The organism is Pseudomonas neuropathica, assembly GCF_051174785.1.
In the GTDB taxonomy this organism is placed as follows: Bacteria; Pseudomonadota; Gammaproteobacteria; order Pseudomonadales; family Pseudomonadaceae; genus Aquipseudomonas; species Aquipseudomonas neuropathica_A.
The window spans coordinates 6,197,171-6,254,702 of sequence record NZ_CP195111.1 but is presented as its reverse complement, the minus strand read 5'-3'; the positions used below and the strand labels follow the sequence as shown (position 1 = coordinate 6,254,702).

Here is a 57,532-nt window from a genome sequence, read left to right as displayed (position 1 = left end):
TTGAACTACTCAAAATCTTGACTCTAAGCTTGGCGTTTGCATGCATACTGTTCAGCAAACATGCAAACTCCGAGCTATCCACCCAACAACAAAAATCAAAAAACGAGGGGATAAAACTCTACAATCAATACAAAGCCACTTCTGCGATTGAGTTTTTGAAGATCGCCGCTGATGGTGGCGATGATGAGGCACTCTATTACCTAGGTGAATCAATAAGAAAAAACAACAGATACTTGACTCAGGAAGCACAAAAAGCTTACGAGGAGTCAGCAAAAAAAGGCAATATTTATTCTATGATCCGGCTCGGAGGAGCGGACCAAGACTTGTGCGTAACCATGAAGAATTGTTCCCCCTCTGAGCAATCGCCTGAAGGCTGGATGAATGAAGCTAAGAAGCTTGCAACTGATCAGGCATCTCATGGAAATGCTGAGTCTATGTACTTGTTATGGGAAATAACAGGGAACGATGAATGGTTAGAAAAATCTGCAGAAAACGGTTTCGCATTGGCGCAATTTCGTTTAGCGACTAAATATCAAGAAGGTGGCGGAGTATTCCTACTGCCCTCCAGAAGATCAGATGAAATCGAAAAGTGGATGAAAGCGTCTGCAGAGAATGGCTATCCTCCAGCTATGATGGGATTTGCCGCTGCCAGGCTTGAAAAAGCCGACTTTTCATCGTTTAGAACTTGGAATGAAAAAGCTGCAGATTCAGGCTACGTATCAGCGGTTTTTGGTTATGCTTCTTATATAGGCGAAGTTGAACCAAAATACGGATTCACCTCAGACCCAGTGACGTCATATGCGCTACTATCAAATTTACTAGAGCTTGATGGTGGTGGAAACGTAATAAACAATGTTAACGATGTTTTGCCAGAAGTGGAAAAAAACCTGTCAAAAGAGCAGATAGGGAAAGCAAAAGATCTCGCAAAAACGTGGAAGGCCAACCATCCGCCTCTCTCGTTCTTCCCTGACAAGCTAGGATATTAACGCCAGTGAGGCTATTCAGGTATTTCTTTGTCGCATCATTTTTAATCAGTACCACGCCTGCTTTTTCGTCAAAATCAGCGAGCGAAGTTTCTGCAGGCATTGCGTTATATAATCAGTTAAAATTTGACGCAGCCTTTCCCTCATTAGAAAAAGAAGCGCAATCTGGAAATGTGGAGTCGCAATACTACTTAGGCGAAGCGCTAAGAAAGCGCAACCGATATATGACGCCAGAAGCACAGCACTGGTATGAAACGGCGGCGATGAATGGCTCCATATACGCTATGATTCAGTTGGGCAGAGCAAAAAACGATCTTTGCGTAATAATGGAAAACTGCCCACCGGCTAAAAAAACTCAAGCCGAGTGGTTCGTGGAAGCCAAGAAAATCACTTTGCCGAAGGCAAATGATGGCGATCCAGAATCTCTGTATTTAATGTACGAAATCACCTTGGATCATAAGTGGCTAGAGAAATCTGCAAATGCAGGATATCCACTCGCGCAATATTGGATGGCTGTAAGTGAAAGACAAGGTGAAGGTTATTTCTTCATTCCTGGAGGACGTGATGCGTCAGTAAGAAGATGGCTACTACTCTCTTCCGAGGGTGGCAACCCAAAAGCAATGATGGAATATCTAGAAACACTGTATGTAAAAGGAGAAATGGAGAGCACTCGGCACTGGCTTGAAGTGGCCGCAGCAACCGGCGAGCAAGCAGCTTTGAGCAACTATGGAGCGTACATTTCACATACTCCCGACAAAGTTGGCTACCCACTGGACCTAGTTAAAGGCTACGCTATTTTTTCTTTGTTAAAGGAGCTCGGCGACAGCGGTGGAGTGCAAGATTATGTTGAACGTAAAATTGAGAAGATTGCTGAAAAAATGACACCAGAACAAATTGAACAGTCAAAAATCGTTGCGCAAGAGTGGAAAGCCACCCATCCACCGATTTCTTTTTTCCCCGAAAAACTGAGCGACTGACTCCGGCTTTTTGGTTTCTTTAGGGAGGTGCGGACCGCCGAATTTTAATCGATGACTAACCGCCCCCTTACTTCCGCAGAGAAGAAACAACCACCCATGAGTTCAGCAAAGACACCAATAAAACTAATGACTGCGGCGTTAACGTTATTAACTATAATAGCAACCGAATCATCTGCTCTAACGCACGAACAGTTTCAGGCAAAAATCCAGGGCATTGAACTCTACAATCAATACAAACCTGCGGCTGCAGTATTAAAAATTGCCGCCGAAGCGGGTGATGCCGAGTCGCAATATTATTTGGGGGAGGAGCTTCGACAGCAAAAACAATACATTACTGCCGAGGCTCAAAAATGGTATGAAGCCGCAGCCTTGCAAGGCGATTTGTACGCAATGTTACGACTCGCGACATCAAATAATGACTTATGCGAGGTCATGAACAATTGCCCTGAGGGCACGAAAAAACGCACCGACTGGCTGGAGTTATTAAACAAAGAAAGTGAACAAAAAGCAGATAATGGTGATGGCGAAGCAATGTACATTAAATATCTGTCGTCTGGGCAATTAGAGTGGCTGGAAAAATCCGCAGCAGCTAACTTCCCCAGAGGCCAGTGGCTTTTGGCAAATCGCTACAAAGAAGGTGAAAAATTTTTTCTGCCTTGGAAACGAACTGAAGAAGTCGGACGTTGGTTAAAAGCGTCAGCTGAAAATGGTTTCCCCGCAGGAATGCTTGAATACTCCGCATTTCTTTATGAAAACGGTGGCGATATCGGGGTAGCCCGGCATTGGATCGAAGAGGCGGCAAAAACGGGGTACGAGTCTGGCGTCAGCAGCTACGGGGCCTATCTTGCTCATGCCCCTTCCCTATATGATTTTCCGCTTGACCTAGTAAAAGGTTACGCACTGACATCATTACTGAAGGAACTTGATGGTGGTGGGAATATACAGCCTTACGTGGATGAAGTTCTGCCAGAAATTTCTGAAAAAATGAGTGCTGAGCAGATAGCAGAAGCCAGGGTATTTGCACAGCAGTGGAAAAATACGCATCCTCCCCTATCCTTTTACCCCGGAAAATATGGATTTTGACGAAACATTTTTATTCTGCAAAAGGAACGCGCCTTACAAGAATATTGTGTATTGGTTATTTCATATTTTTGACTTCGTTCATATTTCCCAGTTACGCGTCGGTGCAGTTGAGCACACAACAACAGGTAGCAAAACTGCAAGGAATCAAGCTATTCAATCAACACAAAAAAGCCGAGCGTGAACTACGCATTGCGGCAGAGGCTGGAGATACTGAAGCACAGTTCTATTTAGCCGAAGAACTTCGGCAACAAACAATAACCCTTAATGCCGAAGCTCTTCATTGGTATGAGGCCGCAGCCACCCAAGGCGACCTTTATTCGATGATTCGAATCGGCCGAACCGATAATGACCTATGTTTGACAATGAAGAATTGTCCAATAGGAAAAAAAGAACCAAAAGAATGGTTGGCTGAAGCAACGAGAATCGCGAAAGACAAATCCGATCGCGGTGAAGCGGAAGCTATTTACATAATATATGAGTTGACCGCAGAGAGAGAGTGGTTAAAGAAATCAGCACTCGCAGGATATGCAATCGCCCAATATCGAATGGCTATTGGTGATCGTCAAGGAGAAGGTTTTATTCTTCCATGGAAGCGACAAGAGACAATCGAACATTGGTTTTTACTTTCTGCGAAAGCAGGAAACCCTAAAGCAATGATGCAACTTTTTGGTATATATAGAGAAAAAGGCGAACTGGAACAAGCCCGCTATTGGGTAGAAAAAGCGGCGTCGATTGGATATGAGGCCGGCGTCTATAACTATGGATACTTTTTAGCCGTCGACCCTAAAGCACTCGGATTTACGGAAGATAAAATCAAAGGGTATGCATTAATTTCTCTGCTGAAAGAGCTAGACGACGGCGGAGCAGCACAAACAGATGTTGAGGAGACACTTCCACAAATTTCAGAAAAAATGACCCCGACGCAGATTCAGGAAGCAGAAGACTTTGCTTCCAAGTGGAAGACTACACACCCCCCTCTGTCTTTCTTCCCTGAAAAAATAGGCTTTTAAACTTGCATCAGCCTTTACAATTAAAACCAAGCTCAACTGCGAGACAAAGTTACTTTGAGCCACTCAAAATTTTGACTCTAAGCTTGGCGCTTGCATGCATACTGTTTAGCAAACATGCACATTCCGAACTCTCCACCCAACAACAAAAATCAAAAAACGAGGGGATAAAACTCTACAACCAATACAAGGCCATTTCTGCGATCGTTTTTTTGAAAACCGCCGCTGACGGCGGAGATGATGAGGCGCAGTACTATCTGGGCGAAGCTTTAAGAAAAAATAACCGCCACATGACTCCGGAAGCTAAAAAAGCATACGAAAGCTCCGCAAAAAAGGGGAATATCTACTCTATGATTCGCCTTGGTAGAATTGAAGACGACTTGTGTTCAACTATGAAAAACTGCCCACAAGGTGAAGACTCTCCTAGCAGTTGGGTAATTAAAGCTAAAAGCCTTGCAATTCAACGAGCAACGCAGGGAGATAGCGAATCAATGTATCTGTTATATGAAATGACAGGCAACGATGACTGGTTGGAGAAATCAGCAGAGAACGGATTCGCATTTGCGCAGTTCCGTCTGGCGACGAAGTACCAAGAAGGAAGTGGTTCATTTTTACTTCCCTCGAGACGCAACCAAGCTACCGAACGATGGATGAAGGCGTCTGCTGAAAATGGTTATCCACTTGCAATGATGGGGTTAGCCGCCATCATGATCGAAAAAAATGATTTAGCCTCGTTCAGAAACTGGAACGAAAAAGCAGCTGACTCAAGCTACGTAGAAGGTGTATTTGGATATGCATCCTACATAGGCGAAGAAAACTCAAAATACGGTTTCGCATTCGACCCAATAAAATCATATGCTTTACTTTCAAACCTGCTGGAACTTAATGGTGGAGGCAATGTAGTACGAGACGTCAATGACACATTACCCAGCATAGAAAAAAACATGTCAAAAGAGCAAATAGAAAAAGCAAAAGAGCTCGCAAAAACGTGGAAGGCCAACCACCCGCCTCTCTCATTTTACCCTGACAAGCTAGGTTATTAATAGCAGTGCGAGCATTTAGAATTATTTTAGCAATGCTGATCGCCGCTCTTTCTGCAAACAGCTCAGCACATTCGCAAACAAATGAATCAACCCTGGGAGTGGTGTTATACAACCAGCTAAAACTAGACTTGGCGATTCGCGAACTAAAAAAAGAGGCCGACTCGGGAAATGTGAATTCACAGTATTACTTTGCCGAGGCACTTCGAAAGCGAAGCCGGTACATGACTGCTGAATCGCAGCAATGGTACGAAACCGCTGCGGATAATGGATCTATATTTGCCATGATTCAGCTAGGCCGCCAAAACGATGACCTCTGCAGAAAAATGACCAATTGTCCCGCGAGTAAAAAATCAAGCGCCGATTGGTTGATTCAGGCTAAAAAAACAGCATCAAGCACAGACACCCCTGAGTCTTTGTATTTAATGTATGAAATAACTTCCGATCGTAGTTGGTTGGAAAAATCTGCAAACGCAGGTTATGCGCTCGCGCAATATTGGATGGCCGTCGGTGATCGACAAGGTGAGGGATTTTTTCTTATACCTGGAAAACGTGATGAGGCCATCAGCAAATGGCTGAAAGCGGCCTCTGAAGGCGGCAACCCAAGAGCAATGATGGAATACATAGAGATCCTGTATAAGAAAGGCGATCTTGAAGGGGTGCGCCATTGGCTTCAGGCAGCAGCTGAAACGGGCGATCAAAAAGCAATTAGCAGTTATGGCTCTTACATTGCCCATGCGCCTGACCAAGTTGGTTATCCCCTCGACCTTGTTAAAGGTTATGCACTGATTAGTCTGCTGAAAGAGCTGGACGGTGGAGGCGCTATTCAAGATTTCGTTCAAGATACTCTCGAAGAAATTGGGAGCAAAATGACATCTCAACAGATAGAAAGCTCAAAAGCTGTCGCCGAGGAATGGAAAACCACTCACCCACCGCTCTCCTTCTTTCCAGAGAAACTTGGCAGATAAAATGGTTGAAAAATTAAAAATTCAAGCAAGGAATAATTAAGCGTCATCTAAAACACTAAGTTTCTAGATCTCAAGCCAGGAACCCGAAGGCTACATGATCGATATTTTGAAAGATACACACCTCAGAAAAAGCTGGCGATGACGAAAAATAGTTCTTAGTGTGGTGGCTTTACTATTTTGCTACGCCACCCCGAAAATTCTGGAGCTACTACGTACCCCTGGTGCCATGCTGACGTCATCGAATTACACGGATCGCCCAATTTCTTTCTTTTCAGTAAATGATTTTGGGGGGTGGCAATCTTTCTGCAATGGGCGGCGGAGGGATTGTTTGTTGCAGGAAAATCGAAGGGAAATCGGTTCGGGTTACCTGGACTCTCGGCCGAACTGGCGATCAGCTAAGGAAAGGTGTGCAGAAAGAATATCACGAGTTAAACGTGCCTCTACCTCACCGAGCACGAGGCGATGATTATCTGCACGTTCGTTTTTTACCCGGAAACGCAGTTCAGCTGAAATGGAGTTCTAACTTGATCAGCCCATTGATTCTGAACCGAGTACGACCGGTCCTTAACTGATCGGCATTGTCATTCTCAAAACAGAATCCAGCCGTAGAATATAAGTACAACTCTCTGCTTTGGACCTTATGCGCGTGATAGATATTGCTGCGGACGCACGTCGAAAACGAATATGGAGAAGAAGGCGAATAGCCCTGGCTATACTGGTCTTGCTGCTTAGCTACGCCACCCCAAAAATCATTGATCTATTTCGTACGCCCGGCGCAATGCTGACGTCAGAAAATCACACAGACCGCCCAATTTTCAGTTTTTGGGTAAATGATTTTTGGGGCGGCAATATGGCCGCATTGGGCGATGGCGGAATCATGTGCTGCCAGAGAGTTGAGGGGGAGGCAGTTCGTGTCTCGTGGGTGGTTAGCATTACAGAAGATCAGTTCAAGCAAGGAATGAGGGAAGAAGAGCATGAGGTAACATTGCCTCTACCTCTACAAAAACGTACTGATCGTTATCTACACGTGCGTTTTCTGCCTGGAAATATCGTTGAGCTGAAATGGAGTCCTGACTTGTTTAGCCCATTTGAATCCCGACCAACCAAAGCTGTTTCGGAAAGCAGTGAGGCGCAGTAAGAATATGCGATTCAGTCAGACGCCCATGTCCAGTCGCTCGAAGATATTGATCTGCGCGACAGTGCTGCTGGCCGCTTTTGTGACATCTCTAATTCATGACCGTGTTCGTACGCCCGGGGCTGCCCTTACATCCCACAACTACACTGATCGTCCCATCGGCAGCTATTGGGTAAATGGTCACTGGGGCGGTAACGGAGGCGTGACCTGTTGTTGGAGCATCGATGGCAACACCGCTAAAGTTGCATGGGTTCTGAGCATGTCTAAAGCTCAAGAGGATCTGGGGATGAAGATCGAAAGACACGAAGTGCAAGTGCACTTGCCTTCACGCAACCGTGGCGATGACACGTTGCATGTCTATTTTCTGCCGAACAATCGTATCGAGTTGGAGTGGGCATCGACGGTGCTGGATCCGCGTCCTCACTCAACGGAATCCTTACCACGCTGAAACACGGGTCGTTTCTCACTCCGCCCCGTGGCTGAGTCCTTTCAATTTCTCATCAAACCGGCGCCTTCCAACTCAACATCTGCTGCTGCGCCACCTGCAGCAAATCATTGCCATCCTGCGTCAGCAGGTAAAGCGCATGGGTGATGTGTGGAATGTCTTGCACGTCGGCGTGCTTGAAGCACAGGCAATGCAGGGTTTCGAGCAGGTCGGCGGCGGCGCGGATGCGCTGGACGGCGGCTTCGAGGATGTCTTTTGGGTTGGCTTGGGTGTCGATGAGCAGCGTCGGGGTTTCAGTGACGTTGCTGCTGAGGGGGAGATAGCGGTTTTGAAGCGGTTTAATTATTGGCATTTTGATTACTCAACTGTATTAGAGGGTAACCGCCATAGCCGTGACCAAACGGTGGGAGGCGGCCGTGTACAGGCTTGGTCAACCGAGAACAGTTCAAAACTCAGCTCGCCCGAAGGCGTCCTGCACACAGCCGCCACTGCAATGCACTCCACGGATTAGGTAATCCGAGCGGTGCAAATGATGGCACATATGCAATGAACTTTTCTCAGGTGACCAAACCCGAACCACTGATTTTGCAGCGGCAACCGACAATAACCGTCCCGCTCCACCCGCCGAAAGCAGACAAGGCACCAGCCTTTGTAGGAATTCGCCAAACCTTCCAAAGAAAACCACCGCACTCCCTGACAGCCGGCGTTCAGCCCGGTTAACCATCCCTTAACGCCGTGGTCAAAAACTCTACTGAACCGCACGCCCTCAGCCATTCTGGCTGTTGCCCAGTGCGGCAGGTTCGGGTGCATCACGCCGAACGTTAGCACCGCCACACGGGAGTCCTTTCATGAACATTCATCCTTTATTGCTCACCACCGCCCTCGCCTGCACCGCGTTTGCCGGGCTGGCCCAGGCCAATGACACCTCTGCCACGTCCAAAGCCGTGCCGTATGAGTACGGTATGCCGCTGCATGTGGCCAAAGTGGTGTCGTTGACCGAGCCGCCAACGCAACTGTGCAAGGTGGTCACGGCCGATATGAAGTACATCGACAACGCCGGTAAGCCTGAGGAAATCAGCTACCGGAAATTGTCTGACGCGTGCAACTTCCAGAACTGACAGAAACGTCTGATTTGCGGGTTTGCGGTAGGCGTGGGGAGTTTCGGCGGTTATGCTCGGAGCCCTCCTCACTGCCGCAAGGATTCGCCATGCAGTTGTCGTTTCGCACGTTGTCGGGCTTCACTTGTTCGTTGTGTTTTTTGCTGGCGTTGGCCTGGGGCGTTTTCCCGGAAAGGCTGCTGGCGATCTGGAGCATCGAGTATTCCGACGCTGCCGGGTTTGTCGCGCGGCGCAGTGCGGTGCTGTTTGCGGCGTTGGGGGTGATGTTTTATCTGGTGCGCAACGCACCACCGTCGCTGGGGCGCAATGCGCTGAGCAACGGATTTATCGTCGGTTGTTTTGGTTTGGCGGTGCTGGGTTTTGCGGAATGGCTGAACGGTCATGCCGGCCCCGGGATTTTGCTCGCGGTGCTGGTCGAGTTCGCGCTGGGCCTTGGTTTTGTGCAGGCCCGGCGCGTGACGGTCGAACTGGGTGAAACGGTGCGTTAGACGACTCTGGAGCGTGGGCTGTAGTGATGTTGCACAGTTTGCTGGTTCAGATCCGATCGCAGCCCGGCGATCAGTTCGTTGATTTCACGACAGCCATTGAGGTGGCTGGCGTCGATACCACTGACCAGCAGATCGACCTGATCGGTCTGGTGATCGCCGAAGACCTTGACGGTCATCGACAAGTCCGGCGACAGCGTGCACTGGCAGCGTTTCGGCAGAAAACTGCTTTCAATGATATTGCGTAGTTCCAAGGCAGACAGAAACATGGCGAAACCCTCTCCTTACTGTGAGATGCCAATCAAGTATTCACGCTGACCGTTGCTGCCCCTGCACGGGTGTGTCCCCGCTGTTTCCCTGGTGCGACAAGCGGTGGTACTGCGAAATGCCCATTGGAGTGTAGGCGCCCAAGGCCGGTGCGCCGCACTGAAAAGACGCATAAAGCGTGCCTTTCATCGGTTCATTTTCACCCTCATGAAATCAAGCACTTGGCGGCGGTGCCAGTATTTGGCTACTTGCAAATTGCAAGAATGGCCTCGGCGGGTACTGCAATTTGCAACTCGACGCTGGTTTGCAATCACGGCCCATGACGGTAAGAATGCCCGTTATCCACCCTACACCCGCACGGAGGCTTCCATGGGTTCTTTACGCGTCTACGCGACCACCGGCTTGTTCATCGCCAGCCTGTCCACCCTCGCCCACGCCGCCAAGCTTGAAGACGTCGCGCCGTACCCGAAGGCAGAAGCCGGGTTCACCCGCCAGGTTATTCACTTGCCCAAGCAAGAGCAGGAAGAGAACTTTCAGGTGGAAATCCTCGCTGGCAAAACCCTTGAAGTGGACTGCAACCGCCAGCGTTTGGGCGGCGTTCTCGATGAGAAGAATCTTGAAGGCTGGGGTTATCCGTTCTATCGCCTGGAAAAAGTCATCGGGCCGATGAGCACGATGATGGCCTGCCCGCCCGGCAGCCAGAAGAAACGCGCGTTCGTGCCGGTCGTCGGTGACGGCTTCATGCTGCGGTACAACAGCAAGTTGCCGGTCGTGGTGTATGCGCCGTCGGATGTCGAAGTGCGTTATCGCATCTGGTCGGCGTCAGACAAAGTCGGTGCAGCCCTGCAGGAATAACCCGAGCAAGGAGTGCGTCGTTTGATTACCTGCCACGTGCGATATGTCATTGATCCGTACCAATTGCCCGAGTTCGAGGCCTACGCCAAGGCCTGGCTCGGCATCGTCGAGCGCTTGGGCGGCACGCATCACGGCTACTTTTTGCCGTCCGAAGGCGCGAGCAACATCGCTTATTGCCTGTTCAGTTTTCTGTCACTGGCGGATTACGAGAGCTATCGGCACATCGCGATGACCGATCCGGAAAGCACCGCACTGGTGGCCAGCCTGGTCGAGAAGAAGTTTATCGTCAGCTACGAGCGCAGCTTCCTGCGCCCTTTACTGCCGTAAGCTTCATCACGCCGAGACGCTGCAGACTGCGGCGCGCTCGGCGACATGGCGCAGGCTGTCGAAGTTGATATTGGCACCTGAATCGATCGCCACGAATGTCTGCTCACGCACCCCGGTTCGCCCTACGTATTGCTTGATCCCGGCAACGGCCAGGGCGCCGGAAGGTTCGGTGATCGAGCGGGTATCGTCGTAGATATTCTTGATCGCTGCGCAGAGGTCGTCGTTGCTGACGGTGATCACTTCGTCGACGCAAAAGCGGCAGACCTCAAATCCGAACGCGCCGATCTGCGCTACCGCCACGCCATCGGCGAACGTCCCGACATTGGGCAGCACGACGCGCTGATCGGCTTCGAGCGCGGCCTTCAGGCACGCTGAGTGTTCGGATTCGACGCCGATGATCCGCACTTCCGGGCGCAGGTATTTGACGTACGCGGCGATGCCGGCGATCAGACCACCACCGCCCACCGGGATAAAAATCGCATCCAGTGCACCTTGATGCTGGCGGAGGATTTCCATGGCCACGGTGCCCTGCCCGGCGATCACTTCCGGGTCATCGAATGGAGACACGAAGGTGCGTCCAGTCTGTTCCGCCAGTTGCAGCGCGTGAGCCAGCGCGAACGGGAAACTCTCGCCGTTTAGCAACGCTTCAGCACCGCGACTGCGCACACCCAGCACTTTCAATTCTGGCGTCGTCGCCGGCATGACGATGGTCGCCGCAATCCCCAACTCGCGTGCTGCCAACGCCACACCTTGTGCGTGATTGCCGGCCGATGCAGTGATCACTCCGCGCGCCTTTTGCTCGTCACTGAGTTGCACCAGTTTGTTGTAGGCGCCACGGATCTTGAAGGAGAACGTCGGTTGCAGGTCTTCACGCTTGAGCAGAATCCGGTTGCCCAGCGCCTCCGACAGCGCCGGCGCCGCTTGCAACGGCGTGCGCACCGCGATGTCGTACACCGGCGCGGCGAGGATCTTTTTCACATAGTGTTCAAGCAGGGTTTGCTGGTCGGGGCTGTGCGGCATGGTCGTCTCCTGACAGTTTTTCAAAACCCCGGAGACAGAAAGTGAAAACCCGCCTCTAGGGCGGGTTGGGTGCTGCAGTCGTGAGCTAGCCCGCCAAATGAGGAATGGCGGTAATAATCATTGGCTGGCAACGCGATACAGTCGAAGTCATGGACTGGAAATTAGCCTGCGCGCTACTGGCAAGTCAATGGCCAATTTTGCGCGGCGGCGTTAGTCTGGCGACTCTCTCATCACACCAAGGAAGGATTGCATGATGGCTATCGCCCTGCCCCTCACGGCTTTGCTCGCGTTTAGCGGTTACACCGTTTCGGTGATGCTCCAGGCTGAACAGTCGTTGATCGATTTTGGGATCAGCCTGATGTCGCGGCCAGATACCGCGCAGGTGGTGATTGATCTGTATCTGCTGGCCACGCTGGCCGGCGTGTGGATGGTCAAGGATGCGCGGTCGCGTGGGCAGTCGGTTTGGTCGGTGGTGCCATACATGTTGCTGACCGCAATTTTTGTCTCCATTGGGCCATTGTTGTATCTGGTAGTACGTGGGGTTCGCGAGCGCAACAGGAAGGCGGTAGATCTGGCTCGGGGGAATTGATCCGGATTATTCAGCGTCGGTCCGATTGCCTTCGCGAGCAGGCTCGCTCCCACAGGGGTTGGTGTTAGCTTGTCAACTGTCAACTGTGACAGTTATGCGGCACATCCTGATGCAGTAACTTGAGTCCTCACCGGGAGCTTGCTCCCACTGAGTTCATACATCAGGAGCATTGGCGATGAGTGATTTCGAGAAAAGCACAATAGGGGACTTTTATGCTGAAACAGAAAAGGGAGCGCGCCCACTATTCCAATCGGACGAAGTGACTCTGACCAAAGGATTTCAAGCCGATCTTGGCGAATATTGGCAAGGACTCGGCAAGCAATTCATCCCGTCGGATGAGTGGCCTGGCGTCAAAAATGTTTGGCTGAGTGTTTACGTCCCTGAGGTCGCCACCGTAGGCCAGCATGAGTTGGACGCCAACGACCGTAAATATCGAGCAAGCTATGCTGTTGGCACGTTTGCTGATTTTGTTACGTACTTTTCAACGACAGGCCTGATGACTCTGGACGTTGTGCCGTCAGACAAAGATCCACGCCTGGAGGGTCGTATTGAGTTTACAGGCAAACTCCAAAATGGAGAGCAGACCGTTATTGTCACGAAAGGCGAGTTCAAATTCAGCGGTTTGACAAAAGACCTGCCTGGAACCCCGGCCAAGGAATAACGCGCTATCCGGGCAGACGAACGCCTCTCACAGCGCGGCTTCCTCACCCCAGCCTCACCGCGACATACGCCGCCGTTTCATACGGCACTGTCACCACGTCCCTGCCGCGCAGTTCCGGCTCTGCGGCAATCAATGCACCAATCTGCACATCAACCTTCGCCCGCTGCGCCTCCGGCAGCGCGGCGATGAAACTGGTCGAGCGCACACGGTTGAAGATCACGTGTTCGGGCGAACCAGTATGGCCGTGGTGAAACCGTTTAACCTGCAGAGGCGCGAACGCCGGGTGCGGAAAGGCCTCGCGCCAGGCGCCGGTGTAATAGCGCGGCGTGTCACCTTCCAGCGCATTAACGATGGCGTCCAGTTTCGGCACCCAACCGACCTGGGTGTCGCGCAGGTTCCAGATCAGCCCCAACTTGCCGCCGGGTTTGAGTACCCGGGCGATTTCAGTCAGCGCCTCGGCACTGGCGAACCAGTGAAACGCTTGCGCACAAATCACCACATCGACTGAAGCGTCCGGCAACGGCAGATCAGTCGCCGTGCCGCTCACGGCCAGTACATCGGGCCAGGCGTCAGAGAGTTTCTCCAGCATCTGCGCCACTGGCTCAACCGCGATCACTTGCGCACCGGTCGCCACCAGCCGCCCGGTGAACTTGCCGGTACCGGCGCCCAGATCGATCACGGTCTTGTGCCCATCCAGGCCCAGCGTCGCGGTCAACCATTGACTGACTTGCGGCGGATAGTCCGGCCGGCCTTTGACGTAGGTGTCGGCAGCGCTTTTGTAGCCGGCAGCGGCTGAGTGGTGGACGTGGTCGGTCATGGCAACGCTCCTTACGGCAAAACATCGGATCGACGGCAGACGCTCCCGAGCATAGCGCTTGAATTTACGCTGAACTTGAACAGTCACTGATAAAGCAATGAATAAAAATTCATGCTGTGGTGTTCAAAGTGAAACATAACCCCCTGTGGAGCCTTGCCCATGACTATCCGTTCCGTTATGTTCGCCGCCCCGTTGCTGCTGGTCGCGGCGATGGCCAGCCAGTTGGCCTTGGCCAATGGTGATGAAGAAGAAGTGCAGAAGCCCGAATGCCCGAAAGGCCAGGTCTGGGACAGCAAAACGCAGAAGTGTGTGCTGCAAGTCAGCAAAGCACTTTCGGATGCCGACCGTACCGATTACGCCTGGCGCCTCGCCAAGGCCGGTCGTTACGAAGAAGCGCTGGCGCTGCTCGATACGCTGAAGCAACCGAACACCGCCAAGGCGCTCAACTATCGCGGATACGCCACGCGCAAACTGGGGCGCACCGACGAAGGCATCGGTTATTACCTGCAATCAGTGCAGCTCGATCCGCAGTACGCGCAAGTGCGCGAATACCTGGGCGAGGCCTATGTGATCAAAGGTCGCGTCGATCTGGCGCAGGAACAGTTGCAGCAGATCAAATCGATTTGCGGTATGTCCTGCGAGGAATACCAGGATTTGGCCGAAGCCATCAACGATTCATCGAAAACCTGAGCACTTATAAGGGCCGCCATCATCGTCAACGATCAGGCATTCAGAGCAGAACTCGGACAGCATCTGGCGCGATTGTGGCGCTACGGTTTGCTGCTGTCGCGCAATCGGCATGTGGCCGAGGATCTGGTGCAGGCGACGTGTGTCCGCGCGTTGGAACGTTCGGCTCAATACGTGGCCGGCACGCGCATGGATCGCTGGTTGCTAAGCATTCTGCATTCGATCTGGCTCAACGAAGTGCGTGCTCGGCGCGTGCGTCAGGGCGCAGGTCAGGTCGATGCCGATGGCCAACTGGCGTTCGATGGTGAGTACACCGCGCAGACGCATGTGATGGCCGCGCAAGTGATCCGCCGCGTCGACGCGCTGCCTGAGACCCAGCGCGAAACCGTATATCTGGCGTATGTCGAAGGCTTGTCCTACCGCGAAGTCGCCGAGATCCTGCAAGTGCCGATCGGCACGGTCATGAGTCGTCTGGCCACCGCCCGCCTGAAGCTTGCCGAATACCCGCCGTTGCAAGCCGTGCCGAAGTCCACCGAAGGAGACCGATCATGAACACCCCTTCGGATGAACAACTGGTCGCCTACCTCGACGGAGAACTCGAGCAGGAATATCGCCATCAACTCGACAGCGCCATTGCCGAAGACTCGTTGCTCAGTCTGCGCGTGCAATGGCTCAGCCGCAGCAATCTGCCGTACAAGAAGGCTTATGACGAACTGGCGCAACAGGCGCCGCTGGATCGTCTGCAAGCGCGGCTGGATGCCATTCCTTCGCCGCAGCGTCCGGGCTTCAACCGACGCTGGTTTATCGCTGGCGCCGCCGCAGCGTTGGTGGTCGGTGGCGTGTTGGCCGACCGCTTGTTCCTCGGCTGGCATGCTGCGCGATCGAACAACTGGCGCGCCTTGGTGGGCGATTATATGGCGCTGTACGTGCCGCTAACCCTTGATCATCTGCCCACCGACGAAGCTTCCCAACGCGCGCAATTGCGCACGATTGATGCACGCCTTGGGCTGAACCTTTCGCCAGCGACTTTGAAGCTGCCGGGTGCCGAGTTCAAACGGGCGCAGATGCTCGAATACGACGGCGTGCCGATTGCGCAGATCGTTTATCTGGATGCCAAGCACGGGCCATTGGCACTGTGTGTGACCCGCTCGAACAGCGGCAGTCAACCGCTGGCGCACGAGCGTCGGCATGAGATGAATGTGGTGTATTGGACTGAACGTGAACATGCGTGGATGTTGATCGGACGTAACTCGGCGGCAGAACTTGAGCAACATGCGGGACTGCTGCGTTCACAACTGCTGAAAGTGTAAAAAAGCTGCAGGCCTTCGCCGTCTCTAAATCGCGGACAACCAGCGCTGAAGATGGCGACTGATCCGGCGCTTTCGCGAGCAGGCTCGCTCCTACACGGAGTTCTTCGCAGGCTAGACAGTGGTGGGCAACCACAAACGAAAGCGTGCCCCGCCCAATGGAGAAGACTCTACAGTCAACGTACCACCCTGCGCTTCCAGCGCCCGACGGCTGATCGCCAAGCCAAGTCCAAACCCACCCGTAGCCCGATCCCGACTGCGATCGAGTCGATAAAACGGCTCGAAAATCCGCTCACGCTCGTCATCGGGAATGCCGATGCCGTCATCATCGACCCAGATCTCACAGCCCTCGGCATTGACCTGCACGCCAATCTGAATGCGTTTCTCGCAATAGCGCATGGCGTTACGCAGCAGGTTCTGGATCGCCCGCGCGGTCAGGCGCGGATCGAGCGAGAAGCGTTCGAGCTGACCGTGCAGCAACACATCAATAACGATCTCTGGGGATTCCAGCTCTTCATCGACACTGCCCAGAATACTGTCGATGAACTCGTCCAGCGACACCTCGACCTGCTCCGGCAGTTGCGCCGGATTCTGCAAGCGGCTGTAGGAAAGCAACTCCAGCACCAGCTCATCCAGCTCGCGAATGTGCGCGACCAGTCCCAGCAAGCGCTCGCGGCTGGCGGTCGGCAAGTCATCGGACAGTGCCAGCGCCAGGCCAAAGTCCAGACGAGTCAGTGGTGTACGCAATTCATGGGACACGGCGTTAAGCAGATCGCGTTGCTGATTGAGCAGGTTTTCGATATCGCCAGCCATGGTGTCGAAGACATTGGCGAGGCTGCCGATATTGGAACTCGGGGCGATTTCCGTGCGCTCGCTCAAATGGCCCTTGCCAAAGCGTTCGGCGGTGCCTTTGAGCCGTTCCAGATCACGCCAGTGCGGACGCAGCCACATCAGCAGGCACGCGAGCAGGCTCGCGCCGATCAGTACGTTAATGCTCCAGTACAACAGATTGACGTCCAGCGGATCCGGCGGCACGACCATTTGCACCGCCGAGATGTCGTCCAGCGGCGTCACCGCCAGCGTGCGCCAGCCCCAATCGCCGATACGCACAACGTTTTCACCCCGCCGCAGGCGTTCCTGCTCGATGGCGGTGAATTGAGCATCGTCGATCCGCGCCAGAAGGATGTGCAGCGGCTGGAAGTCCTTGTCCATCGACGCCGCCAGCGCCGGCCACTGCGCCTGCGGCACGGCGTGAAACTGGCGGGTGATCAGCGATTGCAGACCGCGTGAATAGTCGAGGTTGTAAGTAACGAAGCGATCCCGGAAGGCCATGACCACCAGATCCGGCACCAGATAGATCGCCGCGCTGTACGAGATGATCGTCACCAGATAAAGGCGAAACAGGATGCGGAACATCAGCTCAGCATTCCCACTCGGAGCGGCTGAACAGATAACCCTTGCCCCACACGGTCTTGATCTTGCGCGCCTCGCCCGCATGGTCGTCGAACTTGCGGCGCAGCTTGGAGATCGCCACGTCCACCGAGCGATCGGTGCCGTTGAATTCGATCCCGCGCAGACGCTGCAGGATCTGGTCGCGGCTCAACACTTCGCCGGCATGTCGGGCCAGCACCACCAGCAAGTTGTATTCGCCGCTGGACAACTCGACCGGTTGATCGCGCCAGGTGACGGTGCGCTCGGACAGGTCAATGCACAGATTGCCCATCAGGATGCGGTCATTGGCGGTGAGCGGTTCACCGAGGCTGCTGCGGCGCAACAGCGTGCGTACCCGCGCCAGCAACACGCGCGGTTCGCAAGGTTTGGTGACGTAATCGTCGGCACCCATTTCCAGGCCCAGTACCTGATCGTGACTGTCGTCGCGGGCGGTGAGCATCAGGATCGGCAGCGTCGCCGAATCGGCGCGCAACAAACGGCAGACTTGCAGGCCGTCGAGTCCCGGGAGCATCAGGTCGAGGATCACCAGATCCGGCGGATTGACCCGCGCCCGTTCACGCACGTGGTCACCACGGCCGATCACGCTGACGGAATAACCGTTGCGTTCCAGGTAGCTGGAAATCAGTTCGGCGAGGGCGGTGTCGTCTTCGACCAGGAGGATGTTGGGCATGGGTGATCCAGAAAGTGCTGTGGCGACCGATACGGCCCATTCGCGAGCAGGCTCGCTCCCACACTGGGAATGCGATTCCTTGTGGGAGCGAGCCTGCTCGCGAAAGCTATCTATCTGTCGCAATAAATTTCAAGACCTGAAGGATATACGCCCTCGCCCATCCCTGAGCAAAACCCTTACACAATTTCACACAGCGCCTACAAAGCTTCACCGCTAATCTCGGCGTCTGCCCGTAGGATGCGGACATCAATATTGGGGGTTGTACATGTCGAACAAACTGCTGGCCGGGCTCGGCCTGATCACCATGGCGCTGACACTGAGCGCCTGTGATTCGTCCTCGAAAGCCGAGGATCAGGCACCACCGGCCACGGTGCGCATCGAGACGATCGAAGCGCATCCCCTGACGATCAGCAGCGAACTCAGCGGCCGCATCGCCGCGCCACGGATTGCCGAAGTACGGGCACGGGTGGCCGGCGTGGTCTTGCAGCGCACCTTCCGCGAAGGCAGCGACGTGAAAAAGGGCGACGTGCTGTTTCGCATCGACCCGGCACCGTTCAAGGCTGACCTCGACAGCGCCGAAGCCGCGCTGCGCAAGGCCGAAGCCAATGCCTTCCAGGCGAAACTGCAGGAGCAGCGTTACGCCCAGTTGATCGGCGACAAGGCCATCAGCGCTCAGGACTACGACAACGCCCGCGCCAATGCCCGACAGACCGCCGCTGACGTTGCAGCCAACAAGGCGGCCGTCGAACGGGCGAAACTGAATCTGGGTTACGCCACCGTCACTGCGCCGATCTCCGGGCGTGTTGGCCGTGCGCTGGTGACCGAAGGCGCATTGGTCGGGCAGAACGAAACCACGCCGCTGGCACTGATTCAGCAGCTCAACCCGATTCACGCCGACCTCACCCAATCGACTCGGGAACTCAACGAATTGCGTCGCGCGTTTCGTTCCGGGCAGTTGCAGGAAGTCGGACAGGATCAGGTCAAAGCCACATTGATTCAGGATGACGGCAGCCTGTATCCGCTGCCGGGCAAATTGCTCTTCAGCGACATCACCGTCGATCCTGGCACCGGCCAGATCATCCTGCGCAGCGAATTCCCCAATCCGGATCTCGACTTGCTGCCCGGCAGTTTCATTCGCGTACGTCTGGAGCAGGCAACGATCCAGAACGGCATCACCGTGCCGCAACGCGCCGTGCAGCGTGACAGCGCCGGTATTGCCCAGGTGCTGACCGTCGACGAACAGATGCGTGTCGCCGAACAACCGGTGCAATTGGGCGCGGTGCAGAACAATCGCTGGATCGTCACCGGCGGCCTCAAGCCCGGCGACCGCATCGTCATCGAAGGCCTGCAACATGCCCGTCCCGGCGAAACCGTGCAGATCGACGATACCCCTCTTCCACTTGCCCAGACCTCTGGTCAGTAAGCAGGACGCTTTTCTATGCCGCAGTTCTTTATCGACCGCCCGGTGTTTGCCTGGGTCGTCGCGCTGTTCATCCTGTTGGCCGGTGCGCTGGCCATCCCGCAGTTGCCGGTCGCGCAGTATCCCGACGTCGCCCCGCCGCAGATCGAGATCTACGCCGTGTACCCGGGCGCCTCGGCGCAGACCGTCGATGAAAGCGTGGTCAGCCTGATCGAGGAAGAGCTCAACGGCGCCGATCACTTGCTGTACTTCGAATCGCAAAGCAGCCTTGGCAGCGCGACGATCAAAGCCACGTTCCAGCCGGGCACCAATCCGGAACTGGCGCAGGTCGACGTGCAAAACCGCCTCAAGGTGGTCGAGTCGCGCCTGCCGCAAGCGGTCAATCAGCAAGGTTTGCAGGTCGAAAAAGTCTCGTCCGGTTTTCTCTTGCTGATCACCCTGACCTCCAGTGACGGCAAGCTCGATGACGTTGCGCTCAGTGATTATCTGGCGCGTAACGTGATGAACGAGATCAAGCGTCTGGAGGGCGTCGGCAAGGCGCAGTTGTATGGCGCCGAACGGGCCATGCGCATCTGGATCGATCCGCAGAAGCTGATCGCGTTCAACCTGACACCGGCTGACGTCAATGAAGCCATCGTGGCGCAGAACGCTCAGGTCTCCGCCGGCAGCATCGGCGATCTGCCCAATCCGTCCAGCCAGGAAATCACCGCGACCATTCTGGTGAAGGGTCAGTTGTCGACACCGCAAGAGTTCGCCGACATTGTGCTCAAGGCCAATCGCGACGGCTCTACAGTGCGCATCGGTGATGTTGCTCGGGTCGAGATCGGCAGTCAGGAATACCAATTCGGCACGCGCCTCAACGGCAAGCCGTCCACCGCCGTCGGCGTACAGTTGTCGCCGGGGGCCAACGCGCTGAACACCGCGACCTTGGTGCGGGCGAAGATGGATGAACTGGCGCGCTACTTCCCGGCGGGCGTTGAATACAAGATTCCGTACGACACCTCGCCGTTCGTCAAAGTCTCCATCACCAAAGTGGTTTACACCTTGGGCGAAGCGATGCTGCTGGTGTTCGCGGTAATGTTCCTGTTCCTGCAGAACGTGCGCTATACGCTGATCCCGACGCTGGTGGTGCCAGTGGCACTGATGGGCACTTTCGCGACCATGCTCGCGCTGGGTTTCTCGATCAACGTGCTGACCATGTTCGGCATGGTATTGGCCATCGGTATTCTGGTCGACGACGCCATCGTGGTGGTGGAGAACGTCGAACGGATCATGGCCACCGAGGGCCTTTCGCCCAAGGAAGCCACGCGCAAGGCGATGACGCAGATTACCGGCGCGATTATTGGCATCACCCTGGTGCTGGTCGCAGTGTTTATTCCGATGGCGTTCATGCAAGGCTCGGTCGGGGTGATTTACCAGCAGTTCTCGCTGTCGATGGCAACGTCGATTCTGTTCTCGGCGTTCCTCGCCCTGACCCTGACGCCGGCACTGTGCGCGACGCTGCTCAAGCCGATTGCCAAAGGTGAGCATCATGAAAAGTCCGGGTTTTTCGGCTGGTTCAACCGCCGCTTCGAGCGCCTGACCGATCGTTATCAGGGCTGGGTCGGCTATGCGCTGAAACGCAGCGGCCGTTACCTGTTGATCTACGCTGTGCTGCTGGTCGGGTTGGGGCTGTGCTTCGCACGCCTGCCCTCCTCGTTCCTGCCGGTGGAAGATCAGGGCTACACCATCACGGATATTCAACTGCCGCCCGGTGCGACCAAGAACCGTACGGTGGCCGTGGCTGAACAGCTTGAGGCGCATAACGCCGGCGAGCCGGGGATCAGTGACACGGTGGTGATCCTCGGTTTCAGCTTCTCCGGTAGCGGCCAGAACGCGGCGCTGACGTTCTCGACACTGAAGGACTGGTCGCAGCGCAGCAGCGATGATGCCGCCAGCTCGATTGCCGATCGCGCCAACATCGCGCTGAGCGAGATCAAGGACGCCATAGCGTTCTCGGTGCTGCCACCGCCCGTGGATGGTCTCGGCACGTCGAGCGGTTTCGAATTCCGCTTGCAGGATCGCGGCGGCCTCGGCCATGCGACCTTGATGCAGGCGCGCACCGAATTGCTCGCGGCCGCCGAAAAAAGTCCGGTACTGATGAACGTGCGCGAAAGCGCGCTGGCCGAAGCGCCGCAAGTGCAATTGATCGTTGACCGCAAACAGGCCAATGCCTTGGGTGTTTCGTTTTCCGATATTGGCAACGTGCTGTCCACTGCGGTGGGTTCCAGCTACATCAACGACTTCCCCAATCAGGGGCGCATGCAGCGCGTTGTCGTGCAAGCCGAAGGCGATCAACGCAGCCAGGTCGCCGATCTGCTGAAAATGCACGTACGCAACAACACCGGGCACATGGTGCCGCTCTCGGCGTTCGTGCAGGCCAACTGGATTCAGGGTCCGGCGCAGTTGACCCGTTATAACGGTTACCCGGCGATCGCGATTTCCGGCGAACCGTCAGCGGGGCACAGTACCGGTGAGGCCATGGCGGAAATCGAACGTCTGGTAGCGCAGGGCCCGAAAGGCCTTGGGCAGGAATGGACCGGCCTGTCTTTGCAGGAACGTTTGTCTGGCAACCAGGCGCCGATCCTGCTCGGTTTGTCGCTATTGGTGGTGTTCCTGTGTCTGGCGGCGCTGTACGAGAGTTGGTCGATTCCAACGTCGGTGTTGCTGGTGGTGCCGCTGGGCGTGCTCGGCGCGGTGCTGGCCGTGACGTTGCGCGGCATGCCCAACGATGTGTTCTTCAAGGTTGGTCTGATTACCATCATCGGATTGTCGGCGAAGAACGCGATCCTGATCATCGAGTTCGCCAAGAGCCTGTATGACGAAGGTCACGACCTGATCGATGCAACGTTGCAGGCAGCCCGCCTGCGTCTGCGGCCGATTGTGATGACTTCGCTGGCGTTCATTCTCGGTGTGGTGCCCCTCGCGATTGCCACTGGCGCAAGCTCGGCGAGTCAGCAAGCAATCGGCACCGGGGTGATCGGCGGGATGATCACCGCCACGCTGGCAGTGATTTTTGTGCCTGTCTTCTTCGTGGTCGTTATGAAGCTCGTACAACGCTTCACCAAACCCCACTGATAGCAATTGTGGGAGCGAGCCTGCTCGCGAAAGCGTCCGGTCTGCCAACATCTATGTTGAATCTACCGACGCCTTCGCGAGCAGGCTCGTTCCCACAGGAATTTTGCAAACATCCAGCGTTGTGGTCACACCTGTCATCGCTGGGCTAAGGTGTCTGAACCACCCTGGCCCATCGAGTCCCCATGCGCTTCCTCGCCCGCACCCACCCTCGCCTGTCTGCCGCCGCCCTGTTCGGCCTCGCCACCGGCCTGTTGGCCCCCGCCGATTCCATCGTCAGCAAAATCCTCATCGGCTGGAACGCCGGTGTCTGGACTTATTTGATTTTGATGTTCTGGCTGACCGTGCGTGCCAAGGCTCCGGACGTCAAACGCATCGCTGAAGTCGAAGACGAAAACGCCGGACTGGTGCTGTTCGTGGTGAGCATCGCCGCGCTGGCCAGTCTGGCGACCATCACCTTCGAACTGGCGGGCAGCAAGGATCTGGAAACCACGCGCAAGCTCATGCACTACGGTTTTACCGCGCTGACTGTGATCGGTTCATGGCTGCTGATCGGGGTGATTTTCTGCGTGCACTACGCGAGGTTGTTTTACACCTGGGATGGAAAGGAGCCGGCACTGCGATTCTCCGAAGGACTTACTACCCCCAATTATTGGGACTTTCTGTACTTCTCGTTCACCATCGGGGTGGCTGTGCAAACGTCGGATGTGGGTGTTGCGACGCGGGATATCCGCAAGATCGTGCTGGCGCAATCGTTGATCGGATTTGTGTTCAACACTGCAATTCTGGGTTTTTCGATCAACATTGCAGCAGGATTGTTCGGCTGAAAAACACGGCATGTTCCTGCCGTTCAAAGATCACAAAAAAGTACACCTGTAAACTGTCAACACTGACAGTTTACAGGTGTACTGTATTCAGGCTTCCATACAACATCCAGAAGTAGGACGGGTCAGTCTTTGGATGTCCCCCACCATATTGTATGGAGATAAAACTCATGAGCTATGCAGCCCGTGCCTACGCGACAATCTTTCCAGCTTCAGCGCATACCTATTTGTCGGCCACGATCAACGGCGATGCCAATCCACGCTACAGGTTTGTCAAAATCCCTCAATTCATGGAGTTTCGATCTACCTCTGCGCCTACCTTCGGGCCGAAGCCCTACCCGGAAGGCACGCGTTACGTCCTGTCCGCTGGATACACGGAGCATGGTGTGACGCGAACGATTGATTTTGTGTTCCCTTCCAAACCCCAATCGATGACATATGACCTGTCCAAAGATAGCGATGATGTCAGAAGCACCTACTATTCCAATCCCGCGACGGGTGACCTGCACGTCTCTGTGAGCGGGAGCCTGACAGTGAGATATGACGACATTGAAAAAACACTGAGTGGCACCTGGTCCGGCACCTTTGACCATGGTGGAGAGAACGGCAACGAAGAATTCCCGATCACAGGGGAGTTTGTCGCTGACGCCGACCTGAGCAAAAGAAAAAACGCTTGATGACTACGGAAAAAGGAAGCTGCGAAGCTTCCTTTTTTAATGCTGATGCGATCAGAAATTGAAGCTCAACCCGACACTCCCTCCCAGCTCCTGGTCAGCTTTGCTGCCCCTGCTAGTCCCTATCTCACCATACATCTGCCATTTGTTATTGGCTGGCACCCAGTTCAGGCCAGCGGTCAGCTCAAGACTGGTGCTGGACAAATCGTTGTTGAAGTCAGTGTCATTCACGCTGACACGATTGTTGTTGACGAATTCATGACTTACCGCCGCGTGCAGCCTGGGTTGCAGTTTGCCGCCATTGTTCAGCACCACCTCGCGGCCAACTGTCATTCCGACCTTGCCGAGCAATGAGCGGGTCTCGTTGCTGTCTACCTGCAGACCATTGTCCAACTTATAGTCTTTGCCTTTCACAGTCGCGACACCAACCTGAGCAGAGGGCTCGATGAAGTAACCTCGGTTCAAGACGATATGCTTACCCACTTCGACGGTTCCACTGATGCCGAGATTATCGAAGTCTCCCTTTGTTCGAGTGTCATCGCTCAAGGTGACTTTGACGTCATTACTAAAACGGTTGATTTTGCCAACGGTATCCACGTAGTACCCGGTCATTTCGTCGTACCACGACAGATACATCCCGCCATAGGTGCTGTCGATCGTGCCGGCGCTGCCACGGGCAAGGTTAAGGCGAGTGGTGCTGTATCCACCAAAAACTCCGATCAACCATTGGCCATCACCTATCGGTAGTGGCGTATCCACCCCCAACGAGACGCCAGTCTGATTTTGTTTATAACCATCACCGTAGGCATTCTTGACGTTGTCCTGATTGGCATGTGTCCGTATCCACAGGCCGGATGTCGCGTTTTGATTATTTGAGTCCAGTGCAGCAACCGATCGCGACCGGGGTTGAGTGCCGGCCATGCGACGGTCGCCGAGGCGGGTATTGAGAGTGGTCATTTCCGAATAGATAACCGTCGGTGCGGTACCGGCAATAGCCAATGCTGTTTGTGAACCTGTGCTCGGCGTTGTCCCATCCGTTCGCAGGAAAATACCTTCGCCCTCTCGCACCAGTTTGTACGCCAAAGCACCAAGATCAACCTGACCGTTTCTCAGATCGAACTGAGCATCCCCGCCAGCGATGTTAGCCACTTGAACGGGTGCACCAGTGACAGGTTCGCTGGCGCTTGCACCGACCACCAGCTCATGACGGCCACTGGCTGATTCCGTGACATTGAGAAAGTCGGTTTCACCGGTGGACACGTCAGCATCCAAAAAAAACCGGCCAGTGCCTGACAAGTTGGCAACGTCCAGGCGGACGAACTCGGCGGGCGTGCCGAATCTCACGTTCCCGCCCTGCATTTCAATATTCGATAACGAATTGTTGCCAACCAGGTTCCATTCAGCGCCACGCCCGATGGACATAGTACTGACGCCGGTAACCGAGCCGTGCAGGATCGAGTCGTTGTCCAGCGCCACGACACCAGTCCCGGAGCCCTGAATGTTACCGGTGAGTATGCTTCGGGTATCGAGCGAAACAGAGTCAACGTTGAGCAAATTGCCGTCAAGGCTGGCATTGTTTTGCAAGAAAACGGCGGCGGTTCCACCGTCAGCAACGTCCACATTGCCCGTCAACTGGCTGTTGTCGACCTGAAATCGCGCCGCTGCGCCATCGATGACTTCGAGGATATTGCCGTTGCCGCCGATCAGGTTCGAACGGTTAGCTATTTCGATCAATACCGGTTGATCGTCCGGCGTCGCAAAATCGACTTTGATCGCTGCGCCGGTGCGGCCCTGCACGGTTGATCCATCAACCTTCAATACGCTCTGTGCGGTGACATCGCTCGGGTTCAAAACGGTGTCCTCGCCGAAGATGATGCCGTTCAGTTCTCCGATGACCCGGCTGTCTGCACTGATGTTGGCGTTGCCGCCATAAAGCTCGAGGCCAACACCATCTGCGTCGGTCCCTTCGACCCGGCTGTCCACCAGATTCAAGGTACTGAGGGATGTCACCGCTGCACCCGAGAAACCTCCTGTCAGCGTACTGCGAGTAACGGTCGCTGTTGAGCCAACGGGTATGTTCAGGTCGCGCGCAAGCAACATTGCTCTGCCATCGCTGGACAGCGTACTGCCGGACACCACTGCCGAGCTGTCAGTCAAGCTCAGCGCCGTGTCAAAATTGCTACCGGTCACCGTCGCCCCATCCAGAGTCACGAGGGCATCTGCGGAGGCTTCAATCTGTGAAGTGTTGGCGGAAATCGCGTTTAACGTCCCACCGCCGACAACGATGTTAAGCGCATCACCACCATTGATGTTGAGCGTGGCAGTGGCAGGGATGAACCAGGCCTCTGGCGTAGCACCGACGGATACGGTTTCGACCTCGCCAGGATTGAGATTTCGCGAAAAAGACACCTCCGAGAACGCAACTAGCACTGCCGCGTACGAGAGCGTGCCAGTCATTTTTAAAACTGTTGGTCCCAGTCTTTTTTCAATCGTCATATTAACTTCTCTTTGAGTTTAATCGGGACGGAAAAACGACGGCTCAGATAATCAAGCCCCATCAGTCACCCGTGGTTGAGGGGGCCAGAGGATACCTGCAAGCCCGAACCATCTCTGTAGGAATAATCCTCTTTGTTAGTGGGTTTAATCGTCGAAAATCGTGATGCAACGTACATTTTTATTCGTCAACGAGGTTGCATTGCCGGGAGAACTTCACTCTCCCGGCAATGCAATAACAAGGATTGCCGATTAAGGAGCAAGCGCAGGATCCCAACCCGGTTCCGACTCGCAGTACTTGAAGTCACCGTTGAGCAAGTAAATAACCATTTCTTCAACTTTCGATGTAGGCACAGTCGGTGTGGAGTACCAGATTTTCACATAACCCGCATAAAACTCGGCTGGATCAGGTGGGGTATCAGGAGGACGAGGAAGATTGCGAATATTCGGTGTATACGGAACTTCCCATAACATACCAGCCGTTAGTTCTCCCGCGGTGATAGCACGAGTCTCACTAAACACGGTATTGGCCGGTGCATCTACGGTATAAGCGTCGTCATGCCAGCCTTTCCAATTGAATGTGATGTCCATCCCGTCGGTGAAATGATCATTCGGCTGGATCTTGAACCTCGCAACGTGATCATCCCCCGTCAAACTCTCGCAAATGATGTTTGGATATTCGGTGCCATCGGTCGGTGGACGTTGGAATACCGGTTTATCGAGGACGATGACTACAGTGTTGACAGTTACCGTCTCTTTTTCCGCCTCTTGAGTATTATTTCGAGCCGGGTTTTCATATATCCACCAAGCCTCTTTAGGCCCAATACCACCCGGACCGACAACGGTATATGGCAAATCTATCTCAATGACTGTATTGATATTCGATGTAGTCATTGGCATTGAATTAACGATAATTTCGCCTTGATTCCCGAGATACTTCAGAGTGACCAGATCGCCCGCTTCGGGTTCGGGAAATGTCGTCCCGGCTGTGAGCGGCGATACATCGATGTGAGCTATGGCTGTTTGATCGACGTCATGAGGGCCGAGCACGTTGTCCGTGACAGGGGCCTGGCCGCGGACAATCAGTTTGCGGAACTCGGGATTAACCTCAGGGGGCGGGTTCGTCGGGTCGACGGTATAAGGCGGATGCGTCGAGAAATCTGTTTTTACAGTTATTGTTCCACTGTCGATCGATAAACCGCCACGCATCAAGTCAGCTTTGACGACCACGTCCAACTCAAAATTCGTTCCCGTCTGATTATCAAAGTATTGTTTGCTCAGACTCGACCACGGAATGGTGAACTCCAGCTCCGTGAGTGCATTGAATGGGAGATCCTGGGCTGGTTGAGTGCCGTACGTCAGGCTCACTCCATCGGTGCCGATTGTATCTACCAAGCGGCTGACTTTTACCTTCACACCTGCACGCGCATCTTTTAAATCGATCAGACCATCTTCGTTTGCCGGGACGGTAATTACGCCCAATTTAGGAAGTGGCAGAAAACGTACGTTTCTGAAATACACGCCCCATGCGCTCTGGTTGCCAGCAGCATCAGTAATAATGAACCAGATGAACGCCCGGCCGCTCGTTACCTTGCGCAGCTCTGCGGTCGGGATGGACAGCTTGCCATCGGTGGGCATTGGCCCGTTAAAAAAAGGCGGCACTTGCGGAGGGTTGGTACGTACTCCTGCCACGTACAGGGTCAACGTGTCATCCGGCTGAAAGTTGGCGTAGCTGGTATCAATTTCTACCTGCAATCCCCCTGAGTTACCTGGCAGGTTCGCCCATGTGTCATCGAGATCGCCGGGGGCATTTGGAAACGCGGCTGGTGGAATTGTTCTGGCGCCAGGGGTCTGCCCGGGATTTGTACCTGTTTGTGCAGGTTTCGCCTGCCAGGCACCGGTACGGTCGATAAAAAACTGCATTACAGCACCGGTCAGCGGGTTGAGCCCACGCTCATACAGCACGCTACGAACCCAGATCGGCGTAGGTCCGTCAGGGGTTGCATCTTCGCCCAGATATTCTGTAGGCACTGTGATCGGAAAATCTACAGGGCGGGTGGCCAGGTCACCGAGCCTTACCCGGGGCAGCCGCGTGAAGTCCGCCGGCAACGGATTGGGCGGAGGTTGGGTTCGCGTGACATCAAGGGCGATCTGATCCGCGTTGTGGGGGTTCAACCACACATTAGTCTTGACCATAAGTGTCAACGGGCCGCCCACAGGGATCGCGGCTATCGGAATAATGTTATTGGCTGGACCGCGCCCATCCGGTAACTCCGGAGTAGGCGCAACCAAAATACCCACTGGTGACCCTGACGCCGCTGTTTGAATACTTGTCATGTGCTTTCTCCATTGCGTAGAAAATGTCTTCAATCCATGCATCTTCGACAATGGCGAACGCCGCCAACTGCAGTCGTGATATCGCTGCCACTATTACGCTCTGATCAAGTCATCCAACTTGAGTCAGCGCAATATTCGCTTTGTCCCGGAATCACCCTGTCTACTTTCACCAGCCCGGTAAAAGAGCGAAATATAGGAATTCCATTTCGCAACAACTGGTAATTGACCGTCGCTGAATCGTTGTTTCGCATCGGCTCTATATGTGAGGCAAATGGTTTTATCACCAGCTTTACCGCTTGTTTGTTTACAACATCAGTTACAACCTCATTGAATTCGAACTCTGGGGTTAATGGATCTACATCTTTTCCTGGTCCGTTTAGAGAGTCCCATGCTTGCCAATAAACTCTGAGGACATCGTTAAGATTAAATAAATCATCAAAAGGAATCTCGACGCGCACCCCTTCCCAGATAAACAAGGACTCCGGATCGTCGGGATAATTTTTATAACAACCGATATACCCCCAAATGTCTGCGTCGGGAAAACCCGCCTCTTTTAAACGTTGCGGTGGCGCAACGATTGCATATGTCAGGCGTCGTTTATCCGACGTCGTGGGGTTAATCGAACGTACCGTATACAACAACTCAAACGTCGCCACATCCGGTAGTTTCTCGGGAGCCACTGAAATACGAAATTCCACAGCGTCGTCCGCGGCTCCATATTCGGCCCAAGCGACAAAATCGGGGTTACCGACAATGAAGATCTCGACACGGTCTTTGCGCACGCCAGAAACAGGAAAATTCGGCCAGCGGTCAATCACGCAGACGATGCCGACTTGCTTTGCGTCCGGCGGCAATGTTCCCGCCGGATCTTGGGGGTCAACTCCGTCCACTTTCGGTAGGCTCAGGAGCACAGCGGAATTCAATGTGCTGCTGGCAGTAATTGGCGCTTTGGTCGGCATGGAATTTCTCACTGGCTGGTCACCTTGGCCTGAAGAAATTAAGCGCTGTTATCCAGAAACTGCCTACTGTCAGATCTGACAGGTCAAGTAACCGCCTGTCGGAAATCCGGCTTGCCATGAATGCTTTTGACGTATTTGAAGGTTGACGACCCAGGGTTCGATAGTGTCTTCTGAAACCGGTTTCAGCGGTATTTGCACATTGAAACGCTACCCTCCAAAAACAAGGTCTACCGAATTGAACGTCTTTTCTGCCGCTCAGCGCAGCCGCGTCACCATGCTTGACGTCGCCGAACGCGCAGGGGTCTCCAAGGCCAGCGTCTCGCGCTTCATCGGCGATGACCGTGCCCTGCTCTCCGATACCATTGCCCTGCGCATCGACCAGGCCATCGCGGAACTCGGCTATCGCCCCAACCAGATGGCTCGCGGCCTGAAACGCGGGCGTACCCGCCTGATCGGCATGCTCGTCGCCGATATTCGTAACCCTTATTCGATTGCCGTGATGCACGGGGTGGAAACCGCCTGCCGTGCGCACGGCTACAGCCTGGTGGTGTGCAACACCGACCGTGATGACGAGCAGGAACGCCAGCACCTTGCGCTATTGCGCTCGTACAACATCGAAGGGCTGATCGTGAACACGCTGGGTCATCACCGTGACGAATTGCACGAGCTGCGCCGCGAGATGCCGCTGGTGCTGGTGGATCGCAAGGTCGACGGGCTCGACAGCGATATGGTCGGGCTGAACAACCCGCAAGCGGTTGAGATCGCGCTGACGCATCTTGAGCAACGTGGTTATCGGGATCTGGTGCTGGTGACTGAACCCTATGACGGCACCAGTTCACGGATCGAGCGGGTCAGCAGTTTTCAGGCGCAGATTGCCCGGCGCTCGGCGCTGACTGGAGCGGTGCTGGAAACCGGCGATGATCTGAGCGCGCAACTGCAAAACTTTTTAAACATGCCCGGTGCCGGGCCAAAAGCGTTGTTTTGCGCCAATGGCGTGGCAGCGCTGGCCGCAACGACGGCGTTGCGTCAGATGGGTTGCCGGTTGTTTGAGGATGTCGGGCTGATTGCCGTGGATGATCTGGATTGGTATCCGTTGGTGGGCTGCGGGATTACCGCGCTGGCTCAGCCGACGGCAGAAATTGGCGCGCGGGCGTTTGAGTGTTTGCTCAAGCGCTTGCGTGGAGATGATGAGGTGGCGCGGGTGGTGGATTTTGCGCCGGTGCTGGTGGAGCGTGGATCGACCCGTGAAGTTGGCGGTGTCTGATCTGGCGCCTTCGCGAGCAAGCTCGCTCCCACAGTTGATCGCATTCCATTGCGGGAGCGAGCTTGCTCGCGAAGGGGCCAGCAAAAACAACACATCATTCACTGATATTTTTTTGAACAAAAATGAAACCGGTTTCAGAGGTCAACAACAATGAATAAACCTGCCGTTTCCATCAGCCTGTCCAGCTACGGCGCCGAGCTTGTGCGCCAGCGCGGGCAGGATGCTTTCATAGATGTGCTTGCTGCCGCCGGGGCGAATCGCATCGAGTGGCGCGAAGAGTTGCTGACGCGCGAAGACCCTGCGCAACTGGCTGAGGCCACGCTGGCGCAGGGTCTGCAAAGCATTTATTCCTCGCCCACCGAACTGTGGCTGGCCGGTCAGGCGCAGCCGAATCCCGAGTTGATCACCGCGCTGCAACAGGCCGAAGCGTTCGGCTCAAAGTGGCTCAAGGTTTCTCTCGGCTACTTCACCGACACCAACGATCTGCAAGCCCTAGCCGAACGCTTGAAACTCAATCCGGTGCAGTTGCTGGTGGAAAACGACCAGACCCTGCACGGCGGACGCATCGAACCGTTTCAGCGCTTCTTCGCCGCCGTTGAGCAGCACAACCTGCCAATCAAGATGACCTTCGACATCGGCAACTGGCAATGGCAGGACCAGTCCGCTGCCAGCGCCGCCCGCCTGCTCGGTCGCCATGTCGGCTATGTACATTGCAAAGCCGTGGCTCGTCGCGCCGACGGCAAACTGGTTGCGGTGCCGCCGGCCGTCAGTGACCTGCATCTGTGGGAACAACTGTTGCGGCACATGGCCCAAGGCGTTATGCGCGCCGCCGAATACCCGTTGCAGGGCGATGACCTGGTGCAACTGACCACCGAGCACGTTGCCGCCCTCGCCTGTCTGGGCCAATCCCGTCTGGAGCCTGCTCATGTCTGAGATCGATATTCTCTCGTTCGGTGAAACCATGGCGATGCTGGTCGCCGAGCAAACCGGAGATCTGGCGGCGGTCGAGCACTTCCACAAGCGCATCGCCGGGGCTGACAGCAATGTCGCGATCGGGCTGTCGCGCCTGGGTTTCAACGTCGCCTGGCTGAGCCGGGTCGGCAATGATTCGCTCGGGCGTTTTGTGGTCGAGACCTTGATCAAGGAAGGTCTGGAATGCAGTCACGTCGACGTCGATAAACAGCACCCGACCGGTTTCCAGTTCAAATCGCGCAACGACGATGGCAGCGACCCGCAGGTCGAGTATTTCCGGCGCGGTTCGGCGGCCAGTCATCTGTCACCACAGTCGATCTCGACAAGCCTGCTGAGCGCCCGCCATCTGCATGCCACCGGCATTCCTCCGGCGCTCTCGGCTTCGGCGCGGGAGATGTCCTTCGAACTGATGACGCGCATGCGCAATGCCGGGCGCAGCGTGTCGTTCGACCCCAATCTGCGCCCGAGCCTGTGGGCCAGCGAGCGCGAAATGATCCGCGAGATCAACCGCCTCGCCGCCCTCGCCCATTGGGTGTTGCCGGGTTTGAGCGAGGGTCGTTTGCTGACTGGTTTTGATGATCCGGCGGACATTGCTGCGTTTTATCTCGATCAAGGTGCCGAAGCCGTGGCGATCAAACTTGGCCCGCAGGGTGCGTATTACCGAACGCATCTGGATCAGGGTTTTGTCGCGGGTGTGCCGGTGACCAATGTCGTCGATACGGTCGGTGCCGGTGATGGTTTTGCGGTGGGGATGATCAGTGCCCTGCTGGAACATCAGAGTTTTGCCGAGGCGGTGCAGCGCGCGAACTGGATTGGCAGTCGGGCGGTGCAGAGTCGCGGGGATATGGAAGGCCTTCCAACCCGGGCTGAACTCCTCACTGAACTCGAAGGCGCCGATCGCGAGCAGGCTCACTCCTACAAGGGAACGCATTTCAAATGTAGGAGTGAGCCTGCTCGCGATGGGGCCGTCACTGACAACTGATCAATTGAACCTGCTGCGACAAAAACAACAAGCTCAGGAGCAACACCCATGAAAACCACAACCCTCGCCACCCGCCGCTGGTGGTACATCATGCCGATCGTGTTCATCACTTACAGCCTGGCGTATCTCGATCGCGCCAACTACGGCTTCGCCGCCGCGTCGGGCATGGCCGAAGACCTGATGATCACCCCAGGCCTGTCATCACTGCTCGGTGCGCTGTTCTTTCTCGGCTATTTCTTCTTCCAGGTGCCCGGCGCGATCTACGCGCAAAAGCACAGCGTGAAGAAACTGATTTTCGTCAGCCTGATTCTCTGGGGCGGCCTCGCCACGTTGACCGGCGTGGTCTCCAACGCCTATTGGCTGATCGTCATCCGCTTCATGCTCGGCGTGGTCGAAGCCGCTGTGATGCCAGCCATGCTGGTGTATCTGTGCCACTGGTTCACCCGTGCCGAACGCTCGCGCGCCAACACGTTTCTGATTCTTGGCAACCCGGTGACGATGCTGTGGATGTCAGTGGTTTCGGGGTATCTGGTGCAGCATTTCAGCTGGCGCTGGATGTTCATCATCGAAGGTTTGCCGGCGGTGCTATGGGCATTTATCTGGTGGCGTCTGGCCGACGATCGTCCGGCGCAGGCCAAATGGCTCAGTGACCAGGAAAAGCAGGATCTGGAAAGCGCACTCGCCGCCGAACAGGTCGGCATCAAAGCGGTGAAGAACTACGCGGAGGCGTTCCGTTCGCCGAAGGTGATCATTCTCGCGCTGCAGTTTTTCTGCTGGAGCATTGGCGTTTACGGCTTTGTGCTGTGGCTGCCGTCGATCCTCAAGGCCGGCGCGCAAATGGACATGATCGAGGCCGGCTGGCTGTCGGCGCTGCCGTATCTGGCGGCGGTGATCGGCATGCTGTTGGTGTCGTGGGGGTCGGACAAGTTGCAGAAGCGCAAACGCTTTGTCTGGCCGCCGCTGCTGATCGCTTCCATCGCGTTTTACGGCTCCTACGCCCTGGGCGCTGAACATTTCTGGTGGTCGTACACGCTGTTGGTGATCGCTGGCGCTTGCATGTATGCGCCTTACGGGCCGTTCTTTGCCATCGTCCCGGAGATTCTGCCCGCCAACGTTGCCGGTGGCGCGATGGCACTGATCAACAGCATGGGCGCGCTCGGTTCGTTCGGCGGCTCGTATCTGGTCGGTTATCTGAACAGTTCCACCGGTTCGCCCGGCGCTTCGTACCTGCTGATGAGCGGCGCGCTGCTGCTGTCGGTGGTCCTGACGATTTTTCTCAAGCCCGGCGCCAGTGATCGCGTCGTCGCCAAAGCCGTCGCCACGCGTGCCGTGCCGGCGCATTCCTGAAGAGACTTTTGCCATGAAAAAACAGGTCGTGTTGTACAAGAAACTTTCGCCCGCGCTGATGGCGAGCTTGCAAGAACAGTGCGAAGTGACGCTGATCGAAAGCCTCGACGCCGACGGACTGATGCAACTGCGCGATGCCCTGCCCCGTGCCCACGGTTTGCTCGGTGCCAGCCTGAAACTCGACGCAGCGTTGCTCGATCTCGCACCGCAACTTCAGGCCATCGCCAGCGTATCGGTGGGCGTCGATAACTACGACATCGATTACCTGACCCGGCGCAAGATCCTCCTGAGCAACACCCCGGACGTGCTCACCGAAACCACCGCCGACACCGGTTTCGCGCTGATCCTCGCCGCCGCCCGGCGTGTGGTCGAACTGGCGAACATGGTGCGCAGCGGCCAGTGGAGCCGCAACATCGGGCCGGCGCATTTCGGCACCGACGTCCATGGCAAGACGCTGGGGATTATCGGCATGGGCCGCATCGGCGAGGCGTTGGCGCAGCGTGGACATTTCGGTTTCGGCATGCCGGTGCTCTATCACAGCCAGTCGCGCAAACCGGCGGTCGAGGCGCGATTCGATGCGCAATATCGCAGCCTGGAAGATCTGCTTCAGCAAGCCGATTTCATTTGTCTGACCTTGCCGTTGACCGCGCAGACCGAAGGCTTGATTGGCGCTGAGCAGTTCGCGCTGATGCGTCCGGAAAGCATCTTCATCAACATCTCGCGGGGCAAGGTGGTGGATGAGGCGGCGATGGTCGAGGCGCTGCGTCATCAGCGGATTCGTGCGGCGGGGCTGGATGTGTTTGAGCGTGAGCCGCTGAATCATGATTCGCCGCTGTTGCAACTGAACAATGTGGTGGCGACGCCGCACATGGGTTCGGCGACGCATGAGACGCGCGAGGCGATGGCGCGGTGTGCGGTGGAGAATCTGTTGGCAGCGTTGAAGGGAGAGAAGCCGGCGAATCTGGTGAATCCAGGGGCTTGGCAGGGCTGAATTATTCGGTGGCTGTGATGCCGCCTTCGCGAGCAAGCTCGCTCCCACAGGGGAATACATTTCCAATGTGGGAGCGAGCTTGCTCGCGAAGAGGCCGGTACTGGCAAGACAAAACCATCAAGCACTGCGCGCCTGTAACAGCTGCGCCGCACAAAGCGCAATCCGCGCACAGGCATCCGCCAGTTTCACCCGATCCAGCACCAAACCAATCCTGATATGCCCCGCTGCACTGGGTCCGAACGCCTCACCGGCCAGCACCGACACGCCATAACCCTCCAGCAACTGCTCGGCAAACGCCTGGGCGCCCAGCCCGGTCTGGCGCACATCGACCATCACGAACATGCCGCCATCGGGGCGGATCGGATACAACCCCGGGCAACCGCTCAAACGTTCGCACACCAGATCCCGGCGCAGGCGATATTCCTCGCGCATTTGCGTCACTTCCGGCAGGTCTGACTGCAACGCAATCTCTGCGGCCTTCTGCACAAAATCCGGCAACCCGAACAACATGCTCAGCGACAGATTGACCAAATGCTCGGCCAGCGATGTCGGCCCGATCATCCAGCCGATGCGCCAGCCGGTCATGGCGTGGGATTTCGACAGGCTGTTGATGGTCGCCGTGCGCTCAGCCATACCCGGCAAACTGGCCGGACTGACGTGCTGACCTTCGTAAAGCAGTTCGCTGTAGACCTCGTCGCTGATCAGCCACAAGTCATGCCGCACGCACAGCGCGGCCAGTTCCTGCCAGATCAGCAGTGACAGGCTCGCGCCGCTCGGGTTGTTCGGACTGTTGAGCAGCATCGCGCGGGTTTTCGGCGTGATCCGCGCAGCGACATCGGCCGGATCAACGCGAAAGCCGTTTTCCGGGCGCACCGGCACCGGCACAACCGTCGCGCCGCAAGCGCCAAACACGCCTTCGTAGGTGACATACATCGGCTCAGCGACGATGACTTCATCGCCCGGATCCAGCAGACATTGCGCCACCGAATACACCGCGCATTGCGCGCCGGGCATGATGATCACGTGGTCGGCATCGACCGCTTGCCCGCTGCGCCGACGATGGCGGTCGGCAATCAGCTTGCGCAACGCTAAACGACCACGCACTTCGGAATAATGGGTATCGCCAGCGAGCAAACTGTCGATCGCGCCGTGGACAATCGGCAGCGGTGTATCGAAATCCGGATCGCCCACGCTCAGCAGCAGGATATCGACACCCTCGGCGCGCAACTCCAGCGCTCGGTCGTGAATCTGCCAGGCCGCTGCTCCCTCCCCGGCGATTCGTTGGGTCAAGGCTGAATAGCGCATGTACGTCTCCTGATTGCGCGGTCTCCAGCCTTCACCGTATCTCAAATCACGAAACGCGCCACCATGGCATTCAAATCCACCGCCAGACGCGACAGTTCGTGGGTCGCGGCGCTGGTCTGGTTGGCCCCGGCGGCCGATTGCGTGGCCAGATCGCGGATGTTGACCAGGTTGCGGTCGACCTCGCGCGAGACTTGCGCCTGTTCTTCCGAGGCGCTGGCGATGACCAGGTTGCGCTCGTTGATCTGGTGGATCGACTGAGTGATCTGCTCCAGCGCCACGCCGGCGGCGCGGGCCATTTCCAGGGTGGTCTGGGTGCGCTGGTTGCTTTGCTGCATCGACGAAACCGCTTCGCCGGTGCCGTTCTGGATGCCGGCGACCATTTTTTCGATTTCCTGGGTCGACTGCGCAGTGCGATGGGCCAGTGCTCGCACCTCGTCCGCGACCACCGCAAACCCGCGTCCGGCCTCACCGGCACGCGCTGCTTCAATCGCGGCGTTGAGTGCCAGCAGGTTGGTCTGTTCGGCGATGGCGCGGATCACGTCGAGCACCTTGCCGATATCACGACCTTGCGCCGCGAGACCTTCGATCATGTGCGCGGTGTTCTGCACGTCGTGGGTCATGGTCTGGATCGCGTCGACGGTTTTCACCACTTGATCGCGACCTTCGCGGGCGGCGTGGGTCGACTGGTTCGAGGCTTCGGAAGTCGACACGGCGTTGCGCGCCACTTCTTCGACGGCGGCGGTCATTTCGTTGACGGCGGTGGCGGCTTGTTCGATTTCGTTGTTCTGTTGCTGCAAGCCACGGGACGCTTCTTCGGTCACCGCGCTTAGTTCTTCGGCAGCAGCGCCCAGTTGCGTGGCGGAGCCGGCGATCTGTTCGATGGTTTTACGCAGGTTGTTCTGCATGGTGGCCAGCGCCTGCAGCAACTGCGTCGCTTCATCCTTGCCATCGACTTCGATGACTTTGGTCAGGTTGCCGTCAGCAATGGTTTGCGCAGCCTGCACGGCACGGTTCAGCGGCGTGACGATGCTGCGGGTCAGCAACCAGGCCAGCAGCACGGTGGCCAGCGCTGCGATCACGGCGACGATGATGATCCCGGTCACAGCGCTGTCGTAGTGTTCACCGGCCTTGATGGCCGCTGTTTTCGCATCGGCCGTGTTGATTGCAATCAGCTTGTTGAGCTGCTCGCCCATCTGGTCGGTGCCTTCCTTGATGCGCGTGTTGATCAACGTGCGTAACGCTTCAAGGTTGTCCTGGCGCGAGAACTCGATCATCTGGTTCTGCGCTTGCAGGTAGTGGTCCAGAGTGGTTGAGAAGGTCTGGTAGATTTCACGCTCCTCAGGGCCTGCGGGCAGTGCGGCGTAGCTGGCCTGAGCCTTGCGCACCTTGTCGACCAGCACGGCAATGCGCGTTTGCGCTTCTTGCAGGCTGGCCGGTTCGCGATTGACCAGTACTCGGAAGGACAGGATGCGCATGCGCAGGACGTTTTCCGTTACCACACTGAGGTGAGTGACGCTGGGCAATTGCGTCGAGTCCATATCGATCGAAGCCTGGCGGATGACCGTCATGCGGCTGACGGCGAACACGCCCAGGGCAATCACCAGCAAGGCGATAAAGGCAAAACCGAGGAAGGCACGGGGCGCGATATTCAGGTTACGCAGGGACATAGTTGAGCTCTCGGAAGATAGAAACTACGAGCGTCCATGCGTGATCACTGGCCCGAGGAGACGGGCTCAGTCCGGCGTCACTGTTTTAGGAAGTTATCTGCGCGCCTGTTAGCTGTATCGGCCAGGCTTTAGGAAGATTGCGGGTCAAACGCAACTATTTTTCAGGGTGTTACAGCGATGAAACACCGTTAATCTCTTTGTGTAGGAGCTGCTCAGAATTTCGCGGCCATCTGCCAGACGCGGGCGATGTCCGTCGCGCGTTCGCGCAACAGGCGCGGTGCTTCGGCGCAGGCCTGCTCCAGCGTCATCGGGCCGCTGGTTACGGCGAATGCCGCATCGACGCCGTGATCGTAAAGCGCTTGATAACCCTCGCCCAATGTTCCGGCGATGACAATCACTGGCACCGCGTGCTGTTTGGCGATCCGCGCAACACCGAATGGCGTCTTGCCGCGCAAGGTCTGCGCGTCGAAGCGCCCTTCCCCGGTAATCACCAGATCAGCGCCTTTGACGGCTTCGGCGAGGCCGACCAGTTCGGCGACCACTTCAACTCCGGCTTGAAATTGCGCGCCGAGAAAAGCCTTGGCAGCAAAGCCCAAACCACCCGCCGCACCACTGCCCGGTTCGTCGCGAACATCTTTGCCCAGCGCTTGTGCGCACAGTTCGGCGAAGTGGCCCAACGCCTGATCGAGTTGCTGCACCTGCGCCGGCGATGCACCTTTCTGCGGGCCGAAAATCTCCGAAGCACCGTGCGGGCCGCACAGCGGGTTGTTCACGTCGGCCGCGATATCGAAGCGCACCTGTGCCAGACGCGGGTCGAGTTCGCTCAGGTCCAGTTGTGCCAGTTGCGCCAGTGCCAAGCCGCCGGGCACCAGCGACTGATGTTGCGCATCGAGCAATTTCACGCCCAATGCCTGCATCGCTCCGGCGCCGCCATCATTGGTCGCACTGCCGCCAATTGCAAGAATCACCCGTTGCGCACCAGCATCCAGCGCTGCGCGAATCAATTCGCCAGTGCCGAAAGTGCTGCTGATGCAGGCATCGCGTTGCCCCAATGGCACCAGTTGCAAGCCGCTGGCCTCGGCCATTTCGATAATTGCCGTGTGGTTGTGCGGCAACCAGCCCCACGCGGCGTCGACGGGAGTGCCCAAAGGGCCGCGCACACGGGTGCGGCGCAGTTCACCTTCGCAGGCGGCGAGGATCGATTCGACCGTGCCTTCGCCGCCGTCGGCCATCGGGCATTTGACCATCGTTGCCTGCGGCCAGACCTGCGCCAGGCCGAGGGCAATGGCTTCGGCGACGCCTTGGGCACTGAGGCTGTCCTTGAACGAATCGGGGGCGATGACGATCTTCATGGGAATTCTCCGGTTGCAATGCCCTCATGCTGCCAGTCGGCCTGCGCATTGACGCCTGTCCGCTGCACAAGTGGCGGGGGCGTTTATTGTTCATTTTCACAAAAAATCTGTTTTTGAATGTTCCGGCCCCTTCGCGAGCAGGCTCGCTCCCACAATGGAATGCGATCAACCTGTGGGAGCGAGCCTGCTCGCGAAGGCTTCCTTATAGGCGCCCAATCAATTCGGATCAGTCTGCGGTAGCAACTGCACCCCCAGATACAGCGCCAGCATCCCATCGAGCCGCAACGGATCAACCCCGCTCAGTTCAGCAATCCGCTCCATCCGATAACGCAAACTGTTGCGATGAATCCCCAACGCATCGGCACACGCCTGACTCTGGCCATCGTGTTCGCACCAGCTGCGCAATGTCGCCAGCAACTGGCCGTTGCCATCCTTGGCGATCACCTTGCGCAACGGTTTGAGCAATTCGTCCAGCGCATCGTCATTGCGATGCCGCCACAACATCACCGGCAATCGATAACGGTTCAGTGTCAGCAGACGCGAGTGCGGCAGCACCTCTCGACCATAAGCGAGAAGATCGCCCACACGCCGATAACACCGACGCAACCCGACCAGTCCATCGGCCTGCCCGCCCACGGCGATGCGCAAAATCTTCCAGCCCAGGCCATCGAGTTTTTCCAGCAGGCGATCATGCTCGACGTGCTGGCTCGCCGGCCGACACCACAACAGCGACGACTTCGCCGAGCTCACGCACCAGCTATCGGGATAACGCGACATCAGCCAGGCACTCAACGCCTCGACGGTTTGCCCCGGCCCATGTTCAAGGCCCAGCTCGAAAAGATACGGCACCCGCGTCAATTGCGGTTTGAGTCCGAGTTGCTGCGCCTCGTCGACCAGACGCGGCGAGTCACCCGCCTCGTTCAACAGCAGCGCGAGCAAATCATCACAACGCTGGCGCCGCCATTGCTGTTCGGCCTGCTGATTGCGCTGGCCGACGAGCATTTCGGCGGTCATGCGCACCAGCTCTGCGTACGTGCGCAGTTGCTCCGGTTCACCGGTAATCCCGAGCACGCCGATCAAGCGCTGATCGAGCAACAGCGGCAGGTTGATGCCCGGTTGTACGCCCTTCAAATGCATGGCCGTTTGTGCGTCGATCTCCACCACGCGACCGTTGGCCAGCACCAGTTGCGCGCCCTCGTGACGGGTGTTGATACGCTCCGGTTCACCGCTGCCGAGGATCAACCCCTGGCTGTCCATGACGTTGACGTTGTAGGGCAAAATGGCCATGGCCCGGTCGACGATATCCTGGGCGAGGTCGTGATCGAGTTCGAACATAGCGGCGGCAATCCTTGATTTATGGCACTGGCAGTTGTTCAGTCGCACAGGGTCTGGCGGCAAACCCTGTGCTCAGGCACAAAGACAATCCGGCCAAAGGTGACCGAGACTCTCGGGGCGATCAACGTTACCCTTTGCATCGCAAAAAATCATAATAAAGAGAGAGCCGCTATGTCGCAGAGCGCCGCAGCTACCCAGACCATCGTTGACGATAAAAATGCCGTCTACAAACGCATCACCCTGCGTTTGATTCCCTTCATCTTCATCTGCTACTTGTTCAACTACCTCGACCGGGTCAACGTTGGATTTGCCAAACTGCAGATGCTCGATGCACTGAAATTCAGCGAAACCGTGTACGGCCTCGGTGCCGGTATCTTCTTCATCGGCTACGTGTTGTGCGGCGTGCCGAGCAATCTGGCGTTGACCAAATTCGGCCCACGGCGCTGGATTGCGGTGATGATGATCACTTGGGGCACGCTGTCGACCTGCCTGTTGTTCGTCACCACCCCGACCGAGTTCTACACCCTGCGCCTGTTTACCGGCGCGGCCGAAGCCGGGTTCTTCCCGGGCGTTGTTTTGTACCTCTCGCAGTGGTTCCCGACCTTCCGCCGTGGCCGGATCATGGCGTTGTTCATGTCGGCGATCCCGGTTTCCGGATTGCTCGGCAGCCCGTTCTCTGGCTGGATTCTCAATCACTTTGCCGCAGGGCAAGGTGGTTTGGCGGGTTGGCAGTGGATGTTCCTGCTCCAAGGTATTCCAACGGTGATTCTCGGCGCCCTCGCCTATTTCCTGCTGAGCGACAGCTTCGCCAATGCCAAGTGGCTGAGCCCGCATGAGCGTGCAGTGCTGGAAGCGGATCAGGCCGAAGATTTGGCGAACAAGCCGAAAACCACCTCCGACTCACTGCTGGCAGTGTTCAAGAACCCGGCGATCTGGGCGTTCGGTCTGATCTATTTCTGCATCCAGAGCGGCGTGTACGCGATCAACTTCTGGCTGCCGTCGATCATCAAAAACCTCGGTTTCAGCGATAACCTGGTGATCGGCTGGCTGAGTGCGATTCCGTATCTGCTGGCGGCAGTGTTCATGCTGGTGGTCGGGCGTTCGGCGGACCTGCGTAAAGAACGTCGCTGGCATTTGGTGGTGCCGATGTTGATGGGCGCGATAGGCCTGGTGATTGCGGTGAATTTCGCGGCCAACCCGGCCATTGCGATTCTCGGTCTGACCATTGCCACCATGGGCGCGCTGACCGGTCTGCCGATGTTCTGGCCGGTGCCGACGGCAATGTTGAGCGCGGGTGCTGCGGCCGGTGGTCTGGCGTTGATCAACTCGATGGGGCAGATGGCTGGGTTCCTTAGCCCGTATCTGGTGGGTTGGGTCAAGGACAGCACCGGTTCGACGGATGCGGCGTTGTATCTGTTGGCGGGGGTGATTGTGGGCGGGAGTCTGCTGGCGTTGCGCATGACGCGGACGTTGCGCGCTTGAGTTTTTGATGCCAGAAGAACGGCCCTTTTTCAGGGCCGTTTTTTATTGGATGTCCGACTGGGGTTTTGGTGGTGTCCTGCAGATCTTTTCCCCCTCACCTGATCTGGTCAAACGATACTGGACACAGTTATAGGGTTTAGGTCATTTCTCATGCTGCCAAGGCTTCCATTGCTACCGGAGTCCGATATCCGTTGTGACTGTGCAGCCTGATCCGATTGTAATAATGGGTCAGGTAGCGCAACACATCGGTACTGGCCTCATCTTCGTTTCGGTAGCCAGCCTTGGGTATCCATTCAGATTTCAAACTGCCAAAGAAACGCTCCATCGGGGCGTTATCCCAGCAGTTTCCTCGTCGACTCATGCTTTGTTTTATGCGCATGTCCGCCAGCGTTTCACGAAACATTTTACTGCTGTAATGACAGCCCTGATCCGAATGGAACATTAGGTTTTCAGGGCGTCCTCGCGACTCGAAAGCCATCTTTAACGCTCGACAGGTCAGAGCTGAATCCGGACTTCTGGACATCGCCCAGCCGACGATGCGGCGGGCATGCAGATCAAGTACAGCAGCCAGATAAACCCAGTAAGTACCGGCCCAAATGTAAGTCACGTCGCCACACCACACTCGATTGGGGGCCTCGACATTGAATTTACGCTCCAGATGATTGGGGGCGTATTGAGCCTCCGCGCCGCTAGGTTTGTAACGATGCCTGCGCCGTTGCTGGCTCTTCAAACCGAGCTCGCGCATCAGGCTACGAGCCATGTAACGACCTACCGACTCTTTTTCGTTACACAGCGCTTTTGACAGGCTGCGCGCGCCCATTGAGCCGCGACTTTGCTCATGTAATTCAGCAGCCTTGATCTTTAGGCGATCGCGCTCGACATCCACTTTCGCCCGCTGTTTCAGACGCTCGTAATAACTGCTGCGGCTGATTCCAAATACGACGCACAACTCGGATCTTGGATATTGCTCGCTTAACTCCTCGACCAGCCTTACCGATCGAGGGAATCCGACATCAAGAGAGCTGTAGCCTTTTTTAAAATTTCCTTTTCGCGCTCAATCCGTCGGATTGTTGCTTCCAGCTCCTGAATGCGTTGTTGGTCAACGGTCATGGCCTTGGACTTCTCAGGCGTCTTGCCGCTGCGCTCCGCACGCAGTTGCTCAACCCAGCGGCGCAGAGCTGTAGGGCCCACGCCCATTGCTTCACAGGCTTCGCTCACCGAATAGTCTTTATCCAAAACCAGGCAAGCCGCGTCCCGTTTGAAATCTGTCGAAAAATAGCGTCTGGTCAAATCACACCTCGTCGTTGGGCGTAGATTACCGCCCTTTAGGGGTGTCCAGAATCATTAAGCCAGATCAACCCCAGCCCTCTCCCCCAGGGGGCGAGGGGGAAAGGGAGCCGATTGCCGTGCTTTTCAAGATTTGAGTTCGATTCGGGAGAAGGGAACCGATTTTTGTGCTTTTCAAGACCTGAGTTCGACTCGTTATTGCACGTCGGTGGAGCTCGCTCAAACGCTACGGTCAGTCCCCTCTCCCTCTGGGAGAGGGTTAGGGTGAGGGCTGTGTCGAGCCAATAATTCACTTTGCCGCATCGCACGCTTCTGGTATTTGATTAACCCTTTCCCACCGACAAAAGGATTTCGGCATGAGCTTTCGCACACTCGGTCACTCGGGGTTGCAGGTGTCCACTCTCACCCTCGGCACGATGATGTTTGGCGAGCAGACCAGCGCCGAGGATTCGCTGCGCATCATCGACAAGGCCTGGGATCAGGGAATCAATTTCATCGACACCGCCGACGTCTACACCAACGGCCGTTCCGAAGAGATCGTCGGTGAAGCAATAGCCCGGCATCGGCATGAATGGGTACTGGCGACCAAGGTCGGTTTCGGCCCGGTGGACGGTGTACCGAACCGCAGCGGTCTGAGCCGCAAACATATCTTCAATGGCATCGATGCCAGCCTGACCCGGCTCGGCACCGACTATCTCGACATCTATTACCTGCACCGTGAAGACCACAACACGCCGCTTGAAGTGAGCGTGTCGGCGATTGGCGATCTGATTCGTCAGGGCAAGATTCGATATTGGGGCTTGTCGAACTATCGCGGCTGGCGGATTGCCGAGGTGATTCGCATCGCCGACAACCTTGGCGTTGATCGCCCGGTGATCAGCCAGCCGTTGTACAACATCGTCAACCGTCAGGCCGAGACCGAACAGATTACGGCGGCGCAAACCTATGGCCTCGGTGTGGTGCCTTACAGTCCGCTGGCCCGTGGCGTGCTCAGTGGCAAATACGCGCCGGACGTCCAACCGGACGCCAACAGCCGCGCCGGGCGTCAGGACAAGCGCATTCTGGAAACCGAGTGGCGCGTGGAGTCGCTGCGCATTGCCCAACAGATTCAGCATTACACCGAGCAGCGCGGCGTCGGGATGGTCGAGTTTGCGATTGCCTGGGTGTTGAACAAAAGTGCCGTGACGTCGGCGATTGTCGGGCCGCGCACTGAGGCGCAGTGGGATGCCTACAGCAAAGCGCAGGCAGTGAAGATCACGCCGGAGGATGAGGCGTTTATCGATTCGCTGGTGACACCGGGGCACTCATCGACGCCGGGGTTCAACGATGTGAGCCATTTTGTGTCGGGGCGTAAACCGCGGCAGGCTTGAAATAAGCAAATGCGGGTTCAACACAAATCCATTGTGGGAGCGAGCCTGCTCGCGAAGAGGCCGGCACACTCAACATCGGCGTTGTCTGGCACCCCGCTTTCGCGAGCAGGCTCGCTCCCACAGGTTTTGTGCTTATCTTCAGGATGTGGGGAATATTGATCACTCGGCCAATATTCAGCACAAAAACCACGTATCCTTCGCGCCCCGTTTGACCATCGACCCGCGAGGACAGTTTGTCTAAAGGTATCGCTTTATCGGTTTCAGCCTCGGTGCTGTTTGCCGTCATGTATTACTACACCTCGTTGCTCACGCCGTTGAGTGGCGTGGAAATCTTCGGCTGGCGGATGCTGCTGACCGTTCCGTGCATGACCGTATTCATGCTGGTGTCCGGGGAATGGCGGCGGGTGCTGGAGCTGGTTCGGTTGATGGCGGCAAAACCGAAATTGATCGCTGGCCTGATCGTTTCGGCGGCCCTGCTCGGTGTGCAATTGTGGCTGTTCATGTGGGCGCCGCTCAACGGCTACAGCCTCGATGTTTCGCTGGGCTACTTCCTGCTGCCACTGGCGATGGTGCTGACCGGGCGGATTGCCTACGGCGAGAGCCTGTCGTACCTGCAAAAAGTCGCGGTGTTCTTCGCAATCCTGGGTGTGGTGAACGAGCTGTATCAGGTGGGCGGCTTTTCCTGGGCGACACTGGTGGTTGTGGTTGGCTACCCGTTGTACTTCGTGCTGCGCAAATACCTGAAGACTGACAATCTGGGCGGCCTGTGGGTCGACATGACGCTGATGCTGCCCGTCGCCTATTGGTTTGTGCAGGGTGGCGAGCAAGGTTTCGGCGTGTTCGATCAATATCCGGGGCTGATGTGGCTGATTCCATTGCTTGGGTTGATCAGCGCGTCGGCGTTGGTGGTGTACATCATTGCCAGCCGTTTGCTGCCATTCAGTCTGTTTGGCTTGTTGAGTTATGTTGAGCCGGTGTTGCTGCTCGGTGTGGCGCTGTTGCTCGGTGAGAGCATCAAGTCCGGGGAATGGCTGACGTACATTCCGATCTGGCTGGCGGTGGTAGTGCTGGTCTTCGAAGGCTTCAAACATCTGATGCGGCAACGCCGCCCATAAGCGCAACACAAAACAAATGTGGGAGCGAGCTTGGTCCGGGCGGCGATCCGACGAAAGCGGTGGTTCAGTCACCCTGGATGTTGAATGGGAGACCGCATTCGTCGGATCGCCGCCCGGACCAAGCTCGCTCCCACAGGACTTGTGTGAAACAAAAAATCCCGGCACTGCATCTCTGCAGGCCGGGATTTTTTCATTTCAGTGGCGGATTACTCGGTAGCGAGCACACCACGACGCACCTGATCCCGCTCGATCGATTCGAACAAAGCCTTGAAGTTGCCTTCGCCGAAACCATCATCACCTTTACGCTGGATGAACTCGAAGAACACCGGGCCCATCAGGGTTTCCGAGAAGATCTGCAGCAGCAGGCGCTTGTCGCCCTGCTCCGAGGCGCCGTCGAGCAGAATGCCGCGCGATTGCAGCTGATCAACCGGCTCGCCGTGGTTCGGCAGGCGACCTTCGAGCATTTCGTAGTAAGTATCCGGCGGCGCGGTCATGAAGCGCATGCCGATTTTCTTCAACTGGTCCCAGGTCTTGATCAGATCGTCGGTGAGGAACGCGACGTGCTGGATGCCCTCGCCGTTGAACTGCATCAGGAACTCTTCGATCTGGCCCGCGCCCTTGGACGACTCTTCGTTCAACGGGATGCGGATCATGCCGTCCGGTGCGGTCATCGCTTTCGAGGTCAGGCCGGTGTATTCGCCCTTGATGTCGAAGTAGCGAATCTCGCGGAAGTTGAACAGCTTCTCGTAGAAGTTCGCCCAGTAGGCCATGCGACCGCGATACACGTTGTGGGTCAGGTGGTCGATGATCTTCAGGCCGGCACCAACCGGGTTGCGGTCAACGCCCTCGATAAACACGAAGTCGATGTCGTAGATCGAGCTGCCTTCGCCGAAACGATCGATCAGGTACAGCGGCGCGCCGCCAATGCCTTTGATCGCCGGCAGGTTCAGTTCCATCGGACCGGTTTCGATGTGGATCGGCTGAGCGCCGAGTTCCAGTGCGCGGTTGTAGGCTTTTTGCGAATCCTTGACGCGGAACGCCATGCCGCAAACCGAAGGGCCGTGTTCAGCCGCGAAGTATGAAGCGACGCTGTTGGGTTCGTTGTTGAGGATCAGATTGATCGCGCCCTGACGATAAAGGTGCACGTTCTTGGAGCGGTGGGTGGCGACTTTGGTGAAGCCCATGATCTCGAAGATCGGCTCCAGGGTGCCCGGCACCGGCGATGCGAGTTCAATGAATTCAAAGCCCATCAGGCCCATTGGGTTTTCGTATAAATCTGTCATGGTGACGCCTCATCATTCTTATCAAATTAACCTGGGTTATTTGTCAGTCTGCGAGGTCGGTGGGTGGCGCACAGGAGATGCCACGCACACTGCGGGCGAGGAAGTCACCGTAGATCAGTTGAAACCCGAATATCTTCATTGTCGACCCAAGGCTCTTGCGGGCGAGGCTTCTGCTGCCAGAAGACGATTATTATTGTATGCGTAACCCGATTCTACACAGCGTAAATAGGCTTGTCTGCTCTCTCTATAAAATCCGCTTTTTTGCGCCCGCTGCAAGGGGTTTGTTGCACAGGTAGATGCCGCCCAGGATCAGCGCACCACCCACGCACATGGCGGGCGTCAGTTGCTCGCCCAGCAGCAGCGCGCCAAGAATAACCGCCGTCAGCGGGTTCAACGCGATAAACACGCCGCTACGCGTCGCGCCGATTCTACGAATGCCATCGTAGTAGCCGATGTAGGCCAGCGCCGAGCCGAGGACGCCGAGGTAGATCAGGCTCAGCCATTGCGGCAGGCCGAGGTTATTCAGCGCACTCCAGCTCAGTTCGCCGCGAGCGGCCGCCAGAACCCACAACATCAGCGTGCCGATCAGGATCGAACACGTCACGGTCTGCACCGGCCCCAACGTTTGATTCAGCTCACGGGAAAACAACGAGTAAACACCCCAGCCCAGCACACAGCCGAGTATCAACAGATCACCGATCCATGCATCAGGCGTTGCCGCCAGTAATTGCGGATTGCGACTGACGATCACCAGACCGGCGCCGACAATACAGGTCGCGATGCCGGCGACTTTCATCCGGCCCAGGCGCTCTTTGAACAACCACCACGAGGCCAGACCGATCACTGCCGGGTTCAACGCGACGATCAACGAGGCGCGCGAGGCGTTGATGTATTGCAGGCCGTAAAAGAAGCACAAGTTGTAGAAGAAAATCCCGAAGAAACCCAAGAGCATCAGTTGCAGCCACTGCCGGGGTGTCGGTCGCGCCAAGGGGATCCGCGCTAGCCATAAAAAGCCGAGCAGCGCCGCACTGGCCAGCAAAAAGCGCAGGCTGGCGGCGAACATCGGGCTCAGGCTGCCGCCCAGGAACCGCCCGGCGACAAAGGTCCCGCCCCAGATCATGGTGACCGCCGCCAGAGTCAGGTAAACGGGGATGTCGGATGATGTTGTGTGCAGTTGCTCGACGTTAGGCATGACGCTCCAGACCCAGGAACTTGAGGAATGCCGTATCATTCACCTCATTCCTTGTCATCGTAAAATGAGTAAATACTCATGACCCTCACCCAACTGGAGATCTTCTCGCTGGTCGCCGAACTGCGCGGTTTTACCCTCGCCGCGCATCGGCTGGGGATTTCGCAGTCGGCGGTGTCCCATGCGATGAAGGCGCTGGAGCAGGAACTCGGTGTCGAACTGCTGCGCCGGCATCAGTCGTCCGTGGAACTCAGTGACATCGGTGAGCAATTGTTGCTGCGCGCCCGCGCCATGCTCGGTCTGGCCAACACCTTGCGTCAGGAGGCAGCCGATGCGCGCGGTATGAAAAGCGGCACCTTGCGCATCGGCTCGTTCGGCCCGACTTCGTCGATCAAGCTGCTGCCCGATATTCTGCGGCAATATCGCGAGGCGCATCCGGGCATCGAAGTACACATCGATGAAGGGCCGGATCGACAAGTGATTCAATGGCTGGAAGAGCGGCGGATCGACATCGGTTTCGTGGTGCTGCCCGAGGAGCGCTTCGACACGTTCGCTTTGATCGAAGACCAGATGGTTGCCCTGCTCCCAGTGGATCATCCCTTGGCAGTGCGGTCGGCATTGAGTCTCAAGGATTTGTGCGACGTCCCTTTCGTGCTCACTGAGGCCGGTTCTTCGGAACTGGTCTCGCGGCTGTTCATGGCCGCGCGCTTGCAACCGAACATTCGCTATCGCTGCTCGCAACTGCTCAGCACACTCGATACGGTCAGCCGTGGCGATGCCATCACGATTGTCGCCGAAGGGTCATTGCCGGACGATGCCTCACCTCGCTACGTGAAGAAGCCGTTGCTGCCCGCCGTGCAGCGCCAGGTTGGACTTGCCGTCCTCGATCAGCGCCAGGCGTCCCCCGCCACTCTGGCGTTTATCGAACTGGCGACGCGGATACATCATTGATGAGCGGCGCAAGCGCCTTCTGCCATCTATCCTCCCCTCTGGCTGATGTGTTTTTCAGCGGCGCGCCGTTGTCCGGCCTGCATTCGACAGCCCCACTCCACCGCGACAGGATGCGCCCATGCCGTTGACCGTCAGACCCCGCCGCAAGCGCAGCACCCGCATCGTTTTCACGCTGCTCAGCGGTTTGCTTCCGGTGCTGCTGGGCAGCGCGATTCTCTATATGCAAGCCGAACGCACGCTGGAACAAGGCTCACGTCAGACTGCCGAAGAGGCGTTGCGCCAATTCGAGTTGATGCTCGACAACACCGCCCAGGCCGCCCATGAGTTGCTGCCACTGGCCGGCCAGACCTGCGAGAACGTCAAACTCGCTTTACGCGAACAAGTGACCCGCCGCCCGTTCGTGCGCTCGACCAATCTGGTGTGGGACGACAACCTCTACTGCAGCTCGTTGTTTGGCGACTATAAAGAAGCCGTCAACGCAGGCGATTACAACCAGGGCAAGTTGTGGCTGATGAATGGCAACCCGGTGACACCCAACACCGCTCTGTTGGTCTATCGGCTCAGCGAAGGTCGCGGCGGCGCCCTGACCACCCTGGATGGTTACCATCTAAGCAACATGTTGCGTCTGATCGGCCGGCACATGCTGCTGGTGTTGCAAGTAGGCGGCAACTGGCTGTCGGCCGACGGCAAAGTGCATAGCGGCGCCCTGCCCGCGCTGCCGATAGCGCAAAACACCATGGACTCTTCACGCTATGCGTTCAGCGTTTCTGCGGGTTTTCCCGAGGGCGAAACCTGGCGGTACATGGCCGATGAGTATCCGCCGCTGTTCAGTCTGTTGATCTTTTTTGGCGTGGTGTCGGGAGCCATCGGCCATGTCTTGCAGAAGCGCTCTACGTCTCCGAGCCACGAGATGCTCCGCGCGCTCGAAGCCGGCGAGTTCATTCCTTACTTTCAGCCCGTGGTGCATGGTGACAGCAAGGCATGGTCGGGAGCCGAGGTATTGATGCGCTGGACTCACCCCAAAGAAGGCTTGGTGCGCCCGGATCTGTTTATACCGTTCGCCGAACATTCGGGGCTGATCGTGCCAATGACTCGCGCACTGATGCAACAAACCGCAGCGTTGCTGGGGCCGTTGTCAGCAACGTTCACCCCGCCGTTTCATATCGGCATCAATATCACCGCGAGCCATTGCAAGGACCTGGAGCTGGTGGAGGACTGCCGAACGTTTCTCGCCGCATTCGCGCCCGACAGCATCAGCCTGGTGCTGGAGCTGACCGAGCGCGAATTGATCGAGCCGACCGACATCACCCGGCAACTGTTCGAGCAACTGCACGCGCTGGGCGTGAAGATCGCGATTGACGACTTCGGCACCGGTCACTCAAGCCTCGGCTATTTGCGCAAATTCAATGTCGACTTCCTCAAGATCGATCAGAGTTTCGTCGCCATGATCGGCATCGATGCACTGTCCCGACACATTCTAGACACCATTATCGAACTGTCGGCCAAGCTGGATTTGGGTATTGTTGCCGAAGGTGTCGAAACTCAGGCACAAGCCGATTATCTGACCGCACATCACGTCAACTTCCTGCAAGGCTACCTGTTCGGCAAACCGATGCCGGCTGCGGATTTCATCAGCGCATTAACTCACCATTAACTAAGGCGGATTAAGACGAGCGTCCCGATCAGGCGCACCAAATTGATACAAAAGACCGTTGTTGTTACATGAAGACAACATCAGGATTTACTCTTGGCGCATTAACTACTACAATTTTTTCAACCTGAGCAAGATTGGCAGGTGAGCCATTTATCACCGAGTCGCTTCAAGGCTCTTGGCTTACAGCTTGGTTTGCGGTTGGTATCAGCCAAACACACTATTGGAGTAAAGATATTGTCCAGACTCGCTGAATTTCGTGCAGCTGAAAAGGCCCTTCAGGAACAGCTCAAGCAGCTGGAATCGCTGAAGAACGATGCCGGGCTCAAGAAAGAAATCGAATTCGAAGAAAAGCTCCAGGGGCTGATGAAAACCTACGGCAAAGGCCTGAAAGACATCATCGCCATTCTCGATCCGAACCCGGCAAAATCCGGTCTGCAGACCTCTGCAGCACCTAAAACCCGCCGTGCTCGCGTGGTCAAGGTTTATCACAACCCGCACACCGGTGAACTGATCGAAACCAAGGGCGGCAACCACCGCGGCTTGAAAGCGTGGAAGGAACAATACGGTGCAGCTACCGTTGATTCTTGGTTGCGCGGTTAATCCGACGCCAACAAAAAAGCCCTGCATGATGCAGGGCTTTTTTATTGACAATATCTAACAAATGAAATGAATTTCATCTAACAATTCCGACTTTTCTGTAACGTGGCTGAGTCACAGAGCTAAACACTTTGCTGCGCAATGTTGCGATTGCAGCTCTGCGTTAAACTTTGTGCTTAATCCCTTCGGGTATCTAATCAAACCATGAAGAGTACAGCGACTTAAAGTTTCAAGCTGTTTCTCACCGCCACTATCTCGTCTGCGCTCGCCTTATAAACCTCTGCCTGTCCGGCGTAGGAAAGAACATAAGCCTTGTCCGCCTCGACCGCCATCACCAGGGTTTGCGACAACACATGTCGACCGTTTTCGGTGATCGTGCAAGTGGTTTCCAGTGCCGACAAAGTACCCAGCGTGGTCGGATGCACTTTGTTGCAGACGCTTTGATAGCCACCCTGGAAGAAATCCTTCTGTATCGACTTGCGCATCTCCAGCAGGACGCCTTGCAGATTGACCTGATGCCCCTTCTCAACCTGAGTCATGGTCAATTCCATCACCATCACTTGATTGCCATCGGCATCATTCTTGACCGCACGCTGGCGGGAAACCTGCGCAGTTGCCTCAGGCAGCGCCTGGACTTGCCAACCAGCCGGCCAGGTGATGCTCGGCTCGTCGGCCGAAACATCAACAGCCACAAACAACAAAGCAGAAAGAACACACAGGGATTTGAACAGTCGGATCATTGCCGGGCGCACTCGCAGATTGAGCGGTAAAGTCTGAGGCTCGCCCGCACGCAGGGCAAGTCTGCCCTTTCATTTGGCGATGCCGACTGGCATGCGTATCATTGCGCCCATTCACTCGCCCATAGTTATTGGAGGGCCCATGAGCCTGCACGAACTCAACACTTTCCCCGGCGTCACCGCCACGCCAGACAGCGCAACCCGAAACTTCGTTTTCAACCACACCATGTTGCGTGTGAAAGACATCAGCAAATCCCTGGACTTCTACACCCGCGTGCTGGGTTTCTCGCTGGTTGAGAAGCGCGACTTCCCGGAAGCGGAATTCAGCCTGTATTTCCTCGCGCTGGTCGACAAGGCACAGATCCCGGCCGACGCCGCAGCTCGCACCGAGTGGATGAAGTCGATTCCGGGCATTCTGGAACTGACTCACAACCACGGCACTGAAAACGACGCCGATTTCGCCTATCACAACGGCAATACCGATCCGCGTGGTTTTGGCCATATCTGCATTTCGGTGCCGGATATCGTCGCGGCATGCGCACGCTTTGAAGAACTGGGCTGCGACTTCCAGAAGCGCCTGACCGATGGCCGCATGAAGAGCCTGGCGTTCATCAAGGATCCGGACGGTTACTGGGTCGAGATTATTCAGCCTGCGCCGCTGTAAAAGCTGAAAAGCCCCTCACCCTAACCCTCTCCCATAGGGAGAGGGGACTGATTGGGGGATATTGCGGAAGTTCACCGACTTGAAAGATTGGCGCTGAATCCAAATCGATCAGGTCTTACAGATCGACACCCCACTTCGGACATCTCGATCGGCTCCCTCTCCCTCTCCTGGAGGGAGAGGGAGCTGATTGGGAGATATTGGAGAATTACGCCGACTTGAACGATTGGCGCTGAATCCATAATCGACTGGGTCGTTCAGGTCGGCGGACAACGCCAGACACCTCGATCGGCTCCCTCTCCCTCGGGAGAGGGCTGGGGTGAGGGGCAGCTTTTCGCGCGCAATAAAAAACCCGTGATCGCTCACGGGTTTTTCATTTCAGGCCTGACGCTTATGCCGGAGCCGAAGTGCGGATCAAGTGATCAAAAGCACTCAGCGAAGCCTTCGCGCCCTCGCCCACCGCAATCACGATCTGCTTGTACGGCACAGTCGTCACGTCGCCGGCAGCAAAGATACCCGGAATCGAAGTCTCACCACGGTTATCGACGATGATCTCGCCACGTGGCGACAGCTCGATGGTGCCCTTCAGCCAGTCAGTGTTCGGCAGCAAACCGATCTGCACGAAGATCCCTTCCAGCTCGACAGTGCGCAACTCATCAGTGTTGCGATCCTTGTAACGCAGGCCGTTGACCTTTTCGCCATTACCAGTGACTTCCGTGGTTTGCGCACTGGTGATCACGGTGACGTTCGGCAGGCTGTGCAGTTTGCGCTGCAATACGGCGTCGGCGCGCAGTTGTACGTCGAACTCCAGCAGGGTTACGTGGGACACGATACCGGCCAGATCGATGGCCGCTTCAACGCCGGAGTTACCGCCGCCGATCACCGCCACACGCTTGCCTTTGAACAACGGACCGTCACAGTGCGGGCAGTACGCCACGCCTTTGTTGCGGTATTCCTGCTCGCCCGGCACGTTCATTTCCCGCCAGCGCGCACCGGTCGCCAGAATCACGCTTTTGGCTTTGAGGGTCGCGCCGCTGGCGAAGCGAACTTCATGCAGCTCACCGTTTTTGCCAGGGATCAGCTTGTCGGCACGTTGCAGGTTCATGATATCGACGTCGTACTGCTTGACGTGTTCTTCGAGTGCCGTGGCCAGCTTCGGCCCTTCGGTTTCCTGTACGGAAATGAAGTTCTCGATGGCCATGGTGTCGAGCACCTGACCGCCAAAACGCTCAGCGGCGACACCGGTGCGGATGCCTTTACGCGCAGCATAGATGGCTGCCGAAGCACCGGCCGGGCCACCACCCACAACCAACACGTCGAAGGCTTCTTTTGCGCTGATCTTCTCGGCCTGACGCTCGATGGCGCCGGTGTCGAGCTTGGCAAGAATCTCTTCCAGGCCCATGCGGCCCTGGCCGAAGTTTTCACCATTAAGGTAGATGCTTGGCACGGCCATGATCTTGCGATCGTTGACCTCGTCCTGGAACAACGCGCCGTCGATGGCGACGTGGCGAATGTTCGGATTGAGCACGGCCATCAGGTTCAGCGCCTGGACCACGTCCGGGCAGTTCTGGCAGGACAGCGAGAAGTAAGTCTCGAAGCTGAACTCGCCTTTGAGCGAACGGATCTGCTCGATCACTTCAACGCTGGCTTTCGATGGGTGGCCGCCGACTTGCAGCAAGGCCAACACCAGTGAAGTGAACTCATGGCCCATCGGGATGCCGGCGAAACGCAGACTGATATCAGCGCCCGGGCGATTGATCGAGAACGATGGTTTGCGTGCATCGTCACCGCTGTCGATCAAGGTAATTTGGCTCGAAAGACTGGCAACGTCTTTCAGCAGTTCCAGCATTTCACGGGATTTCGCACCGTCGTCGAGGGAGGCAACGATCTCGATCGGCTGGGTGACCCGTTCCAGGTACGATTTCAACTGGGCTTTAAGATTGGCGTCCAACATACGGGCGATTTCCTTTATTTGAGGCGAAAAAAAGCCCGAGCGAAACTCGCCCGGGCATTTTTATGGGGCGGTGCAGCTAACTTAAGCAGGTGCGGAGATCCGCCCCGAGTTGCGTGTCACAGACTTAGATCTTGCCGACCAGGTCCAGGGACGGTGCCAGAGTGGCCTCGCCTTCTTTCCACTTGGCTGGGCAAACTTCGCCTGGGTGAGCAGCAACGTACTGAGCAGCCTTGATCTTGCGCAGCAGCTCGGAAGCGTCGCGGCCAACGCCGCCATCGTTCAGTTCAACGATTTTGATCTGGCCTTCAGGGTTGATCACGAAGGTGCCACGGTCAGCCAGGCCAGCTTCTTCGATCAGCACGTCGAAGTTGCGGGAGATGGCGTGGGTCGGGTCGCCGATCATGGTGTATTCGATTTTGCCGATGGCTGGCGAAGTGTTGTGCCAGGCAGCGTGGGCAAAGTGGGTGTCGGTGGAAACGCTGTAGATCTCTACGCCGAGTTTCTGGAAAGCAGCGTAGTTGTCAGCCAGGTCTTCCAGCTCGGTTGGGCAAACGAAGGTGAAGTCAGCTGGGTAGAAGAACACGACCGACCACTTGCCTTTCAGGTCAGCGTCCGAGACTTGAACGAAGTCGCCGTTTTTGAACGCGGTAGCTTTGAACGGTTTTACTTGGCTGTTGATGATAGGCATTGATGACTCTCCGTCAGGGGTTATGAAGTTGATGGGTGAATCCTACCCACTCACTCCACGGATGGCTCATTGGCAAACCTGATGCTGCTGATTTGTTTTCGCTATTAGCTGACTGTATTAATAGAAGAAAACGATATCTACGACGAAGCCGGGTTATCCGTAATCCGAGCCATCCCCTGGAATGGGCTGGCTTCAACATAGCGCATCGCGGACTTCATATCCTTCCAGCCGACGTAACTCATCAACGATTTCAAATCCCAGCCACTTTGATGGGCCCACGTGGCGAAGCCTCGACGCAGGGAGTGGCTGGTGTAGTTTTCGGCGGCAATCCCGGCACGCTGCAACGCCTGACGCAGCAGAGGAATGATGCTGTTGGCGTGCAAGCCCTCCTCGTTCAGATTGCCCCAGCGGTCGATGCTGCGGAAAACCGGGCCGCGTACCAGCGCTGCTTCGGCGATCCAATCGATGTAGGCCTGCACCGGGCACAGCTTGAGCAGCGCCGGCGCTTGATAAGTCTGCCCGAGGTTTTCCCGATCGCCCTTGCTGCGCGGTAGATACAGGGTGATGCCCTTGCCGGCGCGCGCCTGTACATGCTCGATCTGCAAACGACACAACTCATCGCTGCGGAAACCGCGCCAGAATCCCAGCAGAATCAATGCGCGATCGCGGTAAGCCTTGAGCAATAACGGGCGATCCTGTTGCTCTTTTGCGGTCTGCACCTCCTGTTCAAGCCAGTCGATGACGCGCTGCAAATCCTGCAACTGCAGAGGCTCGGCTTGTTTCTCCTGCGCCGGGTGTAACGCGCGAATCCCTTTGAAGACCTTGCGCACCACCGGCGCCTTGGTCGGATCAGCAAACCCTTGGCTGTTGTGCCATTGCGCCAGTGCCGACAGACGCAGCTTCAACGTATTGATCGACAGCTCCTCGGCGTGCGCCACCAGATACCGCGCGACGCTTTCGGCTGTGGCCGGCAAGAACCCGCCCCACTTCACTTCAAAATGCTCGATCGCTGCGCGATAGCTACGGCGCGTGTTGTCACGGGTGGCGGCTTGCAGATAGCGATCCAGATCGCTCATGGGCTGTTCTTCTCGCTGGCGTACTGATTGAAGGGTGCAGATTGGCATTTTGCCGCCTGACACTGGGTAATACCAGTATATCCCGTGTCTTTATTATCAAAGGTTTACCTTTATTTTCTGAATGGTACACTGCGTACCTTAGTGGCATGTACCACAGTACGTAACCGTAGGAGTTCACATGGCCCGTGGCGGCATTACCAAAGCCTTGGTGCAGATCGCGCGCACAGCAATCCTCGCTCGTGGCGAACACCCGAGCATCGATGCAGTACGCATTGAAATGGGCAACACCGGCTCGAAAACCACGATCCATCGCTATCTGAAAGAGCTGGATGACGGCGCCCAACCCGTTGAAGCTTCCGCAGAGCCTATCGATGACGAGTTGACCGCACTCGTCTCTCGCCTCGCCCAACGCCTCAAAGAACAGGCGCAAGAGCCCATCGAGCAGGCCCGCGAGCAGTTCGAGGAACAGCGCGAAGCGCTGGAGTCAGAGCTGAAACAGACTCGTCAGACACTGGAAAAGCTCGAACATGAGCACGACATTCAAGGCGCCGCACTGGAG

The 57,532-nt window shown here is 56.4% G+C and carries 53 protein-coding genes and 1 pseudogene (2 of these 54 cut by a window edge); 34 read left to right on the top strand and 20 right to left on the bottom strand.

The features are described 5' to 3' along the window. The 8 genes from ACRRSD_RS28105 to ACRRSD_RS28070 form a co-directional block, all read left to right on the top strand. A protein-coding gene (locus tag ACRRSD_RS28105; RefSeq protein ID WP_435036473.1) for a tetratricopeptide repeat protein crosses the window boundary here: on the top strand, positions 1-986 show its 3' portion. 52 nt of this gene lie to the left of the window's left edge; only the last 986 of its 1,038 coding nucleotides appear in the window; its start codon lies beyond the left edge, outside the window; the stop codon is at positions 984-986. A gap of 5 nt (positions 987-991) precedes the next feature. Beyond that, positions 992-1,960: a tetratricopeptide repeat protein gene (locus ACRRSD_RS28100; protein WP_435036472.1), complete on the top strand. Its 969-nt coding sequence runs from the start codon at positions 992-994 to the stop codon at positions 1,958-1,960. A gap of 96 nt (positions 1,961-2,056) precedes the next feature. Further along, on the top strand, positions 2,057-3,043 hold the full coding sequence (locus tag ACRRSD_RS28095) for a tetratricopeptide repeat protein (protein WP_435036471.1): 987 nt from the start codon (positions 2,057-2,059) through the stop codon (positions 3,041-3,043). Positions 3,044-3,144: 101 nt separating this feature from the next. Then, complete coding sequence (locus ACRRSD_RS28090) at positions 3,145-4,053, top strand: tetratricopeptide repeat protein (protein ID WP_435038558.1); 909 nt, start codon at positions 3,145-3,147, stop codon at positions 4,051-4,053. A 2-nt stretch (positions 4,054-4,055) separates the two neighbouring features. Continuing rightward, complete coding sequence (locus tag ACRRSD_RS28085; protein ID WP_435036470.1) at positions 4,056-5,093, top strand: tetratricopeptide repeat protein; 1,038 nt, start codon at positions 4,056-4,058, stop codon at positions 5,091-5,093. 32 nt (positions 5,094-5,125) lie between these two features. Beyond that, positions 5,126-6,058, top strand: coding sequence for a tetratricopeptide repeat protein (locus tag ACRRSD_RS28080; protein ID WP_435036469.1), 933 nt, complete (start codon positions 5,126-5,128; stop codon positions 6,056-6,058). A gap of 721 nt (positions 6,059-6,779) precedes the next feature. Next, a complete protein-coding gene (locus ACRRSD_RS28075) occupies positions 6,780-7,196 on the top strand; it encodes a DUF3304 domain-containing protein (protein WP_435036468.1) in 417 nt (138 codons plus the stop codon). Between the two features lie 4 nt (positions 7,197-7,200). Further along, positions 7,201-7,641: a DUF3304 domain-containing protein gene (locus ACRRSD_RS28070; protein ID WP_435036467.1), complete on the top strand. Its 441-nt coding sequence runs from the start codon at positions 7,201-7,203 to the stop codon at positions 7,639-7,641. A 52-nt stretch (positions 7,642-7,693) separates the two neighbouring features. Here the strand turns inward: ACRRSD_RS28070 and ACRRSD_RS28065 are convergent, their stop codons facing one another. After that, positions 7,694-7,990 carry a hypothetical protein gene (locus ACRRSD_RS28065; RefSeq protein WP_414894874.1) on the bottom strand — a complete coding sequence of 99 codons (297 nt, stop codon included), beginning with the start codon at positions 7,988-7,990 and terminating at the stop codon, positions 7,694-7,696. 496 nt (positions 7,991-8,486) lie between these two features. On the opposite strand from ACRRSD_RS28065, the gene ACRRSD_RS28060 reads away from it, so the two are divergent. Beyond that, positions 8,487-8,756 carry a DUF2790 domain-containing protein gene (locus ACRRSD_RS28060; protein ID WP_435036466.1) on the top strand — a complete coding sequence of 90 codons (270 nt, stop codon included), beginning with the start codon at positions 8,487-8,489 and terminating at the stop codon, positions 8,754-8,756. Positions 8,757-8,845: 89 nt separating this feature from the next. Further along, positions 8,846-9,244 carry a hypothetical protein gene (locus ACRRSD_RS28055; protein ID WP_026000451.1) on the top strand — a complete coding sequence of 133 codons (399 nt, stop codon included), beginning with the start codon at positions 8,846-8,848 and terminating at the stop codon, positions 9,242-9,244. On the opposite strand, the gene ACRRSD_RS28050 is transcribed toward ACRRSD_RS28055, so the two are convergent. Continuing rightward, complete coding sequence (locus ACRRSD_RS28050) at positions 9,241-9,510, bottom strand: DUF1652 domain-containing protein (protein WP_007912157.1); 270 nt, start codon at positions 9,508-9,510, stop codon at positions 9,241-9,243. The genes ACRRSD_RS28055 and ACRRSD_RS28050 overlap by 4 nt on opposite strands. A 367-nt stretch (positions 9,511-9,877) precedes the next feature. Here ACRRSD_RS28050 and eco point away from each other — a divergent pair, with 367 nt between their 5' ends. Together eco and ACRRSD_RS28040 are read left to right on the top strand one after the other, a co-directional pair. Then, positions 9,878-10,363 (top strand): serine protease inhibitor ecotin, encoded by a 486-nt coding sequence (eco, locus tag ACRRSD_RS28045; protein WP_435036465.1) that lies wholly within the window; start codon positions 9,878-9,880, stop codon positions 10,361-10,363. Between the two features lie 21 nt (positions 10,364-10,384). Further along, the gene (locus ACRRSD_RS28040; RefSeq protein ID WP_435038557.1) at positions 10,385-10,690 is read left to right on the top strand and encodes an NIPSNAP family protein; all 306 of its coding nucleotides are present in this window, start codon (positions 10,385-10,387) and stop codon (positions 10,688-10,690) included. 30 nt (positions 10,691-10,720) lie between these two features. Here ACRRSD_RS28040 and ilvA read toward each other — a convergent pair. Further along, positions 10,721-11,710, bottom strand: a pseudogene (gene ilvA, locus ACRRSD_RS28035) (threonine ammonia-lyase, biosynthetic); the annotation flags it as partial. 250 nt (positions 11,711-11,960) lie between these two features. Here ilvA and ACRRSD_RS28030 point away from each other — a divergent pair. Beyond that, positions 11,961-12,299: a DUF2834 domain-containing protein gene (locus tag ACRRSD_RS28030; RefSeq protein ID WP_435036464.1), complete on the top strand. Its 339-nt coding sequence runs from the start codon at positions 11,961-11,963 to the stop codon at positions 12,297-12,299. A gap of 175 nt (positions 12,300-12,474) precedes the next feature. Continuing rightward, positions 12,475-12,960, top strand: a complete 486-nt coding sequence (locus ACRRSD_RS28025; protein ID WP_435036463.1) for a hypothetical protein — start codon at positions 12,475-12,477, stop codon at positions 12,958-12,960. Between the two features lie 43 nt (positions 12,961-13,003). Here ACRRSD_RS28025 and ACRRSD_RS28020 read toward each other — a convergent pair whose 3' ends face one another. Next, positions 13,004-13,777, bottom strand: coding sequence for a class I SAM-dependent methyltransferase (locus tag ACRRSD_RS28020; RefSeq protein ID WP_435036462.1), 774 nt, complete (start codon positions 13,775-13,777; stop codon positions 13,004-13,006). A gap of 159 nt (positions 13,778-13,936) precedes the next feature. On the opposite strand from ACRRSD_RS28020, the gene ACRRSD_RS28015 reads away from it, so the two are divergent. The 3 genes from ACRRSD_RS28015 to ACRRSD_RS28005 all read left to right on the top strand — a co-directional run bounded on the left by ACRRSD_RS28015 (position 13,937) and on the right by ACRRSD_RS28005 (position 15,774). Then, the gene (locus ACRRSD_RS28015; RefSeq protein ID WP_435036461.1) at positions 13,937-14,467 is read left to right on the top strand and encodes a tetratricopeptide repeat protein; all 531 of its coding nucleotides are present in this window, start codon (positions 13,937-13,939) and stop codon (positions 14,465-14,467) included. 63 nt (positions 14,468-14,530) lie between these two features. Beyond that, entirely contained in the window at positions 14,531-15,016 is a 486-nt protein-coding gene (locus tag ACRRSD_RS28010) for an RNA polymerase sigma factor (protein ID WP_435038556.1), read from the top strand. Continuing rightward, positions 15,013-15,774: a transcriptional regulator gene (locus ACRRSD_RS28005; RefSeq protein WP_435036460.1), complete on the top strand. Its 762-nt coding sequence runs from the start codon at positions 15,013-15,015 to the stop codon at positions 15,772-15,774. Before ACRRSD_RS28010 ends, ACRRSD_RS28005 begins: the two co-directional genes overlap by 4 nt. 111 nt (positions 15,775-15,885) lie before the next feature. Here the strand turns inward: ACRRSD_RS28005 and ACRRSD_RS28000 are convergent, their stop codons facing one another. Both ACRRSD_RS28000 and ACRRSD_RS27995 read right to left on the bottom strand, forming a co-directional pair. Further along, positions 15,886-17,187: an ATP-binding protein gene (locus ACRRSD_RS28000; RefSeq protein ID WP_435036459.1), complete on the bottom strand. Its 1,302-nt coding sequence runs from the start codon at positions 17,185-17,187 to the stop codon at positions 15,886-15,888. Positions 17,188-17,191: 4 nt separating this feature from the next. Next, positions 17,192-17,893 (bottom strand): response regulator transcription factor, encoded by a 702-nt coding sequence (locus ACRRSD_RS27995; protein WP_007912171.1) that lies wholly within the window; start codon positions 17,891-17,893, stop codon positions 17,192-17,194. A gap of 265 nt (positions 17,894-18,158) precedes the next feature. Here ACRRSD_RS27995 and ACRRSD_RS27990 point away from each other — a divergent pair, with 265 nt between their 5' ends. The 4 genes from ACRRSD_RS27990 to ACRRSD_RS27975 all read left to right on the top strand — a co-directional run bounded on the left by ACRRSD_RS27990 (position 18,159) and on the right by ACRRSD_RS27975 (position 23,928). Further along, positions 18,159-19,316: an efflux RND transporter periplasmic adaptor subunit gene (locus ACRRSD_RS27990; protein WP_435036458.1), complete on the top strand. Its 1,158-nt coding sequence runs from the start codon at positions 18,159-18,161 to the stop codon at positions 19,314-19,316. Between the two features lie 15 nt (positions 19,317-19,331). Then, positions 19,332-22,430 (top strand): multidrug efflux RND transporter permease subunit, encoded by a 3,099-nt coding sequence (locus ACRRSD_RS27985; RefSeq protein WP_435036457.1) that lies wholly within the window; start codon positions 19,332-19,334, stop codon positions 22,428-22,430. A gap of 182 nt (positions 22,431-22,612) precedes the next feature. Next, positions 22,613-23,254 carry a DUF1345 domain-containing protein gene (locus tag ACRRSD_RS27980; protein ID WP_435036456.1) on the top strand — a complete coding sequence of 214 codons (642 nt, stop codon included), beginning with the start codon at positions 22,613-22,615 and terminating at the stop codon, positions 23,252-23,254. Between the two features lie 167 nt (positions 23,255-23,421). Beyond that, complete coding sequence (locus ACRRSD_RS27975) at positions 23,422-23,928, top strand: hypothetical protein (protein ID WP_435036455.1); 507 nt, start codon at positions 23,422-23,424, stop codon at positions 23,926-23,928. A 51-nt stretch (positions 23,929-23,979) separates the two neighbouring features. Here ACRRSD_RS27975 and ACRRSD_RS27970 read toward each other — a convergent pair whose 3' ends face one another. The 3 genes from ACRRSD_RS27970 to ACRRSD_RS27960 form a co-directional block, all read right to left on the bottom strand. After that, a complete protein-coding gene (locus ACRRSD_RS27970; RefSeq protein WP_435036454.1) occupies positions 23,980-26,421 on the bottom strand; it encodes an autotransporter outer membrane beta-barrel domain-containing protein in 2,442 nt (813 codons plus the stop codon). A gap of 249 nt (positions 26,422-26,670) precedes the next feature. Continuing rightward, positions 26,671-28,755 carry a hypothetical protein gene (locus ACRRSD_RS27965; RefSeq protein WP_435036453.1) on the bottom strand — a complete coding sequence of 695 codons (2,085 nt, stop codon included), beginning with the start codon at positions 28,753-28,755 and terminating at the stop codon, positions 26,671-26,673. A gap of 104 nt (positions 28,756-28,859) precedes the next feature. Further along, a complete protein-coding gene (locus tag ACRRSD_RS27960) occupies positions 28,860-29,714 on the bottom strand; it encodes a hypothetical protein (protein WP_435036452.1) in 855 nt (284 codons plus the stop codon). 235 nt (positions 29,715-29,949) lie between these two features. Between ACRRSD_RS27960 and ACRRSD_RS27955 the strand changes: the two genes are divergently transcribed. From ACRRSD_RS27955 to ACRRSD_RS27935, 5 genes are all read left to right on the top strand, one after another. Continuing rightward, positions 29,950-30,978: a LacI family DNA-binding transcriptional regulator gene (locus ACRRSD_RS27955; protein WP_435036451.1), complete on the top strand. Its 1,029-nt coding sequence runs from the start codon at positions 29,950-29,952 to the stop codon at positions 30,976-30,978. Positions 30,979-31,128: 150 nt separating this feature from the next. Then, positions 31,129-31,911, top strand: coding sequence for a sugar phosphate isomerase/epimerase family protein (locus ACRRSD_RS27950; protein WP_435036450.1), 783 nt, complete (start codon positions 31,129-31,131; stop codon positions 31,909-31,911). Beyond that, positions 31,904-32,932, top strand: a complete 1,029-nt coding sequence (locus ACRRSD_RS27945) for a sugar kinase (RefSeq protein ID WP_435036449.1) — start codon at positions 31,904-31,906, stop codon at positions 32,930-32,932. Before ACRRSD_RS27950 ends, ACRRSD_RS27945 begins: the two co-directional genes overlap by 8 nt. 48 nt (positions 32,933-32,980) lie before the next feature. Continuing rightward, positions 32,981-34,279, top strand: a complete 1,299-nt coding sequence (locus ACRRSD_RS27940) for an MFS transporter (protein WP_435036448.1) — start codon at positions 32,981-32,983, stop codon at positions 34,277-34,279. Between the two features lie 13 nt (positions 34,280-34,292). Beyond that, positions 34,293-35,270 carry a 2-hydroxyacid dehydrogenase gene (locus tag ACRRSD_RS27935; protein ID WP_435036447.1) on the top strand — a complete coding sequence of 326 codons (978 nt, stop codon included), beginning with the start codon at positions 34,293-34,295 and terminating at the stop codon, positions 35,268-35,270. Between the two features lie 117 nt (positions 35,271-35,387). Here the strand turns inward: ACRRSD_RS27935 and ACRRSD_RS27930 are convergent, their stop codons facing one another. The 4 genes from ACRRSD_RS27930 to ACRRSD_RS27915 form a co-directional block, all read right to left on the bottom strand. Then, the gene (locus tag ACRRSD_RS27930) at positions 35,388-36,575 is read right to left on the bottom strand and encodes a pyridoxal phosphate-dependent aminotransferase (protein ID WP_435036446.1); all 1,188 of its coding nucleotides are present in this window, start codon (positions 36,573-36,575) and stop codon (positions 35,388-35,390) included. Positions 36,576-36,616: 41 nt separating this feature from the next. Continuing rightward, entirely contained in the window at positions 36,617-38,242 is a 1,626-nt protein-coding gene (locus tag ACRRSD_RS27925; protein WP_435036445.1) for a methyl-accepting chemotaxis protein, read from the bottom strand. Between the two features lie 212 nt (positions 38,243-38,454). Continuing rightward, entirely contained in the window at positions 38,455-39,594 is a 1,140-nt protein-coding gene (locus tag ACRRSD_RS27920) for a glycerate kinase (RefSeq protein WP_435036444.1), read from the bottom strand. A 216-nt stretch (positions 39,595-39,810) separates the two neighbouring features. Continuing rightward, complete coding sequence (locus ACRRSD_RS27915; protein WP_435036443.1) at positions 39,811-40,929, bottom strand: sugar diacid recognition domain-containing protein; 1,119 nt, start codon at positions 40,927-40,929, stop codon at positions 39,811-39,813. A gap of 171 nt (positions 40,930-41,100) precedes the next feature. On the opposite strand from ACRRSD_RS27915, the gene ACRRSD_RS27910 reads away from it, so the two are divergent. Continuing rightward, the gene (locus ACRRSD_RS27910) at positions 41,101-42,411 is read left to right on the top strand and encodes an MFS transporter (RefSeq protein ID WP_435036442.1); all 1,311 of its coding nucleotides are present in this window, start codon (positions 41,101-41,103) and stop codon (positions 42,409-42,411) included. Between the two features lie 148 nt (positions 42,412-42,559). Here ACRRSD_RS27910 and ACRRSD_RS27905 read toward each other — a convergent pair. Further along, positions 42,560-43,701 (bottom strand): IS3 family transposase gene (locus ACRRSD_RS27905; protein ID WP_435036441.1). Its coding sequence is split into 2 segments (ribosomal slippage): positions 42,560-43,440 and positions 43,440-43,701, totalling 1,143 coding nucleotides; the frame shifts between segments, so codons are not numbered across the junction. Between the two features lie 353 nt (positions 43,702-44,054). Between ACRRSD_RS27905 and ACRRSD_RS27900 the strand changes: the two genes are divergently transcribed. Both ACRRSD_RS27900 and rarD read left to right on the top strand, forming a co-directional pair. Next, positions 44,055-45,068, top strand: coding sequence for an aldo/keto reductase (locus ACRRSD_RS27900; protein ID WP_435036440.1), 1,014 nt, complete (start codon positions 44,055-44,057; stop codon positions 45,066-45,068). 233 nt (positions 45,069-45,301) lie between these two features. Beyond that, positions 45,302-46,183 carry an EamA family transporter RarD gene (gene rarD, locus ACRRSD_RS27895; protein ID WP_435036439.1) on the top strand — a complete coding sequence of 294 codons (882 nt, stop codon included), beginning with the start codon at positions 45,302-45,304 and terminating at the stop codon, positions 46,181-46,183. Between the two features lie 206 nt (positions 46,184-46,389). Here the strand turns inward: rarD and hppD are convergent, their stop codons facing one another. Both hppD and ACRRSD_RS27885 read right to left on the bottom strand, forming a co-directional pair. Beyond that, positions 46,390-47,466, bottom strand: coding sequence for a 4-hydroxyphenylpyruvate dioxygenase (hppD, locus tag ACRRSD_RS27890; protein WP_016984437.1), 1,077 nt, complete (start codon positions 47,464-47,466; stop codon positions 46,390-46,392). A gap of 244 nt (positions 47,467-47,710) precedes the next feature. Beyond that, positions 47,711-48,658, bottom strand: a complete 948-nt coding sequence (locus tag ACRRSD_RS27885; protein WP_435036438.1) for a DMT family transporter — start codon at positions 48,656-48,658, stop codon at positions 47,711-47,713. Between the two features lie 78 nt (positions 48,659-48,736). On the opposite strand from ACRRSD_RS27885, the gene ACRRSD_RS27880 reads away from it, so the two are divergent. From ACRRSD_RS27880 to ACRRSD_RS27870, 3 genes are all read left to right on the top strand, one after another. Then, positions 48,737-49,606 (top strand): LysR family transcriptional regulator, encoded by an 870-nt coding sequence (locus ACRRSD_RS27880; RefSeq protein ID WP_435036437.1) that lies wholly within the window; start codon positions 48,737-48,739, stop codon positions 49,604-49,606. A 118-nt stretch (positions 49,607-49,724) separates the two neighbouring features. Next, entirely contained in the window at positions 49,725-51,260 is a 1,536-nt protein-coding gene (locus ACRRSD_RS27875) for an EAL domain-containing protein (protein ID WP_435036436.1), read from the top strand. Between the two features lie 234 nt (positions 51,261-51,494). Further along, the gene (locus tag ACRRSD_RS27870) at positions 51,495-51,860 is read left to right on the top strand and encodes a histone-like nucleoid-structuring protein, MvaT/MvaU family (RefSeq protein WP_007912217.1); all 366 of its coding nucleotides are present in this window, start codon (positions 51,495-51,497) and stop codon (positions 51,858-51,860) included. A 218-nt stretch (positions 51,861-52,078) separates the two neighbouring features. On the opposite strand, the gene ACRRSD_RS27865 is transcribed toward ACRRSD_RS27870, so the two are convergent. Continuing rightward, entirely contained in the window at positions 52,079-52,597 is a 519-nt protein-coding gene (locus ACRRSD_RS27865) for a DUF4946 domain-containing protein (protein WP_435036435.1), read from the bottom strand. Between the two features lie 139 nt (positions 52,598-52,736). Between ACRRSD_RS27865 and gloA the strand changes: the two genes are divergently transcribed. Continuing rightward, positions 52,737-53,258: a lactoylglutathione lyase gene (gloA, locus tag ACRRSD_RS27860; RefSeq protein WP_038368197.1), complete on the top strand. Its 522-nt coding sequence runs from the start codon at positions 52,737-52,739 to the stop codon at positions 53,256-53,258. Between the two features lie 388 nt (positions 53,259-53,646). Here gloA and ahpF read toward each other — a convergent pair whose 3' ends face one another. From ahpF to ACRRSD_RS27845, 3 genes are all read right to left on the bottom strand, one after another. Beyond that, positions 53,647-55,209, bottom strand: coding sequence for an alkyl hydroperoxide reductase subunit F (ahpF, locus tag ACRRSD_RS27855; protein ID WP_122599919.1), 1,563 nt, complete (start codon positions 55,207-55,209; stop codon positions 53,647-53,649). Positions 55,210-55,333: 124 nt separating this feature from the next. Beyond that, entirely contained in the window at positions 55,334-55,897 is a 564-nt protein-coding gene (ahpC, locus tag ACRRSD_RS27850; protein WP_034154256.1) for an alkyl hydroperoxide reductase subunit C, read from the bottom strand. Between the two features lie 137 nt (positions 55,898-56,034). After that, on the bottom strand, positions 56,035-56,973 hold the full coding sequence (locus tag ACRRSD_RS27845) for a site-specific integrase (RefSeq protein ID WP_435036434.1): 939 nt from the start codon (positions 56,971-56,973) through the stop codon (positions 56,035-56,037). A gap of 178 nt (positions 56,974-57,151) precedes the next feature. Between ACRRSD_RS27845 and ACRRSD_RS27840 the strand changes: the two genes are divergently transcribed. Further along, positions 57,152-57,532, top strand: the beginning of a protein-coding gene (locus tag ACRRSD_RS27840; RefSeq protein ID WP_435036433.1) for a DNA-binding protein. It continues 636 nt past the right edge of the window; the window shows 381 of its 1,017 coding nt (coding positions 1-381); its start codon is at positions 57,152-57,154; its stop codon lies beyond the right edge, outside the window.

Excerpts from the sequence above, each read along its gene's own strand:
- ACRRSD_RS28095 (WP_435036471.1), top strand. The coding sequence starts at position 2,057 with ATGAGTTCAGCAAAGACACCAATAAAACTAATGACTGCGGCGTTAACG.
- ACRRSD_RS28080 (WP_435036469.1), top strand. The coding sequence starts at position 5,126 with ATGCTGATCGCCGCTCTTTCTGCAAACAGCTCAGCACATTCGCAAACA.
- ACRRSD_RS28070 (WP_435036467.1), top strand. The coding sequence starts at position 7,201 with ATGCGATTCAGTCAGACGCCCATGTCCAGTCGCTCGAAGATATTGATC.
- ACRRSD_RS28065 (WP_414894874.1), bottom strand. The coding sequence starts at position 7,990 with ATGCCAATAATTAAACCGCTTCAAAACCGCTATCTCCCCCTCAGCAGC.
- ACRRSD_RS28060 (WP_435036466.1), top strand. The coding sequence starts at position 8,487 with ATGAACATTCATCCTTTATTGCTCACCACCGCCCTCGCCTGCACCGCG.
- ACRRSD_RS28055 (WP_026000451.1), top strand. The coding sequence starts at position 8,846 with ATGCAGTTGTCGTTTCGCACGTTGTCGGGCTTCACTTGTTCGTTGTGT.
- ACRRSD_RS28050 (WP_007912157.1), bottom strand. The coding sequence starts at position 9,510 with ATGTTTCTGTCTGCCTTGGAACTACGCAATATCATTGAAAGCAGTTTT.
- eco (WP_435036465.1), top strand. The coding sequence starts at position 9,878 with ATGGGTTCTTTACGCGTCTACGCGACCACCGGCTTGTTCATCGCCAGC.
- ACRRSD_RS28030 (WP_435036464.1), top strand. The coding sequence starts at position 11,961 with ATGATGGCTATCGCCCTGCCCCTCACGGCTTTGCTCGCGTTTAGCGGT.
- ACRRSD_RS28025 (WP_435036463.1), top strand. The coding sequence starts at position 12,475 with ATGAGTGATTTCGAGAAAAGCACAATAGGGGACTTTTATGCTGAAACA.
- ACRRSD_RS28020 (WP_435036462.1), bottom strand. The coding sequence starts at position 13,777 with ATGACCGACCACGTCCACCACTCAGCCGCTGCCGGCTACAAAAGCGCT.
- ACRRSD_RS28015 (WP_435036461.1), top strand. The coding sequence starts at position 13,937 with ATGACTATCCGTTCCGTTATGTTCGCCGCCCCGTTGCTGCTGGTCGCG.
- ACRRSD_RS28005 (WP_435036460.1), top strand. The coding sequence starts at position 15,013 with ATGAACACCCCTTCGGATGAACAACTGGTCGCCTACCTCGACGGAGAA.
- ACRRSD_RS28000 (WP_435036459.1), bottom strand. The coding sequence starts at position 17,187 with ATGTTCCGCATCCTGTTTCGCCTTTATCTGGTGACGATCATCTCGTAC.
- ACRRSD_RS27995 (WP_007912171.1), bottom strand. The coding sequence starts at position 17,893 with ATGCCCAACATCCTCCTGGTCGAAGACGACACCGCCCTCGCCGAACTG.
- ACRRSD_RS27990 (WP_435036458.1), top strand. The coding sequence starts at position 18,159 with ATGTCGAACAAACTGCTGGCCGGGCTCGGCCTGATCACCATGGCGCTG.
- ACRRSD_RS27985 (WP_435036457.1), top strand. The coding sequence starts at position 19,332 with ATGCCGCAGTTCTTTATCGACCGCCCGGTGTTTGCCTGGGTCGTCGCG.
- ACRRSD_RS27980 (WP_435036456.1), top strand. The coding sequence starts at position 22,613 with ATGCGCTTCCTCGCCCGCACCCACCCTCGCCTGTCTGCCGCCGCCCTG.
- ACRRSD_RS27975 (WP_435036455.1), top strand. The coding sequence starts at position 23,422 with ATGAGCTATGCAGCCCGTGCCTACGCGACAATCTTTCCAGCTTCAGCG.
- ACRRSD_RS27970 (WP_435036454.1), bottom strand. The coding sequence starts at position 26,421 with ATGACGATTGAAAAAAGACTGGGACCAACAGTTTTAAAAATGACTGGC.
- ACRRSD_RS27965 (WP_435036453.1), bottom strand. The coding sequence starts at position 28,755 with ATGACAAGTATTCAAACAGCGGCGTCAGGGTCACCAGTGGGTATTTTG.
- ACRRSD_RS27960 (WP_435036452.1), bottom strand. The coding sequence starts at position 29,714 with ATGCCGACCAAAGCGCCAATTACTGCCAGCAGCACATTGAATTCCGCT.
- ACRRSD_RS27950 (WP_435036450.1), top strand. The coding sequence starts at position 31,129 with ATGAATAAACCTGCCGTTTCCATCAGCCTGTCCAGCTACGGCGCCGAG.
- ACRRSD_RS27945 (WP_435036449.1), top strand. The coding sequence starts at position 31,904 with ATGTCTGAGATCGATATTCTCTCGTTCGGTGAAACCATGGCGATGCTG.
- ACRRSD_RS27940 (WP_435036448.1), top strand. The coding sequence starts at position 32,981 with ATGAAAACCACAACCCTCGCCACCCGCCGCTGGTGGTACATCATGCCG.
- ACRRSD_RS27935 (WP_435036447.1), top strand. The coding sequence starts at position 34,293 with ATGAAAAAACAGGTCGTGTTGTACAAGAAACTTTCGCCCGCGCTGATG.
- ACRRSD_RS27930 (WP_435036446.1), bottom strand. The coding sequence starts at position 36,575 with ATGCGCTATTCAGCCTTGACCCAACGAATCGCCGGGGAGGGAGCAGCG.
- ACRRSD_RS27925 (WP_435036445.1), bottom strand. The coding sequence starts at position 38,242 with ATGTCCCTGCGTAACCTGAATATCGCGCCCCGTGCCTTCCTCGGTTTT.
- ACRRSD_RS27920 (WP_435036444.1), bottom strand. The coding sequence starts at position 39,594 with ATGAAGATCGTCATCGCCCCCGATTCGTTCAAGGACAGCCTCAGTGCC.
- ACRRSD_RS27915 (WP_435036443.1), bottom strand. The coding sequence starts at position 40,929 with ATGTTCGAACTCGATCACGACCTCGCCCAGGATATCGTCGACCGGGCC.
- ACRRSD_RS27910 (WP_435036442.1), top strand. The coding sequence starts at position 41,101 with ATGTCGCAGAGCGCCGCAGCTACCCAGACCATCGTTGACGATAAAAAT.
- ACRRSD_RS27900 (WP_435036440.1), top strand. The coding sequence starts at position 44,055 with ATGAGCTTTCGCACACTCGGTCACTCGGGGTTGCAGGTGTCCACTCTC.
- hppD (WP_016984437.1), bottom strand. The coding sequence starts at position 47,466 with ATGACAGATTTATACGAAAACCCAATGGGCCTGATGGGCTTTGAATTC.
- ACRRSD_RS27885 (WP_435036438.1), bottom strand. The coding sequence starts at position 48,658 with ATGCCTAACGTCGAGCAACTGCACACAACATCATCCGACATCCCCGTT.
- ACRRSD_RS27880 (WP_435036437.1), top strand. The coding sequence starts at position 48,737 with ATGACCCTCACCCAACTGGAGATCTTCTCGCTGGTCGCCGAACTGCGC.
- ACRRSD_RS27875 (WP_435036436.1), top strand. The coding sequence starts at position 49,725 with ATGCCGTTGACCGTCAGACCCCGCCGCAAGCGCAGCACCCGCATCGTT.
- ACRRSD_RS27865 (WP_435036435.1), bottom strand. The coding sequence starts at position 52,597 with ATGATCCGACTGTTCAAATCCCTGTGTGTTCTTTCTGCTTTGTTGTTT.
- gloA (WP_038368197.1), top strand. The coding sequence starts at position 52,737 with ATGAGCCTGCACGAACTCAACACTTTCCCCGGCGTCACCGCCACGCCA.
- ahpF (WP_122599919.1), bottom strand. The coding sequence starts at position 55,209 with ATGTTGGACGCCAATCTTAAAGCCCAGTTGAAATCGTACCTGGAACGG.
- ahpC (WP_034154256.1), bottom strand. The coding sequence starts at position 55,897 with ATGCCTATCATCAACAGCCAAGTAAAACCGTTCAAAGCTACCGCGTTC.
- ACRRSD_RS27845 (WP_435036434.1), bottom strand. The coding sequence starts at position 56,973 with ATGAGCGATCTGGATCGCTATCTGCAAGCCGCCACCCGTGACAACACG.